Genomic DNA, 57,671 nt, shown 5'->3' with positions numbered 1-57,671 from the left:
ACCTATAGATTGGGGTATTGACACTATATGCCAGAAGATCAACTCTAATTCCGGGGTGAGCGAGATGATAGAGATTTGGACGGTTCAGAAGGTAGATATATTGATAATCTGCCTGCTGTCATGGGCGGGTGTAATAGGATGGAGACGCGGGGGATACAGGTCGCTGCTCGATTGCATGGGTGTCGGTTCCGCAATTGCGTTGGTGGTATTTGCGATTCCACATATCCAAGACAGATTAATAGATGGATGGTGGGCTCATGAGTTCAGGCAATGGCTGTATGATCACATAAGGGCGGTTCCGACGGGGCAGGGGTTGTCCGAACAGGGGAAGAGTGTGGCGGAAAGCCTCTATCACATGTTGGTGGTGGGAATTGGCGCCCTGGCCGTATGGATCGGAATCCAGATGATTCTTAAAGTGTTCCAGACGGTAATGAAGGAACCGGGGGAGTCTCTCTTTTCGAGAATTTCAGGGAGTGTGATCGGTTTCTCCATGGGGAGCGTGTTTGCGGCATATGTGGTACAATGTCTAGGACTCTTATCCTGGGTGCAGGGAATGGAATCCTTGGACCGGCAACTGGCTCATTCGTTTTTTTACTGGTTTGTGACGAATTGGATTGCAAGTTGAAAGGAGTGGCAATGGATGAGCATATGGACGCAGATTCAGGATTTATACCAAAAAATGATTGAGAAGACCAGTAACCCCGCTTTTTGGGAGGACTTGTTGAGTGGATTTTTCAACGGACTTGTCAAAATCGCCGTTCTGCTTGTGTTGGCGAAAATAGTGATCCGCTTGGGATCCGGAGCGATCAACCGGCTTTTGATGAACCGGGCCGTGCGATGGGACGAGCGTCGGTCCCGGACTTTGAGCGTGTTAAGCACGAATGTCCTCAAATATGTGGTCTATTTTTTCGTGGCCATCACAATTCTGGAGCAATTCATAGAAATTAAAACCCTGTTGGCCGGTGCGGGCATTGTGGGACTGGCGGTTGGCTTCGGAGCACAAAGCCTTGTCAAGGACGTAATTACCGGATTCTTTATCATAGTGGAGGATCAGTTTGCCGTAGGGGATGAGATTCAAACGGCCACATACCGGGGAACAGTGGAAGAGATCGGTTTACGTATCACCACCATCCGGGCCTGGACCGGAGAGGTGCATATCATTCCGAACGGACAGATCACCAATGTGACGAATTTCTCCAAGGCCAACTCTCTGGCGGTCATCGATGTGGGTGTGGCTTATGAGGAGGATCTCGACAGAGTGTTTGAAACTCTGAAAGAAGTGTTGAGGAAGGCACAGGAGGAACTCCCCACTATAGTCGGCGAACCGCAGGTGCTGGGGGTCCAGAATTTCGGACCTTCTGAAGTGACCGTTCGAGTGACCGCCGACTGTGTACCAACCAAGCATATCCCTGTGGCAAGGGAACTGCGACGGAGAATCAAGCAGGCTTTTGATGAGAAGGGAATTGAAATCCCATACCCGAAACAGGTATTGATGACGCCCGGTACCCAAGACGGAAAAGGGACAGATGGAAGGGCAACCGCGGAAGTTTCTGAAGGGTAAGGCGGCACGGGTGGAAGAGGTGGTTCAAATGGAGCGCAAAGAATTTGCCCTTGGCGATGTGGTGCAGATGAAGAAACCCCATCCCTGCGGAGCCAATGAATGGCAGGTGATCCGTATGGGAATGGATATCCGGATGAAATGTGTGAACTGCGGACGCAGTGTGATGATTCCGCGCAGCCAGTTTGAACGGCAGATGAGAAAGGTGCTGCGCAAAGCGGAGACCGGGGAAGATCTGGAGGGATGACGATGCGACAGGTGCGGACCGCCTGTCCGCTTGATTGTTGGGACTGCTGCAGCATGATCGCCTTTGTGGAGAACGGGAAGGTCGTCAAGGTTGAAGGGGATCCGGATCATCCCATCACGCGAGGGCGTTTGTGCATTAAAGGAAAACAGCTTGTCGACCGAATGTACCATCCCGAGAGGATACTGACGCCAAAGAAAAAAGTGGACGGGCAATGGATAGACATCTCTTGGGACCAGGCATTTCAGGAGATTGCAGACAAGATGCTGAAGGCAAAAGCAAGATATGGGCCGACTTCGGTCATGCACACCTTTGACAGCGGTTCCGGCGGAATGCTGAAAGAACTGGAAGGGCGGTTCTTTAACCTGTTTGGGGGCTATTCAAAAGCGGTGGGATCGCTCTGCTGGGAAGCGGGTCTGGAAGCCGGCCGGTATGATATGGGCGCGTGCCTCAGCCACGATCCGACAGATCATGCTAACAGCAAGGGGATCGTGGTATGGGGGCGCAACGTAACTGTTACCAATATGCACGTGACCCCTTTTCTCAAGGCGGCCAGAAAAAAAGGGGCTCGACTTGCAATCATCAATCCGCTGCCCACCGACTTGTCGGAATCGGCTGATCTTCAGGTCTACCCGCGACCGGGAACGGATGGTGCACTGGCTCTGGCTGTATGCCGGATCTTGCTTGAGACGGAACGGTATGACCGGGAGTTTGTGGAGAAGAACGCGGTCGGGTTTGAGGAGTTCGCTGCCTATTTGCGGGAACTGTCGGTGGAAGAGCTGTGTGCAGCCTCGGAAGTTGCAGTCGAGGATGTCTGTTCATTGGCCGATTTCTACTCGGATCGTCCGGTAACCACCTTACTGGGTCTGGGAATGCAGCGTTATGCAAACGGCGGAAACACCATGCGGGCGATCAACGCCGTGGCCGCCATGAGCGGGAACATCGGGGTTCGAGGAGGCGGAGTGAATTACGCCAATCGGATTTGGTCCAAGTGGCTTGACTGGGATGCGTTAACGCTGGAAGGTCAAAGAAAAGAATATCGGGAAATCTCCAAGGTGGAACAAGCGGAACAAATCCTACAGGCAGACCCGCCGGTTGAAGTCCTCTTTGTGACAAGATCCAACCCGGTTGCGCAGGTGGGAAACCGCAAGCGTACAATAGAAGCATATCAGTCGGTGGATTGCGTGGTACTGTTTGACATGTTCCTGCATGACACCGCCGAGGTCGCCGATTATTTTCTGCCCTGCACCAGCGTTTTTGAAGAAGAGGATATCTTGTACTCCTCGATGTGGCATCCATACCTGATCTATGTGAACCAGTGCGTGGAGCCACTGGGCAATGCAAAAAGAGACTGGGAAATCTTTGCGGGATTGGCTGATCGCTTGGGATTTGGGGGAGAGTTTCGGAGGGGGCTCCATGAATGGATGAGGACAGCATTGGCACCGCTTGAAGAAACCGGGTTGACGCTGGAACGGCTGCAGAGGGAACATTTTGCTCCGGCTCCAAGTGCCGCAGTGCCTTGGCATGACAGAAGATTCGCCACGCAGTCAGGGAAATATGAATTCTATTCACAAACCGCTTTGGAAGAAGGACACTCGGCGTTTCCCATGTACCTCCTTCCGTGGGAACATCCTTATCACAATCCGGATTTGGCGGAGAAGTATCCTTATCAACTGTTAACGATTCACCCACGGCACTCTTTGAATGCGCAGCACTATATCCTGAAGCGACCAGACTCACCGGTCATAGAGATTTCAAAGGAAATTGCCCGAGAGAAAGGATTGCAAGACGGAGACCTGGTTCGTGTGTTCAACGAGCGGGGAGAACTGATGGGACGTACACGGATTCAAGAGAAGATGCATCCGGGAACGGTTATGGTGGAACAGGGCTGGTGGAACCAAATGGGAGTCAGCGTCAATGATCTGACTCCTGACCGGCCGGCCGATTTTGGAATCTCCATCGCGGTGTATGATTGTCTGTGCAATATTGAAAAAGCATGAAAATGAAACCCTCCGGTTCGGGCAAGGATAAGAACCGGAGGGATCAGTATGATCGGTGAAAAAATCGTGGCCATTCAAAAAGACGAAAATGGAAATATCACTCAGGTCAAAACCCATACCGGACGCGTCTTAAGCATTGAAGAAGCGATTCAACAGGCTGAGAACGGGGGTTTTGATTCGATTGACAAGATCGATAAACACGGCAACTGGTACATGAAAGCTTCCGCAGGCGACGCTCAACCTGAACAGGGCGGCAATTTGTCGATTCTGCCAGAGTTCTGACATCGGGGAAGGCGGCCTAAGAACCGCCTTGCGTTTTGGATGTTTACCCTGCTCCATTACATGGAACAATCAGGAAGAAAAGGACGAAAATGATCAGGAACACTACCGCCCAACGGGTGTAGCAGCCAAATATGCCGTGCATGCACGTTTCCCCCCTTTCATCACTCTTAGAATATGTGCCTCGGGGGTGTTAGGAAGCGGTGTCTGCCCTAAGGCAATCACCTCTTTTTCTGTATTTGACCTAAGACGGAAATATTGGTATAATGCAAGTTGTATATTAAGACATTTGCACGAAATGTTTGGTAGTGAAGGGTTTTTTCCTGATTCATGAGCGGAGTTTGGTGCATTTGTTGTTAGGAGGCATTTTTGAATGCAAGAAGGAACAGTAAAATGGTTTAACGCAGAAAAAGGGTATGGCTTTATCGCAACGGAAGGCGGCAACGACGTATTCGTTCATTACACCGCAATCTCCGGCGATGGCTTCAAATCCCTGGAAGAAGGACAGCGCGTAAGCTTCGACGTTGTCCAAGGAAACCGTGGACCTCAAGCAGCAAACGTCACCAAACTGTAAGGTTTAGACATTAACCCGTTTGGGATTCTCCAAACGGGTTATTTTTTGTGGTTGGGAGAAAAATATCTACTAGCAATATGGAAAGAGGTGTTGAGATGTCTTTGTTTGCAGATCTGAACTTGAGCAAGCCTGTAATGAAAGCGTTGGAAGACATGGGGTTTGAATCGGCCACCGCCATTCAGGCGGAAGCCATCCCGGTAGCTTTGAGCGGTACGGACATGATTGGACAGGCACAGACCGGAACAGGAAAAACGGTTGCTTTTTCAATCCCCATGATTGAAAGAATCGATACGGAGGAAGACGTGGTTCAGGGGTTGATCCTGACCCCCACGCGGGAACTTTGCATCCAAGTTGCTGACGAGATCCGGAAAGTGGGAATCCATAAAAAAGTCCGCGTGTTGGCTGTATACGGAGGACAAGACATCAACCGGCAGATCAAATCGCTTAAAAATAGGCCCCATATCATCATTGCCACTCCGGGGCGTTTGATCGACCACCTGAACCGGAAAACGATCCGATTGCAAAATATCCGGATGGTTGTTCTCGATGAAGCGGATGAAATGCTCGATATGGGCTTTGTGGAAGATATTGAAACGATCCTCAGCAACTGTCCGGAAGAGCGACAGACTTTATTGTTTTCCGCCACAATGAAACCAGGCGTGAAGAATCTGGCCCAGAAGTTCATGAAGGACATCAAGCATGTGTCTGTCAAGGCGCAGGAAGTTACGGTGCCGTTGATTGAACAGGTTTACTACGAGGTTACGGAGAGACAAAAACTGGACGTACTCACTCGTTTGCTGGACATCCAGAATCCCGAATTGGCCATTGTATTCGGTCGGACCAAAAGACGTGTGGATGAGCTTATGAACGCCCTGATAACCCGCGGCTATCAGGCAGACGGACTGCATGGGGATCTCAGTCAAAGACAAAGGGATGCGGTGATGAAGAAGTTCCGTGACGGAAGCATTGACGTGCTTGTTGCCACGGATGTGGCTGCCCGGGGACTTGATGTATCCGGTGTTACACATGTCTACAATTTTGACATTCCGCAAGACATTGACAGTTACGTTCATCGGATCGGGCGAACCGGACGTGCCGGCAAAAGCGGAATCGCATCCACATTTGTAACACCGCGTGAGATGGAGCACCTGCACCAGATCGAAAGAATTACCAAAAGGAAAATTGCCAAGCGGCCACTGCCTACGATTGCGGAAGCACGCATCGGCAAACAGCGTTTGGCACTCGACATGATTGTGGAAGCCACCAACGAAGATTTGGGAGGGTACCGGAACCTCGCGAAAGAATTGCTTGACCAATACGATTCCGTGATGTTGGTTTCCGCCGCATTGAAGCTGTTGACCAAGAATACAAATGAAGTGCCCATTACATTGACGGAAGAACAGCCGCTTAGGACCAAGCGGACGAAACCCAAGACCGACCGGCGTGACAGGGGAAGAAAGACTGGCCCTACGGGAATGAAACCGGCAGGCGGGAAAGGAAAACTGAAGCAGGGGAAGAAAGAAGCGCGTTCCCGTAAAAAAGAAGCGGTTTTGTCCTGGTAATATGGCAGACTGGGATTATGAGCTTCACCTTTAGGGAGGCCGTTGAACCATGGGTACATGGATGATTGTGAAACAGGTCGTCGTGGTATTATCCCCTCATGATCGACAACGAAAAAAGGCCACGGTAAGCGGCCACGCGAATATTTTTCAAAATCATCCACCTAAATGGGATCAATTTGTTTTCGTTTATATTCTTGACTAAAAGCGAATTTTTAGATAAAATGATTGACATTTTGCTAAACGAGAATTACATTTAGGGTAGAGAAAGGCTCTGTCAACCCGAACGCTCAAGATTTATGTTGCTTGGGCCATTGAGGTAGGGAAGATGGGGTCTTTCACTTTTTCTTTGAAAACTCGGGTGCAATTTTATGCTCAGATGGAACAAATAGCCAATGCCTATAAGGATGGTTCCAGCGATCCTCATAGGACCGTACACCGGTTGAAATACCAATATTAAAGTTTGGGTAGATATTACGAATTCTTTTGTTTATATGTTTGTACAGTTTCTCTTTGGCAATAGTTCGCTTTCCTCTTATGCGACTTCCTTCTGGTTTTTCTTTATGCAAGTTGTTGAGTCTGAAATACATAGCCCCAAGAACAATGTCCATGTATTGCAGAATAACATGCTCGTCCGATTTGACCTCAGTAATATTGTGTCTCTCGATTGAAAGATTTGCGGATCTAAAGTCCTCACTCCATTGCAATCCATGGATAAAATCTTTAAAAATATCACGATTTGCTGGTGCGACAGGTAATTCGTCAAAATAAAGTCTCAAACCAATCTCACGAGAAGGTGTAGGGTTTGAATATTTCAGACCAAAGGCGTGCTTAAAGAATTGATAATACAGCATAGTAAAGGTGTTATCGACCTGATCTTTGCTTAGATTTATAGCACGTCTGTAGTTGTGCGTAAACATGACACGCATCTTGACCAAGTCCTGTTGTATAAGGTCAAAAAAGACATCAATAAGTTCGATGTATTTGGTTAAATAGGGTAGTGTTACTCGCTGCCACTTCACCTCTTTGAACAAGTGGAGTTCCTTTTTCTTGCCTGACAATTGATCGATCACGTAATCGTAATCAGTTGACCTTACAAGGGCACCGCCATAAAAATTGCCGTAATAAGGCCCTTCCTTAGCTGATTCATCCATGTACAGAATATATTCCATACTTAATCACCCGGCTATTTTATTATCAACTCCCTTTATTATACAGCATTAATATATTTGAACCTGAGAGTTATAACTCTACTGTGAATAACCTCATTCTGGATAAATAACCTCAATTTCCCCATACTGTTTTTTAACCCCATAACAAGCCCCAGTAACTAGGAATTGGTTCAGATGAGTTGAGATCTGTTCAAATTCGTCATTTGCAGCAACCAGGTCAAATCGAGACCTGCTTGAATTTCACTTTGAACTGGTGCTTACAATTTGACATAAATCATAGTGTTACCAGAACGGAGGGGGAGTTATGAAACAGCCAATAGAAATCCTCCTGCTCGAGATCAAGGAAAGGGCGACCGGAATCGTCCGGGATACGTCTCCAGAGGACATGAAACGAGTAAAGGCTTTGCCAAATGTTCTGAGTGTAGAAGTTTAGATTTTGTACCGCTCAATGAGCCTGATCAAATTTTTCATGAGTCTGAGTTGTAGGGCAGAGTATGATACCAGCAGGGTAGACTTTTTTCAGGTGAACAAGGAGCTACATTAAGGCCGTTGCCGGGCTTTTTCTTTTTGCTATAATGAAAAGGTGTGAGTATTGGAGGTGTGCCTCAATGGCTTTGTGTGTAGGGATTGTGGGTCTTCCCAACGTCGGGAAATCGACCCTTTTTAATGCGATAACGAAAGCGGGTGCGGAAGCGGCCAACTACCCGTTCTGCACCATTGATCCGAACGTTGGCGTGGTGGAGGTGCCGGACGAGCGCTTGCAAAAGCTGGCTGAGATTGTGAACCCGCAGCGAATTCTGCCGACCGCGTTCGAGTTTGTGGATATAGCCGGCCTGGTGAAGGGAGCGAGCCGGGGAGAAGGTCTGGGCAACAAGTTCCTGTCCCATATCCGGGAAGTAAACGCCATCGCCCATGTGGTGCGCTGCTTTGAAGATACCAATATCACCCACGTAGCAGGAAAGGTCGATCCTCTCTCCGATATGGAAACGATCAACCTGGAATTGATCTTTGCCGATATGGAAACGGTTGAGCGCCGGATGGAACGCGCTCGCAAGGGCCTTAAGGGGGGAGACAAGAAAGCGCAGCAAGAAGTGAATTTGCTGGAGCGTCTGAAGAGCGCCTTTGAGAACGGCAAGCCCGCACGCTCGGTGGAAATGGATGACGAAGAGCGCTTGCTGATTCGTGACCTCCATCTGCTGACCATCAAGCCGGTCCTGTATGTGGCGAACGTCTCGGAAGACGAAGTGGCGAACCCTGACGGCAATCCGAATGTACAAGCCGTCCGAAAGTTTGCGGCGGAAGAAGGGGCCGAAGTCGTTGTCATCTCCGCTAGGGTGGAGTCGGAGATTGCGGAACTGGAAGGCGAAGACAGGGAGATGTTCCTGCAGGAACTCGGCCTTCAGGAATCAGGACTCGACCGCTTGATCAAGGCTGCCTACAAACTGCTTGGCCTTATCACTTACTTTACCGCGGGAGAAAAAGAGGTCCGGGCCTGGACTATCCGCAAAGGAACCAAGGCACCCGGTGCGGCAGGCGTTATCCACTCTGATTTTGAGAAGGGATTTATTCGCGCCGAAGTCGTGGCTTATTCCGATCTCGTGAAAGCAGGTTCCATGAACGCCGCCAAAGAAAAAGGGCTTCTCCGCCTGGAGGGCAAGGAATATGTGGTACAGGACGGCGATGTAATGCATTTCCGATTCAACGTGTAACCACTCAACGGGTATCATCGTACATCCGGTGCGCTTGGTGCCCGTTTTCGCTTTTTTGCCCGGCCTTATGGCAGTTGTGACGAATATCCTGAAATGTGATAGACTGATAGAAAAGAATTGTAATGGAGGAGTTTCCGAATGTTAAACCGGATCATTCTGATCGGACGATTGACGGCCGATCCGGAGCTTCGTTATACACCCACCGGCACCGCTGTCGCATCCTTTACACTGGCGGTTGACCGTCCGCGCGCCAACCAGCAAGGTGAGCGCGAGACCGATTTTATCAATATCGTGGTTTGGCAGAAGCTTGGGGAATTGTGTGCACAGTATTTGAAGAAAGGGCGCTTGGCAGCTGTGGAAGGTCGCCTGCAGATCCGCAGCTATGAGAACAAGGAAGGACAGCGGGTTCGCGTGGCCGAAGTGGTGGCTGACAACGTGCGTTTCCTTGACCGCGGGGACAGCACCGGCGGTGGCGGATTCGAAGGATCCGGTGCAGGCTTTGGCGGCGGCTTCGGGGGCAATCAAGGCTTCGGCGGTAACAATAACAAGCGCGGCAGCAACTTCGATGACGATCCGTTTGTCGACGATGGCAAACCGATTGATATCTCGGACGATGATTTGCCTTTCTGATTATCAAACATGAAGAGGCAGCGCCTTGATCGGTTTTGATCAGGGCGCCTCTTCTCTAGAAATAATCCTTCTTTCAATGAAGCGATTGCATCCATCATTCTGTTTAAGGATGGAACTGTAGGTATCACAAAAACCTGCTATTATTTTTTTGATGTATCAAGACCTATACGGCCGATATCTGAAGGTTCCTTCCTTTTCGATATTTTGTCCATAATTTAAATTTTAATATGGACAAAATTCTAAGGAAGTGATTATATGAATGCGGAAAAATTAAAAATGATTCGGAAACTGGTTATTATCGCAATGTTTGGCGATGATGATTTGATGGATATGTTCGTGCTTAAAGGCGGGTCTGCAATTGAGTTTGCATACAAAATTGATGCCCGTGCTTCCGTAGATGTTGATCTTTCCATGGAGGAGGACATTCCAGAAGAAAAGTTGCAGGAAGTGAGCAATAAAATCGAGAGGTCCTTGATCCGGGTATTCCAGGAAGAAGGGTACGTGGTATTTGATTTTAAATTTATTCCAAAACCGGAAAAGCGGAGGGAAGGGCTTCGGGATTTTTGGGGAGGCTACGCTATTGAATTCAAAATCCTGCCGGAAGTCCACCGGGACATACTCAATTCAGATCTCCACAAAGCAAGAAAGATGGCAGAAGTAGTGGGCCCGAAGCAGGGGAAAAAGTTAGAAATCGACATAAGCAAGTACGAATATTGCGACGACACGCGAACTGTTGAAATCGATGGATACACTGTATATGTCTATACGCCAGAAATGCTTGTGATCGAAAAGCTTCGGGCAATTTGTCAACAAATGCCGGAATACCCCATAAACGGGAGAAACAAGCATCCCAGACCTCGTGACTTTTACGATATCTATGTGTTGATGAACAATGTGGTAGGAATCTCTGTTCCCGAATATGATTTGGTCAAGCAAGTGTTTGCACTAAAAGAAGTACCGATCGACTTGCTGAAAACCATCCCGCTTTACCGAGAGTATCACGCGGGAGATCTCGACTCACTACGGGATACCGTTCCTAGAAACAAAGAGATTGAGTTCAATTTGTATTTCGATTTTGTGGTCAACTTGGTGGAGCGGATCACCGGGGATAAACTTGTCAGTCAAGTGGGCTAAAACAAAGTGGGTGTCCCAAAGTAGATAAACTATTTTTATAGGATCCCTATTAGGATCAGCCCCTTTCTATCCATCAAGTGATCTCGGGTAATACAGTCTCCAACGTTTTGAGTATCGAACGTCTTTCATGTCGTGCATCAAATAAAAGTCGTATATCTTTTCTTCCATGTCGAACAGATTCAATCTTTTTTCTGAATAGCTGGCTCGTTCCAGGTAAAAACCGATCACTTGATGGTATGGGTATACAAAATTGATTTTTTTGACGTAGGCTTTCAGAGTGTTTACGGACACGTCGTGATCTTTTGCCCTTTCATAGGCTTTTAAAACTTCAAACACCCCGCCGGAATATTCTGGTCTCACCGCAATGTCAATAAGCGTTCTTTCAATGTTAGTTACTTGCAGTTTTTCCCTGAATTCTCCCGACAACGAAACCACGCCCAGATTGCCGGTAGCTGCCCCGTTTAACAGGGTGATGTTACAATCCAGGTACGATGCAACGTTTTGTGTGCGTCGAATCGGTTTTTGAAATGCCTCGTCAATGTCTTCCTGCGTGATGGTTCCCCGGGATTTGGGCGTTTGTTCGACAGTGACGTAAAAATTTTTCGGAATCTGTTCGGTCAGGTTGTGCAAAAACATTGCGGTGTAATGGGTCAGGTATGCTTTGGGACTAAGAGACAAGCATATTTCATAAATTAGATCTGAGGTAACGGGACCCCAAATATACCGATTAAGAGGGCGGGGAAAATCGAGTGGGACTCTGGTCATTTTTGAACGTTCCAATAAAAACTGAACAAACGATTTAAGCGTTGAGGTTTTTGCCAAACGCCATTCTTTGTTATTCAGGATGAATATTTTTTCGAGTTCACCGGGAGTGTACACCCGCTTGTCGTTTTCATTGAAAAATTTTTCGATATCAGGTTTGGCTATACTGAATCTGCTTCTAGCCATAAAATTTTTCACCCCAAATACCTGTATAATGCGGTATACATACCGCATTATACCATATAAAAATTAAAAGTCAAGTGATTTGCGAGTACCCACCAGACCTGACCGGACAAGCACAATTTTAATTGCATAGCAGTAGCTATTATAATGTACACGTACATTATAATAGCAAGTTGCGATCTTGTCAAGTGAAAACGATAAACGTCCAATGAACCTGTTTAGTTCATGGTTAAATACGAAAAAAATTACGTTCCGCGAATTACCAGATTTTAATTAAGTGTATCCGAAACATAGGTTTTTTTCAAGGAATGTACCCGTAATGTACCCGTAATAATCGACTCTAGTTCATTTTTACGGGTCCATTCGCTTTCCTAAATGTCCGAACATAAATATGTCAGAGTTTCTGAAATTACAAGGGTTTTCTTTGTTTTTGTGACCCCTTCAAACCAGCACTCACCCCCGAAGTACTATAGGGGAAATATGGTAGATTGATAGAGAACCAAACAGCAATGGAGTGATGCATCCATATGAGAAAAACCGCCCTGCTTTTGACCGCCACCGGACTGCTGTTGACCGGGTGTTTTTCCAAGCCAAGCGAGACCGCCCAACCGGCTCAAACCCAAACGCAAGCTAACCCGCAGCAAAGCAATACTCAGCCACAGAAGGAGCCAACAAAGAATGAGCAACAACCGGCCCAGCCAGCTCCGGGAAAGCCAAAGGAAGAGAAAGCTGTCAAGTCGGAAGTTGAGCTGCAGAAGACCGCTGAGGCAACACTGATCAAAATGTCAAAAGTATACGCCCGGGGCAACTACGACGAAATCATTAAAATGAATCGGGAAGTCTTTCTGGAACCGGAAAAACACGATCCACCGGAAGACATGAAACAAAGCATGTCGACCAAAGCGGCTTTGGATACAGCCGTCAAATTTGAAAACTCCAAAGTCACGATAAAAGATGACAGTACTTTCGTGTTTGAAACCAAACTGCGGGAAGGATTGATGCAGTCCGGCAAGCAGATCGGGGAACAGGTTTCGCAGCAAAAAGTGACGTTCGTATGGGATGCCAAGTCCAATACCTATAAGATAGCGCAAATTGAGGCAAGGTACGAGAACAGTGATCATGGGACACCTTAAGATCCGGGGGCTGTGCCCTAAGTGGGATGATCTGCTTGGGAACAGCCTCCATTTACTTGGGGTTCTGATTTTTTGATTGAAAATGTGCAATAATGCTATGTTGTGATATTATATTTCCGCATCAGAATGGGGGTTATGAGGGTTTCAAATGAAAAAGTTCATCACAGCCATCGTGGTATCTTTACTAGTGGCAGGATGCGGAGCACAGAATGTGGAACAGGCGGGGCCAACAAAAGGAAGTCAGGAACAAGCCGAAACCATCAAGATCAAAGGACGTTGGGCAACGGTCACAAAAGTGACGGACGGAGACACGCTTGAACTGGATGGCACGGAAAAAGTTCGCCTGATCGGAGTGAACACTCCCGAAACGGTGAAACCGGGTGTCTCCCCGATGCCTTATGGGAAAGAAGCGAGCGAATTTACAAAGTCCAAGCTGTTGGGCAAAAAGGTCTTTGTGGAAGTGGACATCCAGCCCAAGGACAAATATGACCGTACATTGGCCTATATCTATCTGGAAAAACCGAAAACAGAGCAGGACATTGAGAATGTTATGATGAATGCACTGCTGCTGAAGGAAGGATACGCCCAGTTAATGACCATACCGCCCAATGTGAAGTATTCCGACCTGTTTGTAAAGCTGCAAAAACAGGCAAGGGAAGCCAAAAAAGGGCTTTGGGCACTGGATTTATACAAAGATTCGACGAAGAACTCCGGCGACGTGTTTAAAAAATAAGTGGTTGTTTTGTGTCAAATACAAGTTACAATGGGGGGAGAAGAAACGCAGGGGAGGGATCATTCTTGAGCAGATTCGATGCGGCACAATGGCTGGACAAAGTGAGACAGGCAAGACCGCTGGTACATAACATCACCAACGTGGTGGTGACCAATATCGCAGCGAATGCACTGTTGGCCTTGGGTGCATCTCCGGTTATGGCCTACGCGAAGCAGGAAGTGGGCGATATGGCGCGGATAGCCAGCGGTTTGGCCCTGAACATGGGAACCCTTGACGACAATGTGGTGGAGGCCATGCTGATTGCAGGCAAGGCGGCCAACGAAGTGGGGGTCCCGGTTGTGTTTGATCCGGTTGGGGTAGGGGCAACGCCTTACCGGAACGATGCCGCCAGCATAGTTACGGAGGAACTGAAGCTCACCGTATTGCGCGGGAACGCTGGTGAAATCAGTGTCCTGCTGGGTGCAGGCGGTGCAGTGAAGGGGGTAGACTCCGCTTCCACAGGAGAGAACCTGCCGGAAGTCATGCGCCAATATGCCCGAAAAAAAGGCTGTGTGGTCATTGCAACCGGGGAAACCGATTACGTCACAGACGGAGACACCATTTGGTCTTTGCAAAATGGCCATCCGCTTCTGGCGGCCATTACCGGATCGGGGTGCATGGCGACCGCTCTGTTGGGAGCGTTTGTAGGAGCAGCAGGTCGCAACGCAGACTTGAGAACCTACGCAGATGCGTGTGTTGCCGCTCTGACCTGCTACAACATTGCCGGCGAGATCGCGGCCGAACGGGTACAGGGACCCGGGACCTTCCAGGCGGCTTTGTTTGACGCTCTGTATTCTTTGGACAGTTCGCAAATAAATGACAGGGCGAGGATCACAATTTAGGAAAGAGAAAAGAAGGGGTTGAGGGAGGCTGTCTCATATGGGGGACAGCCTCCGTTAGTATGACGCCGCCAGCTAGCTTAAGGAGCGCTCCAACTCAAACCAGTATTCGCAAAGGGTTAACAGACCCTTGTCGAAGTTTTCCAGATGAAAATGCTCGTTGGGCGCGTGGAAGTTTTCGCTTGGCAAAGCGAAGCCCATCAGGACAACGGGGGTATCCAGGATGCGCCCCATCGTCTCCACGACCGGGATCGATCCGCCCATCCGGTTGTAGGCAACAGGCACTCCGTATACTTTTTCATATGCCCGTCCCGCAGCTTGAATGGCCGGATGGTCTATAGGGGTGGAAAACGGGCGTCCACGGTCAAAGAAGCTGACGGATACTGTTACACCTGGAGGAGTGTGTTTCTCCACATGCTTGCGAATGAGTTCCAGGATTTCGTCCGGGTTCTGATCGGGTACCAGACGACAAGTCACTTTTGCGTGCGCTTCAGCCGGCAGCACGGTCTTGATCCCTTCTCCCTGAAACCCTCCATAGATGCCATTAATTTCCAATGTAGGGCGAATCCAGGTCCGTTCCAGCAAGGAATACCCTTTCTCGCCGAAGAATGCCGGCACTCCCAGTTCCTGACGGATCCTCTCCTCATCAATCCCCAGTGCACGGTACTCTTCCCGTTCACTCTCCGATACCGGAACCACCTTGTCATAAAACCCTTCCACGGTGATCTGCCCATCCGGATTCCGCATTGTATCGAGAATGTGGACGAGGGCATGAATCGGATTTTGCACCGCACCGCCGTAAAGGCCGGAGTGCAGATCACTTTTGGCTCCCTTCACATCGATCTGCAGTCCGCAAAGACCTCTCAACCCCGTGCAGATGGCAGGTCTTCCTTTTTCCAGCATGGGGGTATCGGAGATTACAAGTACGTTGGCGGCAAGCAGATCTTTGTGTTCTTCCACAAATTCCGCCAGGTGCGGACTTGCAATTTCTTCTTCCCCTTCAATGCAAAATTTAAAATTGAGCGGCAGTGTGCCTTCATTATGTAAAATCGCTTCCAGTGCCTTTATATGCATGAGCACTTGCCCTTTGTCGTCGCTTGACCCTCTGGCATAGATTTTCTCGTCGCGAATCACCGCTTCAAAGGGGGGAGAGTCCCACAATTCCATCGGGTCGACAGGCTGGACGTCATAGTGACCGTAAATCAACACGGTTGGCTTTCCTTCCGCTTTCAACCATTCTCCGTATACAACCGGATGCCCTTTGGTCGGCATGATTTGCACATTGTCCATTCCCGCTTTTTTCAGGGAATCGGCAATCCACTGGGAGGCCCGCTGCATGTCCCCTTTATGTTCGGAAAGGGCACTGATGCTGGGAATGGCCAGCAGTTCCTTAAGTTCATTCAGGTGATGGTCCCGATTTGCTGAAAAATATTGTTGATAACGCTCACTCATAACGATCCCCCTCGTCAAAAGTCTGCCTCGATTTTACCACAAATCGGGGCAAACTACCCATGGAGGTGAGCAGCATGTCAGACCGAGGAACGAATAATGCACCCAACACACGCCACCCGGACCGGCCCCCACGAAAACCGGGACGGTTGGAACAATTTGGAGACGATCTCCAAGAGACTGTAAATCCCGGCGTATTGGGAGATGTGACTTCGCACGATGAGGCGGCTGCACAAAGAGACTATTACGGAGGCCCGTAAGTCGGGACCAAGACTTGACCCCGCTTTGCGACGCACATGGACATGCCAGTGTCGAACATGCCACATGGATGTGGCTCTTATGTTGGACGGCCATGGGCGGCGTTCTTGGTGGGGTTTCCTTTTTTTATGCAGGAGATTGCCTCAACCATGTGGAAGGATTAGACAATTGTGGAGGGGATGTTTTATGCATGATATGGGGGAGAAGCTGGACATTGCGAAAAACATCAAGCTGATTGAATGGTTGAAGTGTGAGTTGACGGACAGTCTGGCAGGTCTCTTTCGCGGCTTTCACCGGGGAAGCGAGATCCTTCTGAAAGAGTGTCTGGCCAATCTCGTGGTTCTGTGTTACGTATTGGCCAGGCGTCTCGGACTGCGCTATTCGCAGTTTGATGACCTGATACGTGACCGGATTCGCTGCAACGCAGGGATGGAGAACGAATATGAAATCTGGAAGGAGGATCTGATGATCCTGGAGCAGCATTTCCAGCAGAAGAAACCACAGTAGTAAAAGGATTTCCAATCGCAACTTATTTTACCTGAATACGTCGGTCGCAGATTCATGGTATAACAAGTATATGGAGGAGTAGGCAGGAGGGTTTGTCATGAAAGTGATTTTTCTTCAAGATGTAAAAGGACAAGGCAAAAAAGGAGAAATCAAGGAGGTTGCGGACGCATACGCCCGGAATGTTCTGTTGAAAAAGGGGCTGGCGGCAGAAGCAAACGCCGCAAACCTGAACAGACTGCAAGCGCAAAACAAGGCAGCTGAGAAAAGAGCCCAGGAAGAACTGGAAGAAGCAAAGAAGCTGAAAGCAATCCTTGAGCAGACTGTCGTCTCCCTCAAGACCAAAGCGGGCGAAAGCGGTCGCGTGTTCGGATCGATCACCAGCAAGCAGATTGCCGATGCATTGGAAGCGATGAAAGTAAAAGTGGACAAGCGCAAGATTCATCTGGAAGAACCGATTAAGGCATTGGGTACGACCGTGGTTCAGGTCAAACTTCATCCGGAAGTGTCTGCAGACTTGCGCATTCATGTACAAGCGGAGTAACACATGAAGAAGTTATTGGAAAAACTGAATCTGATACCGAACAGTACACTGCACAAGAAACTTGAAAACGAAGAAGCGCTCCGTCGCCAGGTGACAGCGCTTTTTGGCATATTAAGCAGCATCCACGGCGCAGACAAATTGGTGCTGCGGGCGGGTAAGCTGGAAGCGCTCAATCTGATGCGTTCCCCCGACTTGACCGACCGTGTGATTGCCCTGCAAAGAATCGTGTTTGAAAACCCGAACATTGAAGAACGGCCGGAGCCTGAACAGATTCCGGAGATTCTGCAGGAAGTGGAGGAAGCGCTTGCAGATATGCTGGCGCGCCGCTCTGTGGAAGCGGAAATCGAGGCGAAAGTCAATGAGAAGATGCAGGAACGGCATGAAGAATACATGCAGGAAATCCGCACCCAGCTGGTCAAGGAGAAGTCAGGCCCGGAAAACGCCCAGACTCTGAAGAAGTATGCCAAGCTGGAGAAGTTGGAGCACATCCACTTGTCCCGTTCCACTCTGGAGCTGGTTCGTCCGCAATCTCTCAAGGATATTGTGGGACAGGAACAGGGTGTTCAGTCACTTATCTCAAAATTGGCTTCCCCGTTCCCGCAACATGTGATTATCTATGGCCCGCCGGGTGTAGGGAAGACGACTGCGGCCCGTTTAGCGTTAAAAGAAGCAGCCAAGTTGGCCACCACGCCGTTTGCGGAAGATGCCCCCTTCGTGGAAGTGGATGGAACCACGCTGCGTTGGGATCCCCGGGATATAACGAATCCTTTGCTGGGATCGGTTCATGACCCGATTTACCAAGGCGCGCGCAAGGATCTTGCCGACACGGCCATCCCGGAACCGAAGACAGGTCTCGTGACCGATGCTCACGGGGGCGTTCTGTTTATAGATGAAATTGGGGAACTGGATCCGGTTCTGCAAAACAAACTGTTAAAGGTGCTTGAGGACAAGCGGGTCCAGTTTGATTCTCCCTATTACGACCCGGAGGATCCGAACGTTCCCAAATATATCAAAAAGTTGTTTGAGGAAGGCGCACCTGCGGACTTTATTCTGATTGGCGCCACTACCCGGGAGCCGCACGAAATCAATCCGGCCCTTCGTTCCCGCTGCGCGGAAGTGTTCTTTGAACCGCTTGTGCCGGAACAGGTGGAAGACATCATTGTAGGGGCGGCAAACCGTCTCAAGGTATCCGTTGAGCAGGGCGTTCCCGAACTGATTGCACGCTATACGATTGAAGGACGGAAAGCGGTTAACGTTCTGGTGGACGCCTATGGCCTCATGAAATACAAAGAAGGCAAATCCGGCCAGCCATCGGAGCAAATCTCACTGAAGGACGTGGAAGAAGTCCTGCAAATGAGCCGGTTGCACCCTTATGTTCGCCAACAAAACCATAACAGTTTGGAGGTTGGGCGCGTTAACGGTCTTGGCGTTGCCGGATACCTTGGTTCTGTCATTGAGATCGAATCGGTCGCGTTTCCTGCAAGCGAAAAGGGGAAAGGAAGGCTGCGATTTAATGACACCGCAGGTTCCATGGCGAAGGATTCGGTCTTCAATGCGGCTGCCGTATTTCGCCGCATGACAGGCCAGGATCTAGGCGATTATGATGTGCATGTCAATGCGGTCGGCGGAGGAAGAATTGACGGACCTTCTGCCGGAGTGGCGATCTTCCTGGCGGTGTACTCAGCCGTTACGGGTCGGGCACTTCCGCAGTGGATTGGCATTACAGGCGAGATTTCCATTCAGGGACGGATCAAGCCGGTTGGCGGCATTCGGGAGAAAATCTTCGGCGCCAAGCAGGCGGGTCTTACCCATGTATTGGTCCCGAAGGAAAACGAACGGGATGTGCCGAATGATACTACAGGAATACAGGTGACCGTGGTCGAAACTATTGACGACGTATTGGAGCTTGTCTTTCCGGATAAATCGGAGAAAGTCAGCTAGTCTTCAAAGGAGGACGCTGCATGGATGACAAACTGATGGAGCGGGTGCCTCCGCAGAATATTGAAGCGGAACAGGCGGTCCTGGGCGCGGTTCTGATTGAACCGGACACGCTCATGACCGTGACCGAAATCCTGAAGCCGGAAGATTTCTACCGGTCGAGCCACCAGAAGATCTTTGAAAGCATGATCGAAGTGGCGGAGCGGGGAGAACCGGTTGACATTGTAACCCTGACTGCCCATCTGCAGAATCTGGGTGTGATTGAAGAAGTCGGTGGCGTTTCCTATCTGGCTACATTGGCCAATACGGTACCTACTGCTGCCAACGCGGATTACTATGCGGCCATCGTCAAGGAGAAAGCGGTCGTTCGACGCTTGATCAGGGTGGCTACTCAAATTGCCGCTTCCGGTTATGAAGGAACGGACGATGTGGTGGGCTTGATCGATGATGCGGAGCGCCGCATTGCGGAGTTGACCAATGAGAAGATCGCCCGCGGGTTTACCCCGATCAAGGACATCCTGCTCGCCACATTTGAACGGATTGAATTCCTCTTTTCCAACAAGGGGGGAGTCACGGGGGTTCCGACCGGGTACCCGGATCTGGACCGGATTACTTCCGGGTTCCAGAAATCGGATCTGATTATCGTGGCAGCCCGTCCGTCTGTGGGGAAGACCGCCTTTTCCCTGAATATTGCCCAGAATGTGGCTGTTCGCTCCAAGGTGCCCGTAGCCATCTTCTCCCTCGAGATGTCCAAGGAACAGCTGGTTCAGCGGATCCTCTGTGCGGAAGCCACCATTGACGCGGGGAAAATGCGGACCGGGTATTTGGATGACGACGATTGGCCGAAATTGACCATGGCAGTAAGCACATTGGCAGAAGCGCCGATTTTTATTGACGATACGCCAGGCATCACGGTGGCGGACATACGTTCCAAATGCCGGAGACTGCAGCAGGAACATGGGCTCGGGATGATTCTGATTGACTACCTGCAGTTGATCCAGGGAAGAGGCAAGGGAGACAACCGGCAGCAGGAGATCTCCGAAATCTCCCGGACGCTGAAGCTGATTGCCCGTGAATTGAACGTGCCGGTGATCGCCTTATCGCAGCTCAGCCGTTCGGTCGAGCAGCGCCAGGACAAACGACCGATGCTGTCCGACCTGAGGGAATCGGGCTCCATCGAACAGGATGCCGATATTGTGGCCTTTCTGTACCGGGACGATTACTACGACCCGGATTCGGAGAAAAAGAACATTATCGAGATTCTGATCGCTAAGCAGAGAAACGGCCCGACGGGCAAAGTGGAGTTGGTGTTCCTGAAGAATTTCAACAAATTCGTCTCCCTCGAGCGGGAAGCTGCTGGGGTCTGATTCTATAAGACTGGAACAGGATGCAATGCTGTTCCGGTTTTTTGTTTTGGAGTATTTCCACTGCGAATTGCAAATACGAACAAATACTATAACATTAAATTTAAACGTTCGTGTTTTGTCTTGACGATTTCGCCAGTTCCTGTTACACTCACTTAGTGGGATTAGGTGCATGGTCACACTTGGTCTCGGGGAATGTATTCATATGGAGGTGTTGCCGTATGGCAACCTTAGTGGTTGTAGGTACCCAGTGGGGCGATGAAGGAAAAGGCAAAATTACCGACTTTTTGGCGGAAAAGGCGGGAGTGGTTGCCCGTTACCAAGGGGGAAACAACGCCGGTCATACCATCTCGATTCAGGGCAAGGAATTTAAGCTTCACCTCATTCCATCCGGTATTTTTTATCCTGAAAAAATCTGCGTGATCGGCAACGGCATGGTCGTCAATCCGAAAGCGCTGGTGGATGAACTTACATATTTGAAGAACAACGGGGTGTCTGCGGACAACCTGCGTATTTCAGATCGGGCGCATGTTGTGATGCCTTATCATATCAAACTGGACGAACTGGAAGAAGAAAGCAAAGGCAGCAACAAAATCGGCACCACCAGAAAAGGGATCGGTCCCGCATACATGGACAAAGCTGCCAGGGTGGGTATCCGCATAATTGATCTGCTGGATCCGGAAGAGTTCGCAGCCAAATTGAAGCGCAATCTGGAAGAGAAAAATCGTGTGTTCGATAAGCTTTACGGAGCGGAAGGGTTTGACTACGAAGCGGTTTACCGGGAGTACCTGGGATATGCGGAAGTGATACGCCCCTATGTGACCGACACCTCCGTTGTGTTGAACGAAGCGATTGATGCAGGCAAAGACGTGCTGTTTGAAGGTGCGCAAGCGTCGATGCTTGATATCGATCAGGGAACCTACCCTTACGTTACATCATCAAATCCGGTTGCCGGCGGCGTTTGCATCGGGGCTGGTGTTGGTCCTACCAAGATTGATAAGGTTATCGGTGTGGTAAAAGCATATAGTACCCGTGTAGGAGACGGCCCGTTCCCAACGGAACTGCTGGATGAGACCGGGCAATTCATCCGGGAGACGGGACGCGAATACGGTACCACCACCGGACGTCCGCGCCGTGTCGGATGGTTTGACTCGCTGGTTGTCCGGCACGCTCGCCGAGTTTCGGGCCTTGATGGAATGGCCATCACCCGACTGGATATCCTGACGGGACTGAAGGAACTGAAGATTTGTACCGCATACAGGCACAACGGGGAGATCCTGAAGGAGTTTCCGACAAGTCTGAAAGTGTTGGCCAAGTGTGAGCCGGTCTATGAAACGCTGCCGGGATGGGACGAAGATATTACGGGAGTTCGTTCCTACGAAGATCTTCCGGCCAATACCCGTGCGTATATTGAAAAAATAGCCGAAGTGACCGGTGTTCCGTTGGCGATTTTCTCGATTGGTCCCAACCGGGAACAGACAGTTCCTGTAACCGATATTTACTGATCAGAACGCATACGGCACCTTCGGGTGCTGTTTTTGCAGGCTTGATTGACTGGCTTTTTGCATGGCTATTCCTCCAGAATTTCCTATCAAAAAATCATAGAAAAAGGGTTGCTTTTAAAAGTTGCTTCGTGTTATGATTTTTCTTGTCGCCGCGATGACGGCGGTTCTGATGCGAGAGAGCGGCGAGTTTGAGAGCCATTAGCTCAGTCGGTAGAGCACCTGACTTTTAATCAGGGTGTCGATGGTTCGAGTCCATCATGGCTCACCAGTTTCCTGGCCCCATGGTCAAGTGGTTAAGACACCGCCCTTTCACGGCGGTAACAGGGGTTCGAATCCCCTTGGGGTCACCAGATTATATTTCGAGGGTTCCCATAAAGTACCCGGAATACGCTACAACGTTTCGCGTCACTTTATGGGGTGTTTTGGAGCTGTGGTGTAGTGGCCTAACATGCCCGCCTGTCACGCGGGAGACCGCGGGTTCGAATCCCGTCAGCTCCGCCACTTTGAAATTCCGTCAGGGATTCGAGAAACCTGGGTTCGTCGGAGCTGCGCTTCGGGAGCGACACATCGCAGCCGGCAGCTTGACTGCCGCATACCGTCAGCTCCGCCAAATGAGAAAAGGTACCCTTCATGGGTACCTTTTCTCATTTGGTTTACTGACAGATGAAAACACGCATGAGATAATTTGTTGTAATACGTCCGGGTTCGTCTGAGCAGTAATAGGCTGGAATTCAGTCTTATTTTTATGGAATCAAAGGTACTCCAGAAATAGGACTGGTTTTCAGTCCTAAATGTCATTTCTTACTTGTACACCTCGAAAATCCCTTGAATAAGCCTGAAAATCAGTTCTGTTCTTGACATGACACCCCAAAAATTAAAAATAAGCCTGAAATCAGACTTCACAGCAGGTACATTATGTAAAAAAATCCAGACATGGAGAAATCCCACTGATCTTTGGGAACCGCCGATGACTACCTGAACGAGGCGACGGAATGAACGAGTCATCGAACCAGTCGCATCCGGAGGGGATTCAAACACATCAGTCGAAATATATATAGATAGAATACAGAAAAAGGGAGGCACCGTATGAATCTTGTGGAAATGCTGCATGAGGCAGTCAGAGCCAATCCAAGCAAGGAATGTCTCCGAAACAAGCAAGATGGACAATGGCACTCCATTACCTATGCCGAATTTTGGAATGAGATTCAATACTTCGCGATCGGACTAAAATCGCTTGGGGTCAAAGAGGGCGATAAAGTGGGTCTTCTCTCCAACAATTGCCCGCAATGGGCCATCAGTGACTATGCTGTTCTGTCATTGGGTGCGGTGGTGACTCCCATCTACCCGACACTGCCTTCACCTCAGGTTGAGTTTATTCTGCGAAATGCCGACGTGGAATATTTAATAGTGCAGGACCAGACACAACTTGGCAAAATTCTTCAAATCTGGCCCGATAAACTGAAATGCGCAATTCTTATTCAACCGGAAACAGACTGTGCAGATGAGTGTGCCGACCGCATCTTACCCTTCAAGGACGTGCTGAAGCTTGGCATGAAGCAGGAGGGCACTCTGGGCCGACCTGATTATGCCGCCATCCCGGAAAGCCAGTTGGCGACAATCGTACACACCTCAGGCACTTCCGGAACTCCCAAGGGCGTCATGCTTTCCCACTCCAACATCACTTCCAACATCCGCGCCAGCTTGTCCTGCTTACCCATTCATCCGACTGATATCGCTTTGTCCTATCTTCCTTTATCCCACATTTTCGAACGAACCGTCGGCCAGTACGCCATCTTATCATCGGGGGCAACCATTGCCTATGCCGAAAGCATCGAAACCATTCAAGTCAATCTGCAGGAGATACGTCCCACTGTATTCTGCACCGTCCCCAGATTACTGGAAAAAGTCTATGCCCGTATCCACGGAAGAGTGGAACAATCCCCGAAGCTGATAAGGAAGGTACTGGAACGGGGTCTGGCCAATGAAACACGCTCAGGGTTGGCCTATCGAATCGTGGACCGGCTCATTTATGAAAAAGTAAGACAAGGCTTGGGCGGAAATCTCCGATTCATCGTGTCAGGCGGTGCCGGGTTGGCGGCCGACATCTCCGAATTCTTCGGGAAGGCGGGCATTGATTGTTATGAAGGGTATGGAATGACGGAGGCATCCCCCGTTATATGCACGAACCCGTTTGGCAAGCTGCGTAGAGGAACGGTAGGAGTCCCCATTCCCGGAGTGGAAATCAAATTGGCGGAAGATGGGGAACTGTTGGTGAGAGGACCAAACGTCATGATGGGCTATTACAAGAATCCGGAAGAAACCGCCAAGACGATTACCCCGGACGGTTGGCTGCAAACGGGAGACATCGCCGAAATCGACAATGGGTACGTAAAGATTGTGGATCGCAAAAAAAACATCATCGTTCTGGCCACCGGAAAAAATGTGGCTCCATGGCCGGTGGAAAACTCCATATCCCTTAGCCCTTACATCTCACAGACCGTTTTGATCGGAGATAAAAGACAATATGTCACCTGCTTGATCGTTCCCGACTTTCTCGCCTTAAAATCCGTCGCGGATGAACTGCAACTGGGAGACGATCAAGGCAAATGGGTAAGCCATCCGAAGATCCGGGAGCTGCTTCGCCAGGAAGTGATTAAGTATTCGGAGCCGTTTGCTGACTTCGAGAAACCCAAACGGGCGGTCATTCTGTCGAACGAGTTGACACTGGAGGGGGAGGAACTGACTCCCACGATGAAGGTTCGCAACAAGACGGTTCTGCAAAAATATGGCCATCTGATCGAAGAAATGTACAACGGAACCAACTATGTCCCCATCCAGGACGGACAGGGACACACACATCCCAGCCATGACACCGGCCATCTGCAAATCTAAGCTCGTACAACACACCAGCCCCGCAAGGGGTTGGTGTGTCTGCCATAATGTACAAGCCAAAAACGATTGACATTGATGCGCTTGTCAAGTATAGTAAATAGCGTTGTGGCTCGGTAGCTCAGTCGGTAGAGCAGAGGACTGAAAATCCTCGTGTCGGCGGTTCGATTCCGTCCCGAGCCACCATTTCATTTGGGACAATACACATAAGTCAAAGAAGCGAGCCGATTCGGCTCGCTTCTTTTTTTCCTATGTATGGCCGCCATGGGAGCGGATTACCTGAACTGCCTGCTCCACCTTGTCTTTGGGAACGACGGCCGTAAGCAGAATGTCCTCCCCGGATACGTCATCCGCTGTAGTGGCGTATCCGCTGGCAGAAGGATCCGCCGCCATCAGTACCCCGGCATCCCGGCTGGAAATGGCATCCATCCCTAAAGTCAGCTCCCCAAGAGACGGAATGTTTCCGGTTATGGGGTTCCTGAGATTTTGCGTCGGCTGCCCGGGGTACGGGGATACACGATCAATTTGCACGGTGTTGATCCCCATTTTCTTCAATTCGTTGGATGCTTTCTGTGCAACATCGGGATCGGCAAAGGAGGCCAGGATTGCCTGTTCCTTCTTGGGGTCAAACTCATCCGAGCGATCCTGCAGCGTCTGACTTATGGTTTGCTGCACTTCGTCCTGCGGCATCTGGTTATTCCGTCCGTCAGTACTTTGCATTCGTAAGGTTTGCACCTGACCCTGCTGCTGTTCGTTATTGTTGTTGGTCTTTTTCATATCGGTCATTGCCTTTGTTCCTCCTTCCCCAAGTCAAAGTGGGCTTCGAGTGTATCCGCCAAGTGTTGACCTCTTGCTTCCGCTTCATCCGGCTCGATGCTGCGCGGCAGGCGATCCTTATATTTGAGCAGTTCCAGACGCTGCTTCTCAAATACCGCTTGCACATCAGGTTCGTGTTCCATATCGGTATCACCTCGTTTGTCTATCCCATGCATGCCAGACCAGGTGTCGTGGCTAAGAAAAGCCAATTTTTCCCCTCTATTAGTGTTGCCAGACAGCGACTTCCTATGCTGAAGCGGAGAACTTGTAGATGAACCTTTCCATTTGTGTCCTTGAAATGCCAAAGTTTTCTGGATGAAGGAATTTTGGACCCGCAATGGAAGTACATAAGAGGGTAGGAATGCCAAGAAAGGGTGACAAGTGTGAATCACAAAATTCTGGTGGTGGAAGACGAACTGCCGATTGCTGATATATTGAAGTTTACTTTGGAAAAAGAGGGCTACGAGGTATGTCTTGCCAATGACGGAGAAGAAGCGGTAGAACTGGCCAACGCCGAGAAACCGGACCTGATTTTGCTGGACGTGATGCTGCCCAAGAAAGATGGTTTTCAGATCTGCCAGGAGATCCGTTCCTTTCTGGATGTGCCGATCATCTTCCTGACAGCGCGGGATTCAGAGATTGACAAAGTACTCGGTCTGGAGATAGGGGCGGACGATTATGTCACGAAGCCCTTCTCTTCCAGGGAACTCGTGGCCCGTGTGAAAGCCAACCTGCGCCGGCAATATGCAGAACCCATTGCCTTCACCAAGCCTCGCTATACTATTGGGGAATTGGTGATCGACACCTCCACCTATCAGGTGTACAAGAAAGAAGAACTTGTAGACCTGACCCACAGGGAGTTTGAACTGCTGGCCTACCTGGCCCGTTTCCCGGGGAAAGTGATGACCCGGGAACATTTGCTGCATGAAGTGTGGGGATTTGATTACCTGGGCGATATCCGGACAGTGGATGTGACCATCCGGCGATTGCGGGAAAAAATCGAGACGGACCCCAGCAATCCCGAGTACATTCTAACCCGCCGCGGGGTCGGATATTGTATGAGGAGGTAGATCGCTTGTTCCGAAGCATTCGCGGGAAACTGGTGTTGATCTACTTGCTGTTGATCCTGTTTGCGATGCAATTGATCGGGGTATATTTCATCCGGTCGGTGAACTCCTATTTCCTTGGAAATTTTTCGACAACCATCAACACACAGGCCCGATTCCTGTCTGCACAGCTGCAGCGTTATATGGAGAAAGACATGACTCCGGAGACGATAAAAGATATTGACAACCTGATCACTTCCTTTGCCTCGGAATCGGAGGTCTATGTCCTGAACAAAAACGGAACGATTCTGGCCACTTCCGGTGACAAGTCAACCATTGGTCAAAAACGTTTGCGGACAGAAGTGACCCGGGCTCTGCTGGGCAGCAAGGACGAAGTGATTCGGGAAGATGCGCAATCAGGCCAACGGTACACGTTTCTGGCCATCCCGATCAAGAACGAAACGGAAGTGATCGGAGCCGTCTACATGGTGGCTCCCATGAGCAAAATCTATAAGACCATCAAGGAACTCAACATGATGTTTTACACCGGTCTTCTGATTGCTCTTGTGTTAACCGCCATCCTGGGGGTCGCATTGGCCCGCACCATCACAAACCCTATCGTGGAGATCACGAAGAAAGCAAAAGCGATGGCAAGGGGAGACTTCAATCAGGTGGTGCAGGTACGAAACGATGATGAGATCGGGCAATTGGGGGAGACGTTCAACTACCTGGTGTACCGGTTAAAAGGGGCGCTTGATGAGAACGAACAGGAACGGGAGAAACTGGAGGCGATCCTGACGCACCTGAGTGATGGGGTGATTGCAGTGGATTCCTCCAATCAAATCGTCCTGATCAATCCGGCTGCCAAGCAACTGCTCGGATGCGAGGACGATCCGGTAGGTCTTCCGATTACCCAATTGTTAATGATGGAAGAAGATCCGAATACCCCCCTGCCGCTAATGGCCGGACGGGAGATGCACTTTCGCGGACCCAAAGGAAGCATTCTCCAGGCGTATGCGTCCCCTATCCGGGGAGAGAAAGGAACTACCCGCTTTGTCATTGTGATCCGGGACATCACAGAGAAAGAACGGGAAGAACAGGCACGCCGCGATTTTGTTGCCAATGTGTCCCACGAGATCCGGACACCGCTTACCACCATCAAAAGTTACCTGGAAGCTCTTAACGATGGAGCTGCCGAGGAACCTGTCCTGCGGACAAGGTTCCTGCAGGTGATTCAAAACGAGACGGAGCGAATGGTGCGCATGGTCACCGAATTGTTGCAGCTGTCCCGGCTGGATGCGGGCAAGATGCAGTGGACGTTTCAAAATATCAATCTGGTACAGATCCTTGATGATGTGGCCGACCGGTTTGCGTTTCAATGTCGCCAGCAGGAGATTTCCATGTTTGTGGAGGCACCCTCCACACTTCCCTTGGTGGCGGCAGATCCGGACAAATTGGACCAGGTGCTTGACAACCTGGTGACAAACGCGATCAAACACACACCTGCTCAAGGCATTATCCGGCTGGTCGCAACTGCCAAACAGGAGCTGATCGAAGTAAAGGTAATAGATTCCGGCATTGGAATCCCCGCAAAGGATCTCCCCCGGATCTTTGAGCGTTTCTATCGGGTCGACAAAGCCCGTTCGAGAAAATTGGGCGGTACCGGTTTGGGACTCTCCATTGCCAAACAGATCATAGAGGCTCACGGCGGAAGCATCTGGATCGAAAGTGTGGTCGACAAGGGAACAACTGTTACCTTTACCCTTCCCCGTGTGAAGGAGGGGGCCGCTTAAGATGCACAAACGTATGGAATCTTTCAAAACCGGTTTGCTTGCTTTTCTTGTAACACTGTCAATCGTGTTGTCGGTTGGCCTATGGAACAATACGCCTGTGTTTGAATCCCTTGATCAGGGAGGTTTTCTTCCCAATCCTGCATTTGGCATTGGCAGAAGTGCGGAAGAAATGCTCCTTCCGGTCCGGATTCAGGCTCGTCTTGAGGACAAGACCTACCGGATTGCAGGCCCCTTTACCGATCTCTATGAAAAGGCATGGAACGAACTGCGGATGTCAGCCGTACGGGAAATGGAAGCGGTCGTCTTTCCGGAACCGATGAACCAAGGGATTCGTACGGGCCCGTATCTGGAATTTGAATTCGGGTTTGCCCTGAATGAAGAGCAAGTCTCGCAAATTCTGAAACTGTTGGAAACCAACCGCATCCAGATGAAAGTGACATCCATTACGGTCTATCGGGACACAGCCGGGGTTGGCTATATCGTCTTTATGAACGATTCACAGCCCCTGTTTCGCGGAAAACTGGGGAGCCAGACCCGACTGTTCGACCAACTGGCCCAATGGGGCAGTCTGCCGAAATATGTGGAGCAGCCTGGCAACCCAAAATCGTTTCTTGTCTTAAATGAGAAAACCAAGATTCCGGTGATCAGAGGCGAATGGGCAACACTTCCGGCGGATTCCCTGGGGCGGACCTTCTTTGTCGATCCCACTCTTACCCGGAGAATCCAGGAGCGGGACGGGTCGCTGATTGTCACGGACGGAAACCGGACGGTCCAAATCACCTCCAGGACCATCCGGTACACCAATACGCTGCCCTTTGACAAACAATCGAAAACAGCCAACATGGACAATTCCTTTCAACGGGCGGTAGCGTTCATAAACGAGCACGGTGGCATGCAGGGCGATTATATCGGCCGTCTGCATGCCAGTTGGGGCGAGGACAGCCGGCAATATCTGTTCACCGAGTATCGAAACGGAATACCGGTGCTTCCCCGCGATACGGGAATTCAAGTGGATCTAAAGGGCAATGAGGTCATGGAAATGCAGCGCAACATTCGGTACATCGGGGCGGAAACAAAGGAAGAGACCGTGGAGATCTTGCCTCCTCCCGCTGCAGCAAGGGAAGGTGCCATTGACATCTTCCTGGCATATGCAGTCCAGGAAGAGGGGAGACAGGTCCGGCTGCAACCCGTATGGGTGGTGCAGCACGAGAAGCTTCCGATAAGGCTGCTGGATGCCCGGACCGGCAAGAACTGGCAGGAAAGGGGAGAGTGAGCAGGTGGACTGGAGCCGTGCGAAGACTTATCTCATCTTGACATTTCTGCTTCTGGATCTCGTCCTGGGGTATCAGTACTGGAAAATGAGGACCGAGCAGGCAAGCTATGTTCAGTCCTTTGCCGAACAACTGGCCGAGGTCCGGGACCAACTGGCCTCCCAGAATTGGGAGCTTCGCACCGACCCTCCCAAGCAAACTCCAGAGTTGGGGTTCCTGCAGGTTCGCTATCTTGCGACTCCGGAGAAAGAGTGGGAAAAGCGTATCGGGGAAGTGGACACTCTTCAGTATAAAGGTCCGGGGCGAGTAAGCGTTGGAGTGTCGAGTCTGAATCTGACTGTCCCAATGGAAGAGGAGAAGGGGGGCGACAAATTGCTTTCCCAGCTTGCTGCCAAGATCTGGCCGAAGGAAGTTTACCAATATGACCGGAAAATCCAGGACGGAAAAGGTTCCGGGTCCCTCCTCTATCTTCAGGTCCATAACGGATACCCGTTTTTCTCCGCCCCATTGGAAGTGATTGTACAGAACGGCAAAGTGATGCGCTATCATCAGGTGGCATTGGACGTAACAGGCGAAGGCGGCAGCAAAAAACAGGTGATATCGGCCATTCACGCTCTGCGATCCCTGTCCGAGAAGATGGACAAATCGGAGAAGAGAACCGATAATAGGGTCATACATGAGATCCGTCTGGGATATTACAGCCGGCCGTTCAACGCGGACGAGTGGTACCTGATTCCCATGTGGCGGATTCTCAGCGATCGGGAAGTTTTCTATGTGAATGCTTTTACCGGTGAAGTGGAACTGGCGAGATGAGGCAACAGGAGGACATGGAATGCTGCGGTTTAGTGTGCTTGCAAGCGGAAGTTCAGGGAATGCGGTGTATGTGGAAACGGAGAACACCCGGATCTTGATTGACGCGGGGGTTGCTTGCAAGCAGATTGAAGCGGCCATGAACGAGATCTCGGTATCCTTGTCGGAACTGGATGCGATTCTCATAACTCACGAACACTCGGACCATATTAAAGGGGTGGGCGTGGTCGCACGCAAAGTGGCTGGCGAACGGCGAAAGCAAGGGTATGAACAGTTGGAAGTGCCGATTTATGCCACCGAAGGATCGTGGCAGGATCTGCACGGGCTGTTGAAAGACTATCCGGATCAGCAGCGGAAGGTCATATCCGTGGGGGACAAGCTGGAGTTTGACGATCTGTTGATTGAACCTTTCCCCCTGTCCCACGACGCGAGAGAACCCGTCGGATTCGTCTTCTACCACGGGTCCAACAAACTGACCCTGGCAACCGACCTCGGGTATATGAGCTCCCGTGTGAAAGAGACGATTGCGGATTCGGATGCCTACATACTTGAGAGCAATCACGACATCAACATGCTTCGTGTCGGTCCCTATCCCTGGTATCTGAAAAAGAGGATTCTCAGCGACAAGGGGCACCTGTCCAACGAGGCAGCGGGTGAGGCGTTGATCGACATTATGAGCGGATATACACAGGATGTGCTCCTGGCGCATCTGTCGCAGGAGAACAACTACCCGGATCTGGCGGAAATGACGGTTCAAGGAATCCTGGATGCGGCTTGCAAGCAAGTGCAACTGCACCGCACTCACCCCAATAAGCCGACGGCTCTCTTTGAGATCAAACCCCGATAAGCGCATAGCGGAACTGCGGAACTGGGTCTGACTTGCCTGGCGCAATAGTTGCTCTTAGTGCTGGGGCAGGGTCAGTTTCTCGGAGATGGAGTTTTCCAACTCCGCGTCAAGGACCTGGGCTTTGTGGATGACATCGTGCCGGCTGATGAGCTCTTTTTCCACCAGCAGATCAATGAGCGCCGTCAGAATCAGCGTATTCTTGTAGTCCACCTTTTTCAGATCGGCGATCTGTGCAAGAAAGTCGACCTCAGATGGGAGTCGGCTTTTTTTCATAGGGTTTCACTCCTGTACAAAGGGTTAAGAATAGTATGACCGTCCTTAAGCGGCGAAAAACACCTTGTATGGGAAAAGTCGCCGTTTCTGAACAATTGATGGAAATGGCTTTCGAGTCCTTGAGAAATAAATCGAAAGCCCGGTATAATGATACTGTGCCGTGGTGAATACTACGGCATCAGATTTCCTGATGGGGAGGTTCTGTATGGGATTCTATGACGATTTTGATGCCAAGCCCCGGAAGCGGTCCGGAAGCTGGCTGGCATCTGTTATAATTGCCGCTTTGGTGGGGTCAGGCAGCACCCTGCTGATGGTTCCGGCCATGATCAAAGCGAACGTGATCAAATTGCCGGAAGCCAGCCAAGTGGTTTCTTCCAACGGAAAGCTGCCGTCACAAACGGTGGCCTACAACGTGGAAACGGGTATCGTAAGCGCGGTGAATCGGGTGAAACCGGCGGTAGTAACTGTTGTCAACATCCAGAAAGTAGGAGGGTACTTCAACCGGGGCCTCAAACAGGAAGCGGGCAAAGGATCCGGTGTGATCATCGATAACCAAGGGCACATTGTGACCAACAACCATGTGGTGGATGGCGCCTCCGATGTGGAGATTATCGTCAATGACGAGCATATCAAGGCGAAAGTGTTGGGAACGGATGAACTGACCGACCTGGCGGTTCTGCAGGTTCCCACAGACAAGATCAAAGAGATCAAACCGGTGGAATTGGGCAGTTCGGAAGCGCTGCAAACCGGGGAACCGGCAATTGCCATCGGGAACCCGCTGGGTGAGTTTGAGCAAACCGTAACGGTGGGTGTCATCTCTGCCAAAAAGCGAATGATGGAGATCTACGGCCAGAATGGACGTGTGGTCCATGAACAGCCGGTTCTGCAAACGGACGCAGCCATCAATCCGGGGAACTCCGGCGGTGCGCTGATCAACATTAAAGGGCAGTTGATCGGGATCAACTCCGCCAAGATTGCGGAACGGGGCATTGAAGGGCTCGGATTCGCCATCCCGATCGATGAAGCCAAACCGATTATCGAGCAGTTGATGTCCAAGGGCAAGGTGATTCGCCCGGCACTTGGAGTTGGCGTGGAATGGGATGTCAAAGACATTCCGGAGAACTACAAATCCGGCCTTCCCATTAACTACGGGGTTGTCGTCAGCAATGTCACGCCCGGAAGCCCCGCTGACAAAGCAGGCCTTAAGGCAGGCGACGTGATTTTCAAGATCGACAATACGCAGATTCATACCTTCCTCGACTTACGCAAATATCTATTTTCGAAAAAACCGGGTGACACCGTCCAAGTCACCTTCTACAGAGAGAACAAAGAGAATACGGTTTCGGTAACATTGATGGAACTGAAGTAAAAAGACAGGAAACGGAGCAGGCCCATGTCAGTGACATGGGCCTTAGATTGTTGAATTGCCCCCGTCCCCAACGCGCGTTGGTTTGTAGGGCTTATGTATCGGTTTTTGAATTCAAACGGAAAATCCGTTGGTTTCTTATGCTATCGGACTTTAATGTTGCGCCGTCTTTTGTGCTTCCGAAATGCCCGATCCCATAAGGACTTTGGGCAAGTATGCGCTGTTCTTCGATTCGGTCCAAGGCTCCCTTAAGAGAAGCCATGTCCTGCTTCAGGCTATCAAAGTCTTGCTGGAGAACTTCGATATCCCGCTTGATTTCTGCTGCTGTGACCAGAAGGATTCCCACAGTACCGAGCAATTCCGCAATTCTTTTTTCCTGGTGCATGGGCATCACCTCTTTTGCGGTTCTTGCGTTCAAGTTAAATAAGGTAAACTTCCCCCTAAAGTATACCGCAACACTACAGGTTTGTCGCTTTAAAAAAACCTGTAAGGCTAATGATATAATATCTGGGGTACGGAGGTGCGACCCATGATTACAGCATGCAAGGAACATGTGGAGTTTGCAATTGATGAATTCGTCGATACCTATGAAGAAGCGCCGGAATTGCGATTGATCGAAGAAACAACAGTGTTTGAGGAACCTCGCTCCAAGTGCAAATTCTGTGGGGAACCGGCTGCATATCTGCTTACCCGGGCGGACTTCGACGTATGAACATTACGGTAGTTGCTGTAGGAAAGATGAAAGAAAAGTATTGGGTACAAGCGGCGGCCGAATATGAAAAGCGGCTTGGCGCCTATGCCAAAGTGAAGATGGTGGAGGTGCCGGACGAGCCGACTCCGGACAACGCCTCCCCCGCCCAGGAAGAAGCCATCAAAGCAAAGGAAGCCGCCCGCATCCTGGCCCAGATCAAGGAGCGGGACTATGTCGTGGCCTTGGCGATAGAAGGACAAGTTTTCTCCTCGGAAGCCTGGGCGGAACAAATGGAACGGATCACCGGCCAAGGCTTCAGCTCGTTGGTATTTGTCATCGGCGGGTCCCTGGGGCTGCATTCCTCTGTTTTGCAGAGATCCCACCTAAAGCTGTCCTTCTCCAAGTTCACCTTCCCGCACCAGATGATGCGGGTGATTTTGCTGGAGCAGGTTTATCGGGCGATGAGGATTATTCGCGGGGAACCTTACCACAAGTAACGGCGAATTTTTGACTTTACACGTTTGCCGGGGGCGGAAACTCGCCCCCATGGGGGAGGGTGGGGGTGAGGCCACACTGGGCAAAGATCACTTGGCAGGTGTTTTCATGCGGGCTGTTAAGCCAGCGAAGGCTTGTTACGCTTACGAGCATTTTGCTAAAAGTAGAACGGATCCCACATAAGGGAGTGAGAACTTTGGAGATACAAGAAGCAGTTGAATTATTTAGAGAAAATATTGATGAAAATAACAATACATGGGCACCATTCACCGTTTTATCTTATGTTTACTCAATATTGTGCAGGACATCATGCACTCCTTGTCGAAATCAAAAGGCATGGCCAATACAGTGATCGAGAAATCAGTGATCGAAATCTCAAACTCAATTGAAGAACTGCCGAGTCGTTGTCTCTCGCTAGAACAGAAGATAGCTGAGCTCTCTACCAAAGTGAAATGGTACGAAGTGCAGTTCCGCCTTGCCCAGCACAAGCGGTTCGGAGCCTCAAGCGAGAAACGTCCCTGACCAGCTGTTGATAATTAACGAGGTAGAGATTGCAGTGAACCCTTTAGCTGAGGAACCGACGTTCGAAACAGTGAAAGTCATCCCGTCCGAAGTCGTGAAGGTGGAACAAGTTCCTTATGTTTATAACTGCCGCCCATGTGATTGGGAAAGTATTGAGACGTCGATCATCACGAACCCAATGCTCAAACCGGCGCTGCCGGGCAGATTGACTTCTTCCTCCATGCAAGCAAACATAATGAACCAGACTTACGTTCATACGAATATCATATAATAACAGAACGAGGAAAGGAGGTTAAACGTGAACGCTACGATGATGAAACGGCTGTTTCGCGCAATATCTTCCGGAAATCATGAGGACTTGCGAAAGATTGCATCTCAAATTGTCCAGGATGAAGAAAAGAAGGGTCATTTGTCGCTTGCTAAGGAGCTAAAGACGACTTTGGCCGGTTTTTCGGACACTCAATCGGCAGCTGTGCTTGAATTCAAGCCGAACGTATTAAGTGTACTTCCAAGGAACAAGAAAAATGACTCTCCTCTTGTTACCTATTTGGGACCTGAGCAATTGAAGCATGAGATGATTTTGCCCCCTTCAGTAGAGGAAAGATTTGAACGGATCGAAAAGGAATATGCTGCTCGGGAACGCCTGGCTCTGTATGGACTGAAACCAAGAAGTAAAATATTGCTCTATGGTCCTCCGGGTTGCGGGAAAACATTGGGGGCGCAAAGGCTTGCTTGGAGTAATGGTCTTCCGTTAATGAAAGTTCGTTTCGATGCGATGGTGTCCTCGTTACTTGGTGAGACCGCATCGAATATGCGGGAGATATTTAATTCGGCTGCACAGAGCCCCTGTGTATTGTTTTTCGACGAATGTGACGCGATCGCGAAATCCCGTTCTGCTGGGCAAGAAGTTGGCGAAATAAAACGGGTTGTCAATAGCTTTCTCCAATTCCTGGATGAATATGACGTTCCTGGCTTGCTTGTAGCAGCGACGAATTTAACTAATCAACTGGATCCGGCCGTTTGGCGCAGGTTTGATGATGTTTTTGAGATACCTAAACCAGGAGCTGAGGAGATCAAACAGATAGTTCAAATGACACTGTCGGCATTACAAACCACAGAGTTTGATTGGGATATTATAGTTCAAGAATCCGCCGGATTATCAGCCGCACAGATTGTCCGAGCTGCTCAAGATGCGGCTAAGCGAGTGATACTATCAGCCGATGAGATAATTTCACAAGAAGTGTTGGTTCAATCTATTCGTGAACATAACGGGGTGAGATAAGTTTGTCACAGCAAAATCCATTCCAGCATATCCAGTTAAGACTGATCAAAGACGCTCCGGTGAAAAAACAAAAACCTCGAAATTTTCAGAAAAATACGCAGACCCAGTACTTTCGAGATAATCGAGAAAGTCATGCAATGCATCTAAGTAGAGCAGGATCGGCAGTTTCAGAGGAATGGTTACTCAACAGGCAGCGTAGACAACTAGACAACCTCCCGGAGATGCCGGAAGCGTTGTCTATTTTTTTGCAAATTGATCCACGAGAACTGCCTGTCGAAGATCTGAGGAAATATGGGATTGAAGTCATTGGGGAGTTTGAAGACGGATTTGTAATCGGATCATCCAGTGATTTGACCCTTGTGACTCTTAAAGAGAAAATTGAGAAATTTGCCGCGGGAGCTCAACATCAGGTCGCTGGATTGTGGGATATTGTAACAGGTGTCGCTTGGAGACGTGAGAAAATTCTGTCCGAAGCTCTGCTTCGGGACTGGCCGATCATAAAGGACTATGATCAGATGGTTGTCGAAATTGGTATAGCATGTCTTGGGACAGAAGAAGTGCCTGTACACCCTAAGAATAGAAGAAGCAGCTATAAATCTGAAGTAGCATATAATAGAGCTGTGGAAACTTGGACCAAGAAGCGGAATGAGATCTATGACATGTGGGATGAATTGATGAACCAGCGCTACGATCAATTACTGCGCATTATTCGTTCCTATCAAGGCGAGGTTATATCAGGGCCAGTTCATGAGAACCCTGAATTACTATCCAGCATGCCCGATAGCTTTACAGTGAAAGTAAGAATATCAGGAAAAGGGTTCAAAGATATAGTTGAGAATCATCCCTATGTCTTTGATATTAGCGAGGTTGACGGAATTGAAAAGCATGAACCGGTTGAGATTGATCAAGATGAGACGATCAATGAAGGATTGATCTTTAACAGTCCTAGTGAAGATGCTCCGGCAGTTTGTATCATTGACAGTGGAATTCAAGAAAGACATATCTATTTGAAAGAAGCTATCGATCAAACGGTCTCAAGAAGTTGGATTAACTCGCCTACAGATGTTGCAGATCATTATCCCGGCGGACACGGAACGAGAGTTGCGGGTGCGGTTTTATACCCTCGCGACATTCCGAGATCTGGACAAGTCCACCATAATATCTGGATTCAGAATGCCAGAGTTCTTGATAACAATAATGGAATGCCGAGCTCATTATTTCAGCCAATTTTGATGCGTCAAATTGTCGAATATTTTCATTCCTCACCGAGGAGAACCAAGATATTCAACCATTCGATTAATAGCACAAACCCTTGCCGAGTAGTACACATGAGTGCTTGGGCGGCGGCTATTGATCAGTTGAGTTGGGAGAAGGACGTATTATTTGTCATTTCCGCCGGGAATCTACCTTTATACAGCCGAGGAAGACCGGTTATTAGATTGGCGATTGCCGATCACATGAACAGTGGTAGGAATTATCCTGATTATTTATTGGAGCCATCATCCCGGATTGCCAATCCGGCTCAGAGTTTGCAAGCAATCACAGTAGGTTCTATTGGACTGGCTGATATAACAAGTCCTTATTACAGTTTTTCCAAAACATCCGAACCTTCCGCATATTCTTGTACGGGACCTGGAATATTTCAGACCATTAAGCCTGAAGTCGTAGAATATGGGGGATGCGTTGCACATGATGGCGGTACACCGAGACGTATTCTGAACCGTCCCGAACTCAGTCCGCAGTTAATTCGATCCAATCTGTACGGGGGTAGTGCAGTTGGAAGAGATCAGGTTGGTACTTCTTTTGCCGCTCCCAAAGTCTCTCATATTCTTGCCGGAATTCAAAGAGTGTTTCCAGACGAATCCACCTTGCTTTATCGGGCATTATTAATACAGTCCGCAAGGTGGCCAGACTGGACAAGTCGTTGGCCTGATCCGACTTCTGTTCTGCGACATATTGGATATGGAGTTCCAGATTTGAAGAGAGCGACTGAAAATAATCCATATCGAATTACGTTGATTACGCAAGGTGAAGTACGGATTAGCGGCAAGCAAGTTCATATATACGAGGTTAGAATCCCGGAGGAATTACGTAGACTTGGAGACGCGTTTGATATTCGCATTGATATCACGCTTTCTTATAAGGCGCAACCACGCCGTACTCGCAGAAATCGGCAAAGATATTTGTCAACATGGCTGGAATGGCAAACAAGCGAACGGTATGAATCGATGGAAAGTTTTGTATCGAAAATGATTGAGTTGGCGTCCGGTGATGAGTATATTGATGAGGTAGTTGACGAGAGTCGAGAATCAATAAAATGGATGATCCATAAGCGTAGTGATTGGGGCAGGATTAAGGGATTTAGGAGGGATGACAACACCGTTCAGAAGGATTGGGCTTATTTGAAGTCTTATGAATGGCGTGAAGCATTCTACATCGCGGTAATCGGTCACCTTGGCTGGAATCGAGACATGAATGCCACTGTTCCGTATGCCTTGGCTGTTTCGTTCGAAGCAATCAATGAGGATGTTGAAATTTATCAGCCGATTGCAATTGAGAACGAGATAAATATAAAAGTGGAGATATAATCTTTTCGGTTCTTAGGAACCAAGCAACTTCTCCTAACAATCTAAGCATCAGGTTGACTAAATGTGAATTTACTCCGCAGCGCTGTTGGAACCCCTTTCCATGAATTAGGGCACCTCTTCTTTAGGGTGCCCTAAAATTTCGCCTTAGCAATGATACGGAGAACCGTATCACAAGTAACGGCAAGTTATGACACCGCGATTTTGTTGCTGCATGCTTCAGCAGCTTTTTTTATGAAATTATATATCTTGGCGGGCAAGATTCCAATATTTGTAACAGCCTATTTCAGGGGGGACGGGAACAAATCGGACTTGTGATGACAACTTTTATTCTAGCGGCGGTAATCTATCGACCTTTAGCGGGGAAATGACCTGTTTATTACGGTTTGCATCATCGAAAATTATGACTGATGAAACCCAGCCCGGTTGTTGAAGAGAAAGGTATTTTGATAGACTCATCTAGAGGTGCTGAGAATGAACGGGATGATTGGAATCCTATGTTTAATCTGGGGGTTTAATTGGGTCATTATGAAGCTGGCGAATACGGTTTTTCCCCCGGTGTTGTTTGCAGGGTACAGGTTCGGGCTTGGTGCGGCGGTGCTGCTGGCCTTTTGTGTGCATAAAAGGATTGCTCTTCCGGGTAAAAAGGATTTGAAATGGGTGATCGTCTGCGGTCTCCTGCAGACCACCTACTTTAATATTGCAATACAACTGTCCTTAAATGAAATCAGCGCCGGATTAACATCTGTTCTCACTTACAGCATGCCGCTGTGGCTTACGGTCATGGCGCATTTTTTGATCCCGGGGGAGCGGTTAACAACACAGAAAGCGATCGGAGTGATAGCGGGTACAGTAGGGTTATTTTTTACCCTGGATGCGCATTTGGGAGGAGGACTGGGTGCCTTTTTCCTTGCTTTATCATCGGGAGTTTCATGGGCAGTATCCAATATCATAATCAAGCGGAAGCTGGTTCATTGCGATAATCTGCAGTTTACAACATGGCAGATGGTGGTAGGGGCTATAGGACTCTTCCTGTATTCGTTTTTCTTTGAGCATGCCGAAAGCCACTGGGGAACCTTGCCCATTCTCTATATTCTGTTTTCTGGAGTTGTCGGGTCGGCGTTTGCTTTTGTTCTTTGGTTTCGTATCTTATCCGGATCAGAAGCAAGCAAAGCATCGATCTCGCTGCTGATGGTTCCCGTAGTTGGAGTCTTATCAGGGTATGTTGTTCTGAACGAAACTCTTAAACCCGCGACAATTAGCGGGATCGCCTGTGTCCTTGCTGGAGTTTGGCTTGTAAATTACAGAAAAACGGGACGTGTATTGGAAAAAACCGAATAGTGCCTAAAACTTGCTTTTGACCCTTGCGAAGTGTAAAAAGTGGCAAAAGGGACAGGACAACTTTATATACTGACTCCTGTGATTCTACTGGGCATCGGTAGGGACAAAGAATATGAGCCCGGTTCCTTTTTATTGGGATCGGGCTTTTTGCTGTTGTTTTACTAATGGAGACAATATTTTCTGAAGTGAGATGCGTTACTGCCCAATTATCATTAAAACTTATGCAATGTATAAGTGATTCTGATTGCTTCGTTTCCCCTGCTGTGATAGTGTAGAGTGAGATAAATAACAAATTAATTGAATCAGATTACTCGGAATAATTTTATGCTATGTGGGGTGGATATTGGTGGTACTTCAGGTGACAAACAGTCCTTTCAATCAGGAGCAAGTGGAGCTCCTCAATCGCTTGCTGCCCACGCTTACGGAGGTGCAGAAGGTCTGGTTGAGCGGTTATCTTACGGCTCTTCACAAAGCGGAAACACCGATGGCCGCATCACCGCAGACTGCTTTGGCAGTGAATGCGCCAGTCATTTCCAAAGAGGTGACGGTGCTCTTCGGATCCCAAACCGGGAACAGCCAAAAATTGGCAAATAAGCTGTCCGGAAGGCTTCAAGAACAGGGTTTCCAGGTAACGCTCTCCTCGATGAACGACTTCAAGCCGAATACGTTGAAAAAGGTTCAAAATCTGCTTATTGTGGTAAGCACACATGGGGAAGGTGAACCGCCGGACAACGCTTTATCTTTCTATGAATTTCTGCATAGCAAGAGAGCGCCTCAATTAGAGGGCCTGCGGTTTTCCGTACTGGCTTTGGGAGACACGTCTTATGAGTTTTTCTGCCAAACCGGAAAGGATTTCGACAAGCGTCTTGAAGAACTCGGTGGCAAGCGTCTTACTCCGCGCGTTGATTGCGACGTGGATTACGACGAGCCTGCCGCAGAGTGGATGAATAATGTCCTGTCCTCTCTAAGTGAGGCGTCGGCGGCCCAGGCCACTACAAGCGTCGGCGGTGTAACGATCGAGAGAGGGACGCAAACCGAATATTCACGATCGAATCCGTTCCAGGCCGTGGTTCTTGAGAATTTGAACCTGAACGGACGCGGGTCGGACCGGGAAACTCGTCATCTGGAGCTCTCCCTCGAGGGATCCAATCTCCAATATGAACCGGGCGACTGCTTGGGGATCTATCCAAAGAATCATCCTCGCCTTGTCGATGAGCTGATCGAAGCGATGGGCTGGAAACCGGAAGAACTTGTTCCAATTAATAAGAACGGAGAAGAGCGCCCATTAAGAGAGGCGTTGTCCAGCCATTATGAAATCACGGTTCTGACAAAGCCGCTCATAGAGCAAGCGTCGAAGCTTTCTTCGGGCAACGGGCTGCAGGAGCTGCTTGCGGCAGGACGAGAGCAAGAGCTTAGAGAGTATATCAGAGATCGAGATTTGTTGGATTTGGTGCAGGATTACAGCCTTAAAGGAGTGTCTGCCAAAGAGTTCGTATCGATTCTCAGGAAGCTGCCGGCTCGACTTTATTCGATCTCCAGCAGTCCGAAGGCGTACCCGGACGAGGTGCATCTCACAATTCGAAAGGTACAATACAAGGCTCATGGACGATATCGGTACGGCGTGTGTTCGAGCTATATCGCGGATCGTCTGGAAGCGGGCGATACGTTACCGGTATTTGTACACCACAACCCTAATTTTAAGCTTCCGCAGAACCCGGATACACCGATTATCATGATCGGGCCAGGCACAGGCGTCGCTCCTTTCCGGGCCTTCCTGGGGGAACGGGAGGAGATTGGGGCGAAAGGCAAGACTTGGTTGTTCTTCGGCGATCAGCATTTCTCCACAGACTTCCTGTATCAGGTCGACTGGCAGCGTTGGCTCAAAGAGGGCGTACTGACACGCATGGATGTCGCGTTCTCCCGCGATACGGATCAAAAGGTATACGTTCAGCACCGGATGCTTGAGAAGAGCAAGGAACTGTATCAATGGTTGCAGGAAGGGGCTTGCGTATACGTATGCGGAGACGAGAAGAAGATGGCGCATGACGTTCATGCCGCCCTGGCCACGATACTCGAACAACAGGGCGGACTTGGCTCAGAGGAAGCTATAGAGTATCTAAAACGTATGCAACAGGAAAAACGTTATCAGCGAGATGTCTACTGAGTGGTAGGCAAAAGACAGCGAGAGGAGATAGTAGCATGTCAGAAAATAATTTGCTTTCGCCAAACAGTGCGCCTCACAGCGATGTAGAGGAGATCAAGCGCCGAAGCAATTACCTGCGGGGAAACCTGGCAGAGTCGCTGGAAGACAGGATTACCGGGTCCATCCCTGAGGACGATAATCGATTGATGAAATTTCACGGAAGCTACATGCAGGATGATCGGGATCTTCGCAACGAACGGAATAAACAGAAGCTGGAGCCGGCCTATCAATTCATGGTGCGCGTGCGGGCGGCCGGCGGGATCGTCACGCCGGAGCAATGGTTGGTGATGGACCGTATCGCCCGGCAATATGCCAACGGAACGATTCGTCTGACGACCCGACAGTCTTTCCAGCTGCACGGCGTGATTAAGTGGAATATGAAGAATACGATCAGGCAAATCAACGATGCTTTATTAAGCACGCTTGCCGCTTGCGGGGACGTGAACCGCAACGTTATGTGCAACCCGAATCCGTACCAGTCGGAAATCCACGAACAGGTTTACGAATGGGCCAAGAAAGTAAGCAATCATCTCGATCCGCGGACCAGAGCCTATCATGAAATTTGGCTTGACGAAGAGAAGGTTGTAGACAGTCTGGAAGGGATAGAGCAAGAACCGATCTACGGGCCTGTCTATTTGCCGCGCAAGTTTAAGATCGGCATCGCTGTACCGCCTTCCAACGACGTAGACGTCTTTTCTCAGGATCTGGGCTTCATTGCCATTTATGAAGAAGGGCGGCTGCTGGGGTTCAACGTTGCGGTCGGCGGCGGAATGGGAATGACGCACGGCGATCCGAAGACGTATCCGCAGCTGGCGCGGGTGATCGGTTTCATCTCGCCGGAACAAATTGTCGACGTGGCCGAGAAAACGGTCACGATCCAAAGAGATTACGGAGATCGCTCGGTGCGGAAGCACGCTCGGTTCAAATACACAATCGACGACCGCGGCATCGAATGGTTCATCAATGAGCTTCAACAGCGACTGGGGTGGAAGCTGGAGGAAGCGCGCCCTTACCATTTCGATCACAATGGTGACCGCTATGGTTGGGTGAAAGGAAGCAACGGCAAATGGCATTTCACCCTTTTCATTCAGAACGGCAGGGTGAAAGACGAGGACAACTACCTCTTGATGTCCGGTATACGGGAAATCGCCAAGGTGCATACAGGGGATTTCCGCCTGACGCCGAATCAGAACCTCATCATCGGGAATGTGACCAGTCAAAAGAAGAAAAAAATCGAGGAAATCATCAACGCGTACGGGCTCACCGATGGTACTCCATATTCCGCGTTGCGGAGAAACTCTATGGCCTGTGTGGCCTTGCCGACTTGCGGCTTGGCGATGGCTGAGTCGGAGCGCTATTTGCCTACGCTGCTGGAGAAGATCGAGTTGATCTTGGATGAGGCGGGTTTGCGCGATGAGGAGATCGTCATTCGCATGACCGGCTGTCCGAACGGATGCGCTCGACCTGCACTGGCGGAAATTGCGTTTATCGGCAAGGCTCCAGGCAAATACAACATGTATTTGGGCGGAGGTTTCTCCGGAAATCGATTGAATAAGCTGTACCGTGAAAATATCGGCGAGACAGAAATCCTGGAGGAACTGCGGCCGATCTTGAATCGGTATGCGAAGGAACGTGAGGAAGGCGAGCATTTCGGGGATTTCGTCATCCGCGCGGGGTATGTGAAAGAAGTTCGTTCGGGACTCGATTTTCATGAGTAGCGCGACATTGATATGGCAAAGAAGGGGCCGACCGGTATACACTGGTTGGCCTTCCTCTACCACTCGTGTTCAAATGTCATTGTAGTCGTCATGGGCATCGAAAATGCTTTCCGATCCTACGAGTCTGACAAATACGGAAGATGGATAAATAGGTATGGTAAGCCGAAATATAAGTCCAAAAGAATTGGAATATTTGATTCATTGCCCCCATACATACATCAAAAGTCGGTTGATCACCACAGTCAGCCCGAAGATTGCTGCCATCGCTGGATGGCCGGAAGTGTACAGCGCGGCAGTTGCTAAACCGAAAATGGTTAACTCTAGGATCAGGTGTAATAGCCCGGATACAGGCATAGGCGCGCCGGGAGATCCGAACATTCCCCAAACCAGTGCAGCCAGAAGAGGAGCTCCGATCCCTATACCGATCTTTACGATCATTCCTCTTCCGATTTTGAACCCCCAGTAACCAAACGCGACTAGGGCAAACAATTCCAGAAGGAACCGTAAAACCAGGTTCGAGTATTGTATCAGCATACGAATCAATCCTTTTTCAAGAGATAGGATCAGGGAAGGAGAAGTAAGATTTGACAACGGTCGAAGATAAAGATATCATTTAATTGAACACTGGTCAATAGGGTTGCAAAGAGGGGTTGAGAATGTCTCCAAGAAAAGCAGTAGAGCAGGAACTTACACGCGAAATGATTATGGACACGGCACGAAAGTTGTTCTTGGAGAACGGGTATCAGCATGTATCCATGCGCCAGATTTCAAAGGAATTGGGCTATAGTCACGGAGCGATCTATTATCACTTTAAGAACAAGGCCGATTTGTTCTATGCCCTGGTTAGGCAAGACTTCATTCTACTTGACGAGGCTCTTGAACAGATTCTGAACAAACCATTAGATCCACACAGTAAACTCAGGGAGGTGCTGTTGGGATTTATCAAGTTTGGCCTGACGAAACAAAGTCATTATGAAATCATGTTTCTGATCAAAGATGAAGAAGTGAGAACCTATGTGCAACAAGAGCCGAATCTAATCTATGAAAAATTCGCCAAGGCAGTCTACGCACTCTGCAATCAGCAAGTAACCCTGACAGAGATTTGGTCGGTCTTTCTCTCCCTGCATGGACTTGTGTCGCATTATTGCAGAAGCGGCCAAACATTTGAGGACGTTCGAACACTGGCAGAATCACATGTGGACTTTATTTTGCGATCCTTAGTAAGGAAGTAATTTTTTTAGGCGTTTATTGAACAGTGGTTAATTTAAAGGAGGAAGACCAATGAACAAAGCGTTAGTTTTAGGGGCATCCGGCGGAATGGGATATTCAATTGTAAAGGAGTTGGCTCAAAGAGGAATTGATGTAGTTGCATTTGCCCGCGGAAAAGAAAAGCTCGCCAAGCTTTTTGCGAATGAGAAGAAGGTCATGATTAGTCCCGGAGATGCATTCAGTTTGGAGAGTTTGAAAGAAGCGGCAGCGGATGTGGACGTCATCTTCCATGCGATGAACATTCCCTATCCGGAATGGGAGAAGAAATTGCCTGTGTTAATGGGCAATATCTTGGAATCGGCAAGACACGCTAATGCAAAGCTTGTTTTGGTGGACAACATATACGCCTATGGAAGAAGCACTGGTGCTTTGGTTACGGAGAAATCCCCTAAAAACCCCCATACAAAAAAGGGGAAAATCCGTTTGCAACTGGAGACTATGGCCAAGCAATCAAATCTGCCTGTCCTTATTGCGCACTTTCCCGATTTTTACGGACCCAATGCGGATAATACCTTACTGAACTATACTTTCGAGAGAGTAATAAAAAACAAAAAATCCATGTTTGTGGGGGATCGCAAGATACCCAGAGAGTACATATTTACGCCTGATGGAGCAAAAGCCTTGGTAGAATTGGCGCTCATGGATTCGGCATACGGACAGAACTGGAACATACCCGGCAGCGGTGTAATTACAGGGGATGAAATCGTAGCGATCTTGCGGGAACATACGGGGTACAACAAAAATGTGGGAACGGTCACAAAGGGTATGGTACAGTTCATGGGGCTGTTTAATAAGATGATGCGGGAAGTCGTTGAAATGGTGTATTTGACGGAAGAGCCTGTCGTTCTGGACGGCGGGAAGCTTGAACAGGAAATTAAGAGTATACCGAGAACCCCTTATAAAGAAGGCATAAAACAAACAATTGAGCATATGCTTTACAATCTTGACCAATCCGATTCTGTTCCTCAACGAGAAATGTGAAGCAGTTGCCATCAAGCACAACTGGAAGGTTCTAAAATGGAACGTAAAAAGAAAGTTGCAATTATTGGCCTAATATGTAGCGGGGAACTTTTATTAGACGCAAATTGGACGAAATTGACGAAGGGCTAAACGACAGACCATAAGTAAAAAGGCGTGTAAAAACCATATTGTTGGTAATAATATCAAACTAAACACTAGGGATTTTGGATATGTAATTATTCAGCCGCCAGGGAAGGTCACCCAATCATCCTGGCGGCATTTTTTGTGTCGTTACGAATTAGCTTTCCTTGATATACGTATCAGGTGAAAGACCTCTTAGAAAACGACTCATCTCGCCAACAGAATAGACATGCAGCTCATGCATTGCCCGGGTGCAGGCAGTGTAGAAAATCTTCCGTTCACTCTCTCTTCCGTACTGTGTTTGAGATGCGTTGTAGATAATCACTGCGTCAAATTCCACGCCTTTGGCGAGATAGGAGGGTATAATCAGTATGCCGGGTTCAAAGGAGATCGTTTCTTTCGTGATCAGGCGAAGCGGCATCTCTCCCTGCAGCGCTTCGTAAGCTTCCTGGCACTCAGAGGCGGTTTTGGCAATTACCGCTATCGTGCTATGGCCTTCGCTTTGTAGAGACCGGATGCGTTCTTTGATCTTGGCGGCAAGTTCTGTCGTGTCTGCTGCTTGTGTCACGGTCGGGTACCTGCCACCCCGGTTAAATGGCTCGATTCTGTCTCCTCCCTCGATTATCCCGCGTGTAAATTCAACGATCTGCCGCGTAGAACGGTAGCTTCGCGTCAGAACAATTTTCTCCGTCTGTATATCCCCGTAGATTGAGGAGAGTTGTTCAAAGTCGGAGTTAACGGCATGGGCGAATATGGCCTGGTTCAGGTCGCCGAGTATTGTCATTTTGCTGTGTGGAAACAGCCGTTTTAGGAAGGCGAATTGAAAAGGGGAATAATCCTGGGCCTCATCAATAAAGACATGTCTTACAGATGTGTGGGTCCGGAATCCTTCGATCCGCTCCTTCAGGTACAAGTACGGCGTTGCATCTTCATAGGCCAGTTCGGAGCGATCCAATCGTTCCAACGTCTGCTCACAGATGTTCAACCATTCCGCAGGCAATAGATCTTTGATGTGAGGGATGAAGTGAAGATTCGGAAGGGTGAACAATTGCCGATAGATGGCAGGCATATTGATAAACCGAAGCCGTTTCACAGTCTCCCGCAGTGGTTTGAAGTGCCGGTTCACAATCATTTCGGAGAGCAGCTTTTGTTCAAGAGCAAAGTCGTTGAAAGTATCTCCGCTGAATCGTTTTCTTCTTCTCAGTTCCTGATAAACCCTCTGGAAGTCTTCTTGATCAAGGAGCTGGATTTCGTCTTCCACCCACGGTTTCTTTCGCTCCAAGCGCGCTTTCTCTTCCAACTCCGCAAGCAACCATTTGGCCAGCAGTTCCACTCGGTTGGGAATTCGCAGGGAAGCATCAAGGGAGTAGAACTGTTCTGCGATGCGTTGGGCGGAAATGAGCACCTCCCCTTTAAACTGCACATCAAGGAAACTAATGCCTTCCCGTCCAAGGTTTTCAATGTAAAGATCCATTACCTGCAAAAAATCAGTGGAACCCTTAAACCGTATGCCTTCCAGGCGTGCTGCATAACCTGGTTCGTGCAAAGCGGTGAGCACATATTCCAACTGGGTGAAGGGAGTTTCGAGCCGGAATGTTTTGGCAAGCCGCTGCTCCAGATATTCGTAAAACGTCGTCTGTTGCATGTTCTCCTCGCCCAACTCAGGGAGGACGGTGGAGACATAGCTGTTAAACATCGGGTTGGGAGATATCAGCACAATCTGATCCGCTTGCAGCGTTTCCCGGTAGCGGTACAACAAATAGGCGACACGTTGCAGGGCGGCCGAAGTTTTGCCGCTGCCAGCCGCTCCTTGCACGATAAGCAGGCGGCTTCGTTCGTTTCGGATGATGCGGTTCTGTTCCTTTTGAATGGTGGCGACAATATTCCTCATTTGTGTACTGGAATGTTTGCCGAGCACTTCTTTAAGAAGTTCGTCGCCAATCGTAACACCTGTGTCAAACATGCTGCGGATGTATCCGTCGCGGATCATATATTGTCTTTTCAATTCCAGTGTACCGGTGATGGTGCCGCCGGGGGTTTCGTATTCCGCCGGTCCGGGCGGGTAGTCATAATACAGACTGGCCACTGGCGCACGCCAATCATAGATCAGAAAGTGCTCTTCGTTTTCATCGAGCAGGGAAGCGATACCAAGGTAGATTTTCTCGGATTCCTTCTCACCGTTTTCCTTGAAGTCAATTCGACCGAAATACGGGGAATGTTTGAGCCGGAACAGTGTTTTCAACTGGTTCTCGGCATGTCGATGGCTGCGTTCCCGCTCTGATAAAACTTCCGCCTGTTGTTTGATGCTTGCGTACGTTTCCGCCGCTTCATGTGCATCGTCAAAATTGACGGTAACATCCTCCCAGAAGTTTTTGCGGATCTTCGCGATATCCGCTTTCATACTGCCGACATGTTGTTGCAGGGAGGCGATCTGCTTATCAATTTCGTCTACCATTCGGTCGACCCGCTGTTGCTCTTCCTGCCAATCATGCTCAACTGTACCCATGGAACCACTCCTTTTCCTTATCATTTGGTTATGTTCAAAGGGATTGACTTGGCCGGATTTATGTGGTAATATTAATTTGGGATAAACTTTGTATTTATCCGTATTGTTGTTAGACCATTATTTATCGTATCATAAGATTTGATCTGATACAAGATAACGTGAACCTACCTGATCATCTTATTGATGCCATCAATATGCTGGACAAATTTAATGACGATAAAGAGAAGGATTCGGAAGATTTCATATACACGAAATAGCCAGCGAGACCTTTCCTCAAAATAGGAAAAGGTCTTTTTGTTTGGGAGAACTTGAAACATTTTATGGTGTGTTCCGTAATAGAAAATAGAGGAGAGGAGGCGTACCCATGATTAAGGACTTGTTAAAGAAACTGTTCTATTCGGCCCTGGGGTCAAGAAGACACCACAGAAAGCACTATCGCAGCCATTTCAGCAGCGACCATTATCATAAGCATCACCAGCATTCCCACTTTCACCACAACAAATATGGAAGCTCGTATTACAAGGGGAAACATTCTTCCAGCTTTAGCATTTTCAGCAGTTAAGCCGAAAAAAGAGCTATAAGCTGCAAATGGCGGATTGTACGTCTTCCGCCACTTCCCGGACATGGCTGTAAGGCTGCTCCGCCAACAGTAATCGGCGGAGCAGTCTGCTTGTCAGCGGGTGAAGGGATAGCTCCTCCTCCCAGCTATGTTCCGTATCGGACTCGGGAGCTGCATCTTCAGGGTACGTACTGTAAAGCAGAAACAGCAGCAGGTGTCCAATTGAGTAAAAATCACTTGTTACGTGAAGCTTTCTGCGAATTCTCTTGAGCGAGGGGTCATCTGCCTCCACGTCATCCGCTTCGCCATCTTCCGTTTGGGCATCTTTCAAGTCCCTTGCAAGGCCAAAGTCGATCAATTTGACTGCATCTCCCTTAAGAATCACGTTGGCGATGCTGATATCCCTGTGAACGAAGCCAACGGAATGGATATACTCCACTGTGGGAAGCAGGTTTGCCACAAGGGCAAGCGCTTCTTTTTCGGGGAAGGCGGCATGATCTTGAAACAGAAGGTGTTCCAGGCTCTTCCCTTCGAAGTACTCCATGGTATAACACAGAAATCTTCGGTAGCTGAAACACTCGTACAGCTTCGGTATGGCAGGATGCTGCAGTCGCTGCAAGATGCCGGTTTCCCGGGTATATATGGTTTCAGCCTTGCGGCGTCCGCCTCTCTGCGGACTCACCCGCTTTAGTACACAGGGGAGGCCGGTTTGGAGATCGTCGCACAGATAAGTGACTCCGTAACTGCCCATGCCGAGCTTTCGTAAAATTTTGTACCTGCCCCGAACTACCAAGCCTTCCCGGAACCAAAGATTGTCCCGCAAGCGTGTCCAGGATCCTTTCAGGAATCTTATCAATAGGATGGCCGCCTTTTTGATTGAATTTGAGGAAACATCGTTCCTGACTTCTCTTTCTATGGTACTTCAGCAGTACGGATCTGAACAATTGCAAAACGCTTAACATACCGATAACAAACGTGTAACAAAAATAACGATGTTGACGCCGTTCTGACAGTGATCGAACGAAGTTTCCAACAAAAAGGCGTTTCCCCTCTGTTTGAATTGAAGTAAAATAATAAAGTTTACGAGTTCTAGTCGGAGGGGTGTATAGAAGTGAAACGAATTGCCAGAGACACCATAGAATTGTTAGCCCCGGCCGGGAATTGGGACTGTTTGCGCGCGGCTGTTGCCAACGGGGCCGATGCCGTATTCTTCGGAGTGGACAAATATAACGCCCGTGTCCGGGCTGAGAACTTCCGAGTGGAAGAACTGCCTGACATTATGGCGTATTTGCATAAGTACAACGTCAGAGGATACGTGACCTTCAATATCCTGATCTTTGAAAACGAACTGGAAGAAGCCCGGCAACTGGTGGAGGCTTGTATCGATGCGGGTGTGGATGCCCTGATTGTTCAGGATGCGGGGCTCCTGCAGATGATCCGGGAGATTTCCCCGGATTTCCCCATCCACATTTCGACCCAGATGACAGTAACCTCCCCGGAAGCGGTGGAGTTCCTGCAGCCCTATGATGTGGAAGTTGTCGTGCTCGGAAGGGAGAACAATCTCAAACAGATCAAAACCATCGCCGACCATACGGAAACACCCCTGGAAGTGTTTGTTCACGGGGCGCTGTGCGTATCCTATTCAGGACAATGCCTGACCTCGGAGATGTGGGGAGGACGTTCAGCGAATCGCGGTGAGTGTGCTCAAGCCTGTCGTCTGCCCTATGATCTGATTGTGGATGGCAAGAAGAAGGAAATGGCCAACATTTCCTATCTGCTGTCCCCGAAAGACCTGGCGGCATTGGACCTGGTGGGGGAGCTGATCGAAGCGGGGGTTTCTTCGTTCAAGATCGAAGGGCGCCTGAAGTCCCCGGAATATGTAGCGAATGTGGTCAGCAAATATCGGAAAGCGATTGACGAGTACCTGGCCGGCAGAGACTATATCCCAAGCAAGGAAGAGATACGGGAACTGCAGCAGAGCTTCAGCCGCGGATTCACCCACGGTTTCCTGAAGGGAACCAATAACAAGCAGCTGCTGGACGGCACTTTCCCGAAAAGTCGGGGCGTATACCTCGGCACAGTTTTAAAGGTGCTGAAGGACGGAGTCCTGTGTCAACTGGAAGCGCCGGTAAAGCGCGGGGACGGGATCGTATTCGATGCGGGGCGTCCGGAAGAGAAGGAAGAAGGCGGACGTGTCTATGACCTGCGAAAAAAAGGAGTCAAGGTGGAAGGTGAAGTTCAGGGCGGGTTCATCGAAATCGTGCCCGGACGACGGGATGTGGATCTGACGAAAGTCCGTGTGGGAGACCGCATTTGGAAGACCAGCGACCCGGAATTGGAGCGCCGTTTGCGTTTGACGTTTGAAACGGAGCAGGCATACCGCTTGTTCCCGATTGCAGTGGCTGTCAGCGGAAAAATGGGAGAGCCGCTTGTATCAACCTGGTACGATCTTGCAACCGGTCATTCTGTGACCGTACAATCCCGGGACTTGTTGGAAGCAGCGGTGAAGCGACCGTTAACGTTGGAATACTTGACGGAGCAGCTGGGGCGTCTGGGGGGTACGATCTTCGAGCTGGCCGAGGTTCGGTCGGAACTGGACGGAAACGTGATCCTGCCGGTGAAAGAGTTGAATCGGATGCGGCGTATTGCGGTGGATCAGCTGCTGGCTTTGCGTCAGGCACCGCCTCGTTATCAAAAGCACCAGGTGGAAGTGAAGGCGGCGAAGAAAGAGAGACAGGATCAGCGGCAAGCACCCGCCCAGCTGATTGCCCTGTGCCGCTCCATGGATCAGATTCATGCTGCGTGCGAAACGGATGCAGATTACATCTATGCAGATTTTGAATTTACCACCGATTATCCGTACGCGGTACAAGTGGCACGGGAATACGGAAAACCGATTGCGCTGGCGACTCCCCGCATTCATATGCCGGGTGAGAACGGCATTCTGAAAGGGATATTGCAATCGGAACCGGATGCGGTGCTTGTACGAAGCCTTGGGGCACTCCAATACTATACGCAGCAGGAACTTCCAAGACTGCTGGTGGGCGATTTTTCCCTGAATATAGCGAATCATAAAGCGGTAGAGTTGTTCCTGGCCCGGGGACTTGATCGGGTAACACCTTCTTATGACCTGAACATCCAGCAAATGATGGATTTGTTGGAAGTCTCTCCGACTGAGAAGGTGGAGATCGTTATCCACCAACATCTCCCCATGTTCCATACCGAACACTGTGTGTTCTGCACCTTCTTGAGTGAGGGGACCGACTTTACCAACTGTGGACGCCCGTGTGAGAGCCATCGGGTTTCCCTGCAGGACCGCATTGGGATGCTTCATCCGGTCCGGGTGGACATTGGTTGCCGCAATACCGTTTATAATGCAATTGAACAATCGGGTGCCGAGTATCTGTCTGACTTCCTGAAAGCGGGAATACGCTCGTTCCGCGTTGAGTTTCTGGAAGAGGACGGGGAGCAGGTCCGGGAAGTGCTGCGGTTGTACCGGGAGGTTCTTCAAGGTCAACGCAGCGGCACCAGCGTGTGGAAGACCCTGAAAGCGACCAATCAGCTGGGGGTCACACGGGGGCAACTTTTGAAAAAGTAAGAAATGATTCTCTTACGCGGGATTTGGAGAGTTCCAGGGGGTAGGAAGACCCCCTGGCCTTCTTAAGGATATTACCGTAATTTATCCAGCAAATTATAATAATAGAATGTTTTGGATCTTTGCTTGTTATTGGAGAAAATCAAACGATTCTCTTCAAGTGTTGCCAGATATCTTCTGCAAGTGGCATCGGATAAACCTGTGGCTATCGTCATGGTCTTTACGGTGAAAACAGGACGCTGGAACATGGCATCGACTAATGTTTTTATGCTGCTGCTGTTAACCAGTCGTTGCGCAATAGCCAGATCATGTTCGTATAAATTGTTAAACTCTTCAATGAGCTTGATGTTTTTTCTGGCTTGGATATCCACTGATTCGAGAAAGAATTTTATCCACTGGTTCCAGTCACTTTTATATCGGGTGTCATTCAAATAACGGTAGTATTTATGTTTGTCCTTTTCCAAAGTTTCGCTTAAGAAGAAGTTGGGGTAATCGATAACCTCTTTATAATATAAGTAAATGGGGATCAATATGCGTCCAATTCTTCCGTTGCCATCAAGAAATGGGTGAATGGTTTCAAATTGCGCATGAATGATGGCGATGCGGACCAGCTCATTTAGATTATCTTTGGGATTATTGATATACTTCTCCAGGTTATCCATGTATTTATCAACCAGCTGAGGTTCCGGAGGGATGTATGTTGCAGTTTCAATTGTACATCCTGCGGGACCTATGAAGTTTTGACTTTTACGATATTCACCGGGAGAACGGTTACTTCCCCGAACTGCATTTGACATAAGGGTTTTGTGCAGCAATTTAAAGAGCCTTGTAGAAATGGGCAACATTCTAAGCGTTTCCATCCCTTGATTTAAGGCGTGGAAGTAATTCATTACCTCTTGAACATCTTTATTATTTTTGCGGCTTTGTGCCTCGACTTCCAGAACTTCATCCAACGTGACTTGCGTGCCTTCAATCTTGGTTGACTGAACTGCTTCATTCAGCATGATGGGATTCAAAAGAAGCTTGGGGGAAACTTTTGCATTCCTAAGCATGATCTGGTATTGAGCAACACTTTTATTTGCGTTGATCAGTTCATTGATAAATGTTAACTGGTCAATTACGTCTTCTCCTAGAGGCAATAACATTGGTTCAAAAGGAACCCTTCGCATACCATGTGCCCCCCTGTTTTTATAAAATAAAAAAATGAAAACAACCGATGTGTTTTTCTTTTCTTGCAATCATTTTATCCGATTTTTGATAATAAATATACTCTGTTTGGATAGATTCAGAAAATATTCTATTCTAAGTTCATACTCATGTTTTTATTCTGATAAAACGGCACAATCTCTCTCTTGACGAGGCTCAATTTTTTATCTACAATAACCCCATTAAACCAATAGGAAATAACAGAATGCAGGTATTTGGAGGATCAAACGATATGAAACGTTTAGATGGTATCTATACAAAGCGTATACTGGCTGCAGTGATGGTTGCGGGTTTGGTCTTGGGAACGACAGCGTGCGGGAACAGCAATCAGGCTACCCAAGGGAATTCCGGCGGTACTCACCAGTCGACAACTCAGGAGGTCAATCTGAAGAAACTGCGGGCTGGGTATCTGAATGTGATGGACGATGCCCAGATGATGCTCGCACACGAGGCAGGTCTGTACAAGAAGCACGGTCTTGATGTGGAAATGCAGATGTTTAACAGCGGGACCGACCTGATCAAGGCAATCGTGGGCGGACAGTTGGATGCCGGTGTGCTTGGATTTACCAATGCGCTCACCTGGCTGGACAAAGGAGCAGATATCAAGATTGTGGGCGGAGCGCAGATGGGCTTCCACAGTATGTTGGTCCGTAAAGACAGCGGCATCAAGTCGCTTTCGGATCTCAAAGGCAAGTCGGTGGCTTCCCAGCAGCAAGGAAGCACCGCGGATATTGTTTTGAACGGCGTGGTTTGGAAGAAGGCGGGCATCACCAAGAAAGATGTCCAAATGCAATACGTGTCTCCGTCAGTTGCAATCCAGTCTCTGCAAGCTGGGAAAGTGGATGCCGCATTTGTCTTTGAACCTTATGATTCGATCGCTCGTCTGACCTCTCCGGTAGAGCAAATCTATGAGATCGGAAAGGAATGGCCGTTTCCCTGCATGGTGGTGATTACCTCCGGCAAAATGACCAAGGAAAACCGGGATGTTGTGTACAAAATGCTTGACGCGCAAAAAGAAGCGATTGAGATGTTGCGGCAGAAGCCGGGAGAATCGGCCAAGTTGATCCAGAAACACTTCATCAAGGAGGACACCCTGCAAACCTCGACCGGCGGAACGGTTTCCGCAACCAAGGTGATTGAGGAGTCGATCAAGTCCCAGCAATTCGAATGGGCGATCACGCCGCAGCAAATTGACAGAATGCAGGAAATCTCCAGGATGATGGTCGAACAGGGAATTCTGAAGCAGGACATTGATGTGAAGAAAGCGCTCGATTTGAGCTGGCAGGAACAAATCAAGAAGTAAGGGCAGGGAACAAGCATGAACCAGACTAGTCGCCGGATATGGCGCAGAACATGGCCCTTTCTGACTGCTGTAGGCAGTTTGTTGGCAATTTGGCAGGTGGCGGCATTTTTTGCGCCGCCTTACTTGTTGCCTGGAATCCCGAAAGTATTCGGGCGTTTGCTTGAGGCGGTGACGGAACCGGATTTTCTTGCCTCATTGAATGACAGTCTGTTCCGGCTTCTGGTCGGATACCCGACCGCATGCCTGCTGGGGGGACTGTTGGGGCTGCTGGCAGGTCTTTTCCGTGGATTTGCCGTTTATCTGCGGAGTCTGATTGCCATTCTGCAGTCGATTCCGCCCATTACTTGGATTCCATTCCTGATCATCCTGATTGGCTTTGGGAATGCTCCCATCATTACGGTGATTATCATCGCCAGTTTCTTTCCGATGGCACTATCCGTCATGAACGCAACGGAAGGGGTCGTCCGTACGCATCTGGAAGTGGCAAAGGTCCTGGGAGCCACCAAGGGACAGCTCTTGAAAAAAGTGTATCTGCCCGAAACGCTGCCAGCCTTTATCACAGGCGCTCAAGTGGCATTCGGGAATGCCTGGCGCTCCCTGATTGCCAGTGAGATGGTCGGCGGGGCTGCCACAGGGTTGGGATTCTCCATCCGGTTTGCCGGAGAAGTGGCCCAAATGGGCGATGTCCTGTTGTACATCGTAATCATTGGGACCATCGCCATACTCTTTGATCTCGTGGTGCTGGAAGGGCTCAAGCGCCGGTTGCTGAAGTGGCGGTACGTTGGCGGGGGGAGTGAAGCCTGATGCAAACATTGGAACTTCAAAGCGTCCATAAATCCTTTGAAACCCTGAAAGTCCTTGAAGATGTAAATCTGCGAGTGAAGCAGGGGGAATTTGCAGCGATTGTGGGACCCTCCGGCTGTGGCAAAAGTACCGTGCTGCGTATGGTGGCCGGGCTTGAAACCGCAGACACCGGCAAAGTGCTGGCAGGCGGGCAGCCCATCACCAAGCCTTCGCCTGACCGAATGATGATTTTTCAGGAACATGCGTTGTATCCTTGGTCTACAGTTGAAGAAAACGTGGGCTTCGGTTTGGAACTGGCCAATGTTCCCAAACAGGAACGCCGTGAGCGTGTACAAGCCATTCTTGAGAAAGTAGGTCTCACAGGCTTTGAAAAATACTACCCCAGCCAGTTGTCAGGCGGGATGCGCCAGCGGGTCTCCATAGCCCGGGCGCTTGTGATGGACCCCGATGTCCTGCTGCTTGATGAGCCTTACGGGGCGCTTGATGCAATGACCAAGCTGACCATGCAAAATGAGCTTCTGAACCTCTGGCAGGGATCAGGCAAGACGATGCTTCTGATTACGCATGATATTGATGAAGCGCTTTATCTGGCTGACCGGATTTTTGTCATGAGTCCGCGTCCAGGGCGTGTGGTGGAGACGATGGACCTGGATCTTCCCCGCCCCCGTAACCGGAATGGCGAGCGCTTTATCCAACTGCGGCAGGACATCATGAGAATCCTTGGCTTGGGTGAATAGCAAAGATCTGCCTGGAATGGGGTTTTACTGCAATGAAGGTACACAATGATATTCTGGAACTGGTCGGAAATACGCCCATTGTCAAACTGAACCGGATCCCTGAGCCTGATGGGGCATGCGTTTATATGAAGCTGGAATCTTTCAACCCGGGCAGAAGTGTCAAGGACCGGGCTGCGTCCAACATGCTCCGGCGAGCGGAAGAAGAGGGCAAGATTCTGTCCGGGAAGAGCACGATCATTGAACCGACTTCGGGCAACACTGGAATCGGACTGGCTATGGCTTGTGCAGCCAAAGGATACCGCTGCATCATTACGATGCCGGATAACGCAACAATTGAGAGAGTGAAACTGATGAGGGCATTTGGGGCTGAAGTGCATCTGACCCCCTGTTCCCTTCGAATGCAGGGTGCGATTGACAAGGCGAACGAGTTGGCAGAGCAGATTCCCCACAGCTTCATTCCCATGCAGTTCGAAAATGCGGCCAACCCGGACGCACACCGTAACACGACGGCGGTTGAAATCTTTGAAGCCTTT

General features: G+C 49.4%; 54 protein-coding genes and 4 tRNA genes. 47 read left to right on the top strand and 11 right to left on the bottom strand.

The window, feature by feature from the left end; genetic code table 11:
• Positions 1 to 64: 64 nt before the first annotated feature.
• The 7 genes from EFBL_RS03850 to cshA all read left to right on the top strand — a co-directional run bounded on the left by EFBL_RS03850 (position 65) and on the right by cshA (position 6,217).
• Positions 65 to 625 carry a CvpA family protein gene (locus tag EFBL_RS03850; protein ID WP_096180812.1) on the top strand — a complete coding sequence of 187 codons (561 nt, stop codon included), beginning with the start codon at positions 65 to 67 and terminating at the stop codon, positions 623 to 625.
• Positions 626 to 640: 15 nt separating this feature from the next.
• Positions 641 to 1,561: a mechanosensitive ion channel family protein gene (locus EFBL_RS03845; protein WP_096180811.1), complete on the top strand. Its 921-nt coding sequence runs from the start codon at positions 641 to 643 to the stop codon at positions 1,559 to 1,561.
• Positions 1,562 to 1,589: 28 nt separating this feature from the next.
• Positions 1,590 to 1,805, top strand: coding sequence for a DUF951 domain-containing protein (locus EFBL_RS03840; RefSeq protein ID WP_096180838.1), 216 nt, complete (start codon positions 1,590 to 1,592; stop codon positions 1,803 to 1,805).
• A 2-nt stretch (positions 1,806 to 1,807) separates the two neighbouring features.
• Positions 1,808 to 3,802: a molybdopterin-containing oxidoreductase family protein gene (locus EFBL_RS03835; protein WP_165912528.1), complete on the top strand. Its 1,995-nt coding sequence runs from the start codon at positions 1,808 to 1,810 to the stop codon at positions 3,800 to 3,802.
• Between the two features lie 48 nt (positions 3,803 to 3,850).
• A complete protein-coding gene (locus EFBL_RS03830; RefSeq protein ID WP_096180809.1) occupies positions 3,851 to 4,084 on the top strand; it encodes a DUF3892 domain-containing protein in 234 nt (77 codons plus the stop codon).
• A 370-nt stretch (positions 4,085 to 4,454) separates the two neighbouring features.
• On the top strand, positions 4,455 to 4,655 hold the full coding sequence (locus EFBL_RS03825; RefSeq protein ID WP_096180808.1) for a cold-shock protein: 201 nt from the start codon (positions 4,455 to 4,457) through the stop codon (positions 4,653 to 4,655).
• A gap of 95 nt (positions 4,656 to 4,750) precedes the next feature.
• Positions 4,751 to 6,217 (top strand): degradosome RNA helicase CshA, encoded by a 1,467-nt coding sequence (cshA, locus tag EFBL_RS03820; RefSeq protein WP_096180807.1) that lies wholly within the window; start codon positions 4,751 to 4,753, stop codon positions 6,215 to 6,217.
• A 335-nt stretch (positions 6,218 to 6,552) separates the two neighbouring features.
• Here cshA and EFBL_RS03815 read toward each other — a convergent pair whose 3' ends face one another.
• Positions 6,553 to 7,386, bottom strand: a complete 834-nt coding sequence (locus EFBL_RS03815) for a DUF3800 domain-containing protein (RefSeq protein WP_096180806.1) — start codon at positions 7,384 to 7,386, stop codon at positions 6,553 to 6,555.
• A gap of 304 nt (positions 7,387 to 7,690) precedes the next feature.
• Between EFBL_RS03815 and EFBL_RS21610 the strand changes: the two genes are divergently transcribed.
• The 4 genes from EFBL_RS21610 (at position 7,691) to EFBL_RS03800 (ending at position 10,859) form a co-directional block, all read left to right on the top strand.
• Positions 7,691 to 7,819, top strand: coding sequence for a hypothetical protein (locus tag EFBL_RS21610; RefSeq protein ID WP_269432675.1), 129 nt, complete (start codon positions 7,691 to 7,693; stop codon positions 7,817 to 7,819).
• A 175-nt stretch (positions 7,820 to 7,994) separates the two neighbouring features.
• Complete coding sequence (gene ychF, locus EFBL_RS03810) at positions 7,995 to 9,095, top strand: redox-regulated ATPase YchF (protein WP_096180805.1); 1,101 nt, start codon at positions 7,995 to 7,997, stop codon at positions 9,093 to 9,095.
• A gap of 138 nt (positions 9,096 to 9,233) precedes the next feature.
• A complete protein-coding gene (gene ssb, locus EFBL_RS03805; protein WP_096180804.1) occupies positions 9,234 to 9,725 on the top strand; it encodes a single-stranded DNA-binding protein in 492 nt (163 codons plus the stop codon).
• A 255-nt stretch (positions 9,726 to 9,980) separates the two neighbouring features.
• Positions 9,981 to 10,859: a nucleotidyl transferase AbiEii/AbiGii toxin family protein gene (locus tag EFBL_RS03800; RefSeq protein ID WP_096180803.1), complete on the top strand. Its 879-nt coding sequence runs from the start codon at positions 9,981 to 9,983 to the stop codon at positions 10,857 to 10,859.
• 66 nt (positions 10,860 to 10,925) lie between these two features.
• Here the strand turns inward: EFBL_RS03800 and EFBL_RS20885 are convergent, their stop codons facing one another.
• Positions 10,926 to 11,807, bottom strand: a complete 882-nt coding sequence (locus EFBL_RS20885; protein WP_096180802.1) for a type IV toxin-antitoxin system AbiEi family antitoxin domain-containing protein — start codon at positions 11,805 to 11,807, stop codon at positions 10,926 to 10,928.
• Positions 11,808 to 12,331: 524 nt separating this feature from the next.
• Here EFBL_RS20885 and EFBL_RS03790 point away from each other — a divergent pair.
• The 3 genes from EFBL_RS03790 (at position 12,332) to thiM (ending at position 14,551) form a co-directional block, all read left to right on the top strand.
• On the top strand, positions 12,332 to 12,937 hold the full coding sequence (locus EFBL_RS03790) for a hypothetical protein (protein ID WP_096180801.1): 606 nt from the start codon (positions 12,332 to 12,334) through the stop codon (positions 12,935 to 12,937).
• Between the two features lie 148 nt (positions 12,938 to 13,085).
• Entirely contained in the window at positions 13,086 to 13,670 is a 585-nt protein-coding gene (locus EFBL_RS03785; RefSeq protein ID WP_096180800.1) for a thermonuclease family protein, read from the top strand.
• Positions 13,671 to 13,735: 65 nt separating this feature from the next.
• Complete coding sequence (gene thiM / locus EFBL_RS03780) at positions 13,736 to 14,551, top strand: hydroxyethylthiazole kinase (RefSeq protein WP_096180799.1); 816 nt, start codon at positions 13,736 to 13,738, stop codon at positions 14,549 to 14,551.
• A 72-nt stretch (positions 14,552 to 14,623) separates the two neighbouring features.
• Here the strand turns inward: thiM and EFBL_RS03775 are convergent, their stop codons facing one another.
• Positions 14,624 to 16,000 (bottom strand): dipeptidase, encoded by a 1,377-nt coding sequence (locus tag EFBL_RS03775; RefSeq protein ID WP_096180798.1) that lies wholly within the window; start codon positions 15,998 to 16,000, stop codon positions 14,624 to 14,626.
• A 74-nt stretch (positions 16,001 to 16,074) separates the two neighbouring features.
• Between EFBL_RS03775 and EFBL_RS20245 the strand changes: the two genes are divergently transcribed.
• The 11 genes from EFBL_RS20245 to EFBL_RS03725 all read left to right on the top strand — a co-directional run bounded on the left by EFBL_RS20245 (position 16,075) and on the right by EFBL_RS03725 (position 25,185).
• Entirely contained in the window at positions 16,075 to 16,257 is a 183-nt protein-coding gene (locus EFBL_RS20245) for a hypothetical protein (protein ID WP_131927698.1), read from the top strand.
• A gap of 184 nt (positions 16,258 to 16,441) precedes the next feature.
• Positions 16,442 to 16,762: a MazG-like family protein gene (locus tag EFBL_RS20450; RefSeq protein WP_165912527.1), complete on the top strand. Its 321-nt coding sequence runs from the start codon at positions 16,442 to 16,444 to the stop codon at positions 16,760 to 16,762.
• Between the two features lie 97 nt (positions 16,763 to 16,859).
• Positions 16,860 to 17,303 carry a 50S ribosomal protein L9 gene (gene rplI, locus EFBL_RS03765; RefSeq protein ID WP_096180796.1) on the top strand — a complete coding sequence of 148 codons (444 nt, stop codon included), beginning with the start codon at positions 16,860 to 16,862 and terminating at the stop codon, positions 17,301 to 17,303.
• A 3-nt stretch (positions 17,304 to 17,306) separates the two neighbouring features.
• Positions 17,307 to 19,244, top strand: a complete 1,938-nt coding sequence (lonC, locus tag EFBL_RS03760; protein WP_096180795.1) for a Lon family ATP-dependent protease — start codon at positions 17,307 to 17,309, stop codon at positions 19,242 to 19,244.
• Positions 19,245 to 19,264: 20 nt separating this feature from the next.
• Positions 19,265 to 20,608 carry a replicative DNA helicase gene (gene dnaB, locus EFBL_RS03755; RefSeq protein WP_096180794.1) on the top strand — a complete coding sequence of 448 codons (1,344 nt, stop codon included), beginning with the start codon at positions 19,265 to 19,267 and terminating at the stop codon, positions 20,606 to 20,608.
• Between the two features lie 218 nt (positions 20,609 to 20,826).
• Positions 20,827 to 22,110, top strand: coding sequence for an adenylosuccinate synthase (locus EFBL_RS03750; RefSeq protein ID WP_096180793.1), 1,284 nt, complete (start codon positions 20,827 to 20,829; stop codon positions 22,108 to 22,110).
• A gap of 192 nt (positions 22,111 to 22,302) precedes the next feature.
• A tRNA-Lys gene (locus EFBL_RS03745) sits at positions 22,303 to 22,378 on the top strand.
• A 7-nt stretch (positions 22,379 to 22,385) separates the two neighbouring features.
• Positions 22,386 to 22,460, top strand: a tRNA-Glu gene (locus EFBL_RS03740).
• Positions 22,461 to 22,534: 74 nt separating this feature from the next.
• A tRNA-Asp gene (locus EFBL_RS03735) sits at positions 22,535 to 22,611 on the top strand.
• Between the two features lie 585 nt (positions 22,612 to 23,196).
• The gene (locus tag EFBL_RS03730) at positions 23,197 to 25,002 is read left to right on the top strand and encodes an AMP-dependent synthetase/ligase (protein ID WP_096180792.1); all 1,806 of its coding nucleotides are present in this window, start codon (positions 23,197 to 23,199) and stop codon (positions 25,000 to 25,002) included.
• Between the two features lie 107 nt (positions 25,003 to 25,109).
• Positions 25,110 to 25,185, top strand: a tRNA-Phe gene (locus tag EFBL_RS03725).
• Positions 25,186 to 25,248: 63 nt separating this feature from the next.
• Here EFBL_RS03725 and EFBL_RS03720 read toward each other — a convergent pair.
• The gene (locus EFBL_RS03720) at positions 25,249 to 25,785 is read right to left on the bottom strand and encodes a hypothetical protein (RefSeq protein ID WP_231705677.1); all 537 of its coding nucleotides are present in this window, start codon (positions 25,783 to 25,785) and stop codon (positions 25,249 to 25,251) included.
• Entirely contained in the window at positions 25,782 to 25,958 is a 177-nt protein-coding gene (locus EFBL_RS20445) for a hypothetical protein (protein WP_165912526.1), read from the bottom strand. Before EFBL_RS20445 ends, EFBL_RS03720 begins: the two co-directional genes overlap by 4 nt.
• A gap of 240 nt (positions 25,959 to 26,198) precedes the next feature.
• Here EFBL_RS20445 and yycF point away from each other — a divergent pair, with 240 nt between their 5' ends.
• The 5 genes from yycF to EFBL_RS03695 are packed head-to-tail and all read left to right on the top strand — an operon-like array spanning position 26,199 to position 31,582.
• The gene (gene yycF / locus EFBL_RS03715) at positions 26,199 to 26,885 is read left to right on the top strand and encodes a response regulator YycF (RefSeq protein WP_096180791.1); all 687 of its coding nucleotides are present in this window, start codon (positions 26,199 to 26,201) and stop codon (positions 26,883 to 26,885) included.
• Between the two features lie 5 nt (positions 26,886 to 26,890).
• On the top strand, positions 26,891 to 28,654 hold the full coding sequence (locus EFBL_RS03710) for an ATP-binding protein (RefSeq protein WP_096180790.1): 1,764 nt from the start codon (positions 26,891 to 26,893) through the stop codon (positions 28,652 to 28,654).
• A 1-nt stretch (position 28,655) separates the two neighbouring features.
• Positions 28,656 to 29,927, top strand: a complete 1,272-nt coding sequence (yycH, locus tag EFBL_RS03705) for a two-component system activity regulator YycH (protein WP_096180789.1) — start codon at positions 28,656 to 28,658, stop codon at positions 29,925 to 29,927.
• 4 nt (positions 29,928 to 29,931) lie between these two features.
• Positions 29,932 to 30,738, top strand: coding sequence for a two-component system regulatory protein YycI (gene yycI, locus EFBL_RS03700; protein ID WP_165912525.1), 807 nt, complete (start codon positions 29,932 to 29,934; stop codon positions 30,736 to 30,738).
• Positions 30,739 to 30,757: 19 nt separating this feature from the next.
• A complete protein-coding gene (locus EFBL_RS03695) occupies positions 30,758 to 31,582 on the top strand; it encodes an MBL fold metallo-hydrolase (protein WP_231705676.1) in 825 nt (274 codons plus the stop codon).
• 54 nt (positions 31,583 to 31,636) lie between these two features.
• Here the strand turns inward: EFBL_RS03695 and EFBL_RS03690 are convergent, their stop codons facing one another.
• A complete protein-coding gene (locus EFBL_RS03690; RefSeq protein ID WP_096180787.1) occupies positions 31,637 to 31,855 on the bottom strand; it encodes a hypothetical protein in 219 nt (72 codons plus the stop codon).
• 205 nt (positions 31,856 to 32,060) lie between these two features.
• Here EFBL_RS03690 and EFBL_RS03685 point away from each other — a divergent pair, with 205 nt between their 5' ends.
• A complete protein-coding gene (locus EFBL_RS03685) occupies positions 32,061 to 33,224 on the top strand; it encodes a S1C family serine protease (RefSeq protein WP_096180786.1) in 1,164 nt (387 codons plus the stop codon).
• Positions 33,225 to 33,315: 91 nt separating this feature from the next.
• On the opposite strand, the gene EFBL_RS03680 is transcribed toward EFBL_RS03685, so the two are convergent.
• On the bottom strand, positions 33,316 to 33,606 hold the full coding sequence (locus EFBL_RS03680) for a hypothetical protein (protein ID WP_096180785.1): 291 nt from the start codon (positions 33,604 to 33,606) through the stop codon (positions 33,316 to 33,318).
• A 144-nt stretch (positions 33,607 to 33,750) separates the two neighbouring features.
• On the opposite strand from EFBL_RS03680, the gene EFBL_RS03675 reads away from it, so the two are divergent.
• From EFBL_RS03675 to cysI, 8 genes are all read left to right on the top strand, one after another.
• Entirely contained in the window at positions 33,751 to 33,933 is a 183-nt protein-coding gene (locus EFBL_RS03675; protein ID WP_096180784.1) for a CxxH/CxxC protein, read from the top strand.
• A complete protein-coding gene (gene rlmH, locus EFBL_RS03670) occupies positions 33,930 to 34,409 on the top strand; it encodes a 23S rRNA (pseudouridine(1915)-N(3))-methyltransferase RlmH (RefSeq protein WP_096180783.1) in 480 nt (159 codons plus the stop codon). The genes EFBL_RS03675 and rlmH overlap by 4 nt, the downstream gene beginning before the upstream one ends.
• A 554-nt stretch (positions 34,410 to 34,963) precedes the next feature.
• Positions 34,964 to 35,200, top strand: a complete 237-nt coding sequence (locus EFBL_RS03660; RefSeq protein WP_096180781.1) for a hypothetical protein — start codon at positions 34,964 to 34,966, stop codon at positions 35,198 to 35,200.
• Positions 35,201 to 35,227: 27 nt separating this feature from the next.
• Positions 35,228 to 36,211 (top strand): AAA family ATPase, encoded by a 984-nt coding sequence (locus EFBL_RS03655; protein ID WP_096180780.1) that lies wholly within the window; start codon positions 35,228 to 35,230, stop codon positions 36,209 to 36,211.
• Between the two features lie 2 nt (positions 36,212 to 36,213).
• Positions 36,214 to 38,799, top strand: a complete 2,586-nt coding sequence (locus tag EFBL_RS03650) for a S8 family peptidase (RefSeq protein WP_096180779.1) — start codon at positions 36,214 to 36,216, stop codon at positions 38,797 to 38,799.
• 471 nt (positions 38,800 to 39,270) lie between these two features.
• Positions 39,271 to 40,137: a DMT family transporter gene (locus EFBL_RS03645; protein ID WP_096180778.1), complete on the top strand. Its 867-nt coding sequence runs from the start codon at positions 39,271 to 39,273 to the stop codon at positions 40,135 to 40,137.
• Positions 40,138 to 40,483: 346 nt separating this feature from the next.
• Positions 40,484 to 42,301: an assimilatory sulfite reductase (NADPH) flavoprotein subunit gene (locus EFBL_RS03640; protein ID WP_096180777.1), complete on the top strand. Its 1,818-nt coding sequence runs from the start codon at positions 40,484 to 40,486 to the stop codon at positions 42,299 to 42,301.
• 35 nt (positions 42,302 to 42,336) lie between these two features.
• Complete coding sequence (cysI, locus tag EFBL_RS03635; protein ID WP_096180776.1) at positions 42,337 to 44,058, top strand: assimilatory sulfite reductase (NADPH) hemoprotein subunit; 1,722 nt, start codon at positions 42,337 to 42,339, stop codon at positions 44,056 to 44,058.
• Between the two features lie 198 nt (positions 44,059 to 44,256).
• Here the strand turns inward: cysI and EFBL_RS03630 are convergent, their stop codons facing one another.
• Positions 44,257 to 44,592, bottom strand: coding sequence for a YrdB family protein (locus EFBL_RS03630; RefSeq protein ID WP_207907580.1), 336 nt, complete (start codon positions 44,590 to 44,592; stop codon positions 44,257 to 44,259).
• A 122-nt stretch (positions 44,593 to 44,714) separates the two neighbouring features.
• On the opposite strand from EFBL_RS03630, the gene EFBL_RS03625 reads away from it, so the two are divergent.
• Entirely contained in the window at positions 44,715 to 45,290 is a 576-nt protein-coding gene (locus EFBL_RS03625; protein WP_096180774.1) for a TetR/AcrR family transcriptional regulator, read from the top strand.
• A 49-nt stretch (positions 45,291 to 45,339) separates the two neighbouring features.
• A complete protein-coding gene (locus tag EFBL_RS03620) occupies positions 45,340 to 46,308 on the top strand; it encodes an SDR family NAD(P)-dependent oxidoreductase (RefSeq protein ID WP_096180773.1) in 969 nt (322 codons plus the stop codon).
• 277 nt (positions 46,309 to 46,585) lie between these two features.
• On the opposite strand, the gene helD is transcribed toward EFBL_RS03620, so the two are convergent.
• Entirely contained in the window at positions 46,586 to 48,934 is a 2,349-nt protein-coding gene (gene helD / locus EFBL_RS03615; protein ID WP_096180772.1) for an RNA polymerase recycling motor HelD, read from the bottom strand.
• Between the two features lie 364 nt (positions 48,935 to 49,298).
• Here helD and EFBL_RS03610 point away from each other — a divergent pair, with 364 nt between their 5' ends.
• The gene (locus EFBL_RS03610) at positions 49,299 to 49,496 is read left to right on the top strand and encodes a hypothetical protein (RefSeq protein ID WP_096180771.1); all 198 of its coding nucleotides are present in this window, start codon (positions 49,299 to 49,301) and stop codon (positions 49,494 to 49,496) included.
• A 13-nt stretch (positions 49,497 to 49,509) separates the two neighbouring features.
• On the opposite strand, the gene EFBL_RS03605 is transcribed toward EFBL_RS03610, so the two are convergent.
• The gene (locus EFBL_RS03605) at positions 49,510 to 50,349 is read right to left on the bottom strand and encodes a serine/threonine protein kinase (RefSeq protein ID WP_096180770.1); all 840 of its coding nucleotides are present in this window, start codon (positions 50,347 to 50,349) and stop codon (positions 49,510 to 49,512) included.
• A gap of 255 nt (positions 50,350 to 50,604) precedes the next feature.
• On the opposite strand from EFBL_RS03605, the gene EFBL_RS03600 reads away from it, so the two are divergent.
• A complete protein-coding gene (locus EFBL_RS03600) occupies positions 50,605 to 53,091 on the top strand; it encodes a U32 family peptidase (protein WP_096180769.1) in 2,487 nt (828 codons plus the stop codon).
• 71 nt (positions 53,092 to 53,162) lie between these two features.
• Here EFBL_RS03600 and EFBL_RS03595 read toward each other — a convergent pair whose 3' ends face one another.
• Positions 53,163 to 54,257: a Fic family protein gene (locus tag EFBL_RS03595; protein ID WP_096180768.1), complete on the bottom strand. Its 1,095-nt coding sequence runs from the start codon at positions 54,255 to 54,257 to the stop codon at positions 53,163 to 53,165.
• A 269-nt stretch (positions 54,258 to 54,526) separates the two neighbouring features.
• Here EFBL_RS03595 and EFBL_RS03590 point away from each other — a divergent pair, with 269 nt between their 5' ends.
• The 4 genes from EFBL_RS03590 to EFBL_RS21100 all read left to right on the top strand — a co-directional run.
• The gene (locus EFBL_RS03590) at positions 54,527 to 55,597 is read left to right on the top strand and encodes an ABC transporter substrate-binding protein (RefSeq protein WP_231705675.1); all 1,071 of its coding nucleotides are present in this window, start codon (positions 54,527 to 54,529) and stop codon (positions 55,595 to 55,597) included.
• Positions 55,598 to 55,612: 15 nt separating this feature from the next.
• Positions 55,613 to 56,401: an ABC transporter permease gene (locus EFBL_RS03585; RefSeq protein ID WP_096180767.1), complete on the top strand. Its 789-nt coding sequence runs from the start codon at positions 55,613 to 55,615 to the stop codon at positions 56,399 to 56,401.
• Positions 56,401 to 57,138: an ABC transporter ATP-binding protein gene (locus EFBL_RS03580; protein WP_096180766.1), complete on the top strand. Its 738-nt coding sequence runs from the start codon at positions 56,401 to 56,403 to the stop codon at positions 57,136 to 57,138. The genes EFBL_RS03585 and EFBL_RS03580 overlap by 1 nt, the downstream gene beginning before the upstream one ends.
• 32 nt (positions 57,139 to 57,170) lie before the next feature.
• Positions 57,171 to 57,671 (top strand): PLP-dependent cysteine synthase family protein (locus tag EFBL_RS21100; RefSeq protein ID WP_231705674.1); only part of this gene is annotated, 501 nt, incomplete at its 3' end.

This window comes from Effusibacillus lacus, from assembly GCF_002335525.1.
In the GTDB taxonomy this organism is placed as follows: Bacteria; Bacillota; Bacilli; order Tumebacillales; family Effusibacillaceae; genus Effusibacillus; species Effusibacillus lacus.
The sequence above is the reverse complement of the archived record's forward strand: the minus strand, read 5'-3'. Positions and strand labels throughout refer to the sequence as shown.

What these genes read in the sequence shown, in the direction of transcription:
- EFBL_RS03850 (WP_096180812.1), top strand. Translation starts at nt 65, where the DNA reads ATGATAGAGATTTGGACGGTTCAGAAGGTAGATATATTGATAATCTGC.
- EFBL_RS03845 (WP_096180811.1), top strand. Translation starts at nt 641, where the DNA reads ATGAGCATATGGACGCAGATTCAGGATTTATACCAAAAAATGATTGAG.
- EFBL_RS03840 (WP_096180838.1), top strand. Translation starts at nt 1,590, where the DNA reads ATGGAGCGCAAAGAATTTGCCCTTGGCGATGTGGTGCAGATGAAGAAA.
- EFBL_RS03835 (WP_165912528.1), top strand. Translation starts at nt 1,808, where the DNA reads ATGCGACAGGTGCGGACCGCCTGTCCGCTTGATTGTTGGGACTGCTGC.
- EFBL_RS03830 (WP_096180809.1), top strand. Translation starts at nt 3,851, where the DNA reads ATGATCGGTGAAAAAATCGTGGCCATTCAAAAAGACGAAAATGGAAAT.
- EFBL_RS03825 (WP_096180808.1), top strand. Translation starts at nt 4,455, where the DNA reads ATGCAAGAAGGAACAGTAAAATGGTTTAACGCAGAAAAAGGGTATGGC.
- cshA (WP_096180807.1), top strand. Translation starts at nt 4,751, where the DNA reads ATGTCTTTGTTTGCAGATCTGAACTTGAGCAAGCCTGTAATGAAAGCG.
- EFBL_RS03815 (WP_096180806.1), bottom strand. Translation starts at nt 7,386, where the DNA reads ATGGAATATATTCTGTACATGGATGAATCAGCTAAGGAAGGGCCTTAT.
- EFBL_RS21610 (WP_269432675.1), top strand. Translation starts at nt 7,691, where the DNA reads ATGAAACAGCCAATAGAAATCCTCCTGCTCGAGATCAAGGAAAGGGCG.
- ychF (WP_096180805.1), top strand. Translation starts at nt 7,995, where the DNA reads ATGGCTTTGTGTGTAGGGATTGTGGGTCTTCCCAACGTCGGGAAATCG.
- ssb (WP_096180804.1), top strand. Translation starts at nt 9,234, where the DNA reads ATGTTAAACCGGATCATTCTGATCGGACGATTGACGGCCGATCCGGAG.
- EFBL_RS03800 (WP_096180803.1), top strand. Translation starts at nt 9,981, where the DNA reads ATGAATGCGGAAAAATTAAAAATGATTCGGAAACTGGTTATTATCGCA.
- EFBL_RS20885 (WP_096180802.1), bottom strand. Translation starts at nt 11,807, where the DNA reads ATGGCTAGAAGCAGATTCAGTATAGCCAAACCTGATATCGAAAAATTT.
- EFBL_RS03790 (WP_096180801.1), top strand. Translation starts at nt 12,332, where the DNA reads ATGAGAAAAACCGCCCTGCTTTTGACCGCCACCGGACTGCTGTTGACC.
- EFBL_RS03785 (WP_096180800.1), top strand. Translation starts at nt 13,086, where the DNA reads ATGAAAAAGTTCATCACAGCCATCGTGGTATCTTTACTAGTGGCAGGA.
- EFBL_RS03775 (WP_096180798.1), bottom strand. Translation starts at nt 16,000, where the DNA reads ATGAGTGAGCGTTATCAACAATATTTTTCAGCAAATCGGGACCATCAC.
- EFBL_RS20245 (WP_131927698.1), top strand. Translation starts at nt 16,075, where the DNA reads ATGTCAGACCGAGGAACGAATAATGCACCCAACACACGCCACCCGGAC.
- EFBL_RS20450 (WP_165912527.1), top strand. Translation starts at nt 16,442, where the DNA reads ATGCATGATATGGGGGAGAAGCTGGACATTGCGAAAAACATCAAGCTG.
- rplI (WP_096180796.1), top strand. Translation starts at nt 16,860, where the DNA reads ATGAAAGTGATTTTTCTTCAAGATGTAAAAGGACAAGGCAAAAAAGGA.
- lonC (WP_096180795.1), top strand. Translation starts at nt 17,307, where the DNA reads ATGAAGAAGTTATTGGAAAAACTGAATCTGATACCGAACAGTACACTG.
- dnaB (WP_096180794.1), top strand. Translation starts at nt 19,265, where the DNA reads ATGGATGACAAACTGATGGAGCGGGTGCCTCCGCAGAATATTGAAGCG.
- EFBL_RS03750 (WP_096180793.1), top strand. Translation starts at nt 20,827, where the DNA reads ATGGCAACCTTAGTGGTTGTAGGTACCCAGTGGGGCGATGAAGGAAAA.
- EFBL_RS03730 (WP_096180792.1), top strand. Translation starts at nt 23,197, where the DNA reads ATGAATCTTGTGGAAATGCTGCATGAGGCAGTCAGAGCCAATCCAAGC.
- EFBL_RS03720 (WP_231705677.1), bottom strand. Translation starts at nt 25,785, where the DNA reads ATGACCGATATGAAAAAGACCAACAACAATAACGAACAGCAGCAGGGT.
- EFBL_RS20445 (WP_165912526.1), bottom strand. Translation starts at nt 25,958, where the DNA reads ATGGAACACGAACCTGATGTGCAAGCGGTATTTGAGAAGCAGCGTCTG.
- yycH (WP_096180789.1), top strand. Translation starts at nt 28,656, where the DNA reads ATGCACAAACGTATGGAATCTTTCAAAACCGGTTTGCTTGCTTTTCTT.
- EFBL_RS03695 (WP_231705676.1), top strand. Translation starts at nt 30,758, where the DNA reads ATGCTGCGGTTTAGTGTGCTTGCAAGCGGAAGTTCAGGGAATGCGGTG.
- EFBL_RS03690 (WP_096180787.1), bottom strand. Translation starts at nt 31,855, where the DNA reads ATGAAAAAAAGCCGACTCCCATCTGAGGTCGACTTTCTTGCACAGATC.
- EFBL_RS03685 (WP_096180786.1), top strand. Translation starts at nt 32,061, where the DNA reads ATGGGATTCTATGACGATTTTGATGCCAAGCCCCGGAAGCGGTCCGGA.
- EFBL_RS03680 (WP_096180785.1), bottom strand. Translation starts at nt 33,606, where the DNA reads ATGCACCAGGAAAAAAGAATTGCGGAATTGCTCGGTACTGTGGGAATC.
- EFBL_RS03675 (WP_096180784.1), top strand. Translation starts at nt 33,751, where the DNA reads ATGATTACAGCATGCAAGGAACATGTGGAGTTTGCAATTGATGAATTC.
- rlmH (WP_096180783.1), top strand. Translation starts at nt 33,930, where the DNA reads ATGAACATTACGGTAGTTGCTGTAGGAAAGATGAAAGAAAAGTATTGG.
- EFBL_RS03645 (WP_096180778.1), top strand. Translation starts at nt 39,271, where the DNA reads ATGAACGGGATGATTGGAATCCTATGTTTAATCTGGGGGTTTAATTGG.
- cysI (WP_096180776.1), top strand. Translation starts at nt 42,337, where the DNA reads ATGTCAGAAAATAATTTGCTTTCGCCAAACAGTGCGCCTCACAGCGAT.
- EFBL_RS03630 (WP_207907580.1), bottom strand. Translation starts at nt 44,592, where the DNA reads ATGCTGATACAATACTCGAACCTGGTTTTACGGTTCCTTCTGGAATTG.
- EFBL_RS03625 (WP_096180774.1), top strand. Translation starts at nt 44,715, where the DNA reads ATGTCTCCAAGAAAAGCAGTAGAGCAGGAACTTACACGCGAAATGATT.
- EFBL_RS03620 (WP_096180773.1), top strand. Translation starts at nt 45,340, where the DNA reads ATGAACAAAGCGTTAGTTTTAGGGGCATCCGGCGGAATGGGATATTCA.
- helD (WP_096180772.1), bottom strand. Translation starts at nt 48,934, where the DNA reads ATGGGTACAGTTGAGCATGATTGGCAGGAAGAGCAACAGCGGGTCGAC.
- EFBL_RS03610 (WP_096180771.1), top strand. Translation starts at nt 49,299, where the DNA reads ATGATTAAGGACTTGTTAAAGAAACTGTTCTATTCGGCCCTGGGGTCA.
- EFBL_RS03595 (WP_096180768.1), bottom strand. Translation starts at nt 54,257, where the DNA reads ATGCGAAGGGTTCCTTTTGAACCAATGTTATTGCCTCTAGGAGAAGAC.
- EFBL_RS03590 (WP_231705675.1), top strand. Translation starts at nt 54,527, where the DNA reads ATGAAACGTTTAGATGGTATCTATACAAAGCGTATACTGGCTGCAGTG.
- EFBL_RS03585 (WP_096180767.1), top strand. Translation starts at nt 55,613, where the DNA reads ATGAACCAGACTAGTCGCCGGATATGGCGCAGAACATGGCCCTTTCTG.
- EFBL_RS03580 (WP_096180766.1), top strand. Translation starts at nt 56,401, where the DNA reads ATGCAAACATTGGAACTTCAAAGCGTCCATAAATCCTTTGAAACCCTG.